This window comes from Stenotrophomonas sp. NPDC077659, assembly GCF_050268705.1.
Lineage (GTDB): Bacteria > Pseudomonadota > Gammaproteobacteria > Xanthomonadales > Xanthomonadaceae > Stenotrophomonas.
In genome coordinates, this window is the sequence record NZ_JBNNHG010000005.1 from 1 (window position 1) to 51671 (window position 51671).

Here is a 51671-nt window from a genome sequence, read left to right on the forward strand (position 1 = left end):
TCACCGGGGGAATTGTGCCTGATCAGGGCACCGTTCCGAGACACAAGAGTCGAGCCATGCTCGACTGCTGGCGGCAAGAGCCAGTCGAGCATGGCTCGACTCTACAAAACGTTAGAAATCGAACAGCTCCGACAGGAAGCTCTCCTTCTTCTTTTTCCTGTACCCGTGGCCATGCTGCCCGCGGTTGTCGTCGTAACGCTGCCCCAGATGGCGGGTATCACGATGCATCACCGGTGCAGCCACCTGCGGCGCCGCCTGCACCGGTGCCTGCACCGGCACGGCAGCCCCTGCCCGCTCGATGATCTTGTCCAGCTCACCACGGTCCAGCCACACGCCGCGGCAGCCCGGACAGTAGTCGATTTCGATGCCGTGGCGCTCGGCCATCTGCAGGGTCTGGGTGGTACACACGGGGCACTGCATGGCGTGGCTCCTGTTGGTCAGGCTCCGACTGTACCTGCGCATCCATGACTGTGGGACAACATGACCGATGGCATAGGGACTTACGGCGCGTGCCCGCGCGATGTCCGCCGCCCACACTGCAGGCCTGTCCAGCAAGGAATGCGCACATGCCCCACCCCTCCCGCCCGCCCACCGCCATGCGCCTGCTGCTGGCCCTGCTCGGGGCGGGTCTTGGCCTGAACCTGCGCGACCTCAGCGCCGCCGCCGGCCTGCCCATCCCCGCGCTGCCCATGCCGTATGGCGGCAGCCTGCTCGACAACGCACTGGCGGTGCTCGTGGCGCTGCTGCTGGCGGCCCTGCTGCGTCCTCGTGGCATGGGCCTGGCAGCAAGCCTGGGCCTGCGCTGGAACGGCGCACGCGGACCGCTGTGGGTTCTGCTGGCCAGTCTGGTGTGCTGGCTGGGCCTGGCCGCGCTGGGTACACCCAATACCGCGCTGACCGTATTGGACGCCACGATGCTGGCGATGCTGTTCCCGGTGGCCGAAGAGGTGCTGTTCCGTGGCCTCGGCTTCGTACTGCTGGTGAAGATCGTGCGCGGCCCCTGGGCGCTGCTCGCGCTGCCGCAGGCGCTGCTGTTCGGCATGGTGCACTGGCTGGGCTTCGGTGGCGTCGAAGGCGGCAGCCTGGCCATGTTCGTCGGTGCGGTCATCGCACTGGGCGGCTTCATCTTCGCCTGGCTTGACCATCTGGACGGCGACACCCTGTGGTGCGGCCTGGTGCTGCACGTATCGATGAACCTGGCGTGGAACGTGTTCAGCCTTGATGACGCGGTGGCGCTGGGCTGGCAGGCCACCAGCCTGCGCATCGGCACTGCGGTGCTGGCGGTTGTCGTATTGAGCCTGCACAGGCGCCAGAAACGTGCTGTAACGCTGCGTTAGCCCGCCCTGCACGCGGGTATCACTGCACGGTCGAGCATACTTGCGCGCCTTTTCACCGTTGCTGTCCGGAGTTGTCGCGTCATGTTGCTGTCCAAGCGCCACGTTGAACCCCGCGTCCTGCTGATCGAGGACGCCGAGGAAACCCGCGAGCTGAGCCGCATGGCGCTGGAAAGCCAGGCCTGCCACGTGGTGGGCGTGAGCTCGGCCGAAGCCGCGCTGGGCCTGCTGGCGGCCGGTGAGCGCTTCGACCTGCTGTTCACCGACGTCAACCTGGGCCTGGTCAGCGGCATCGAAGCCGCCAACCAGGTGCGTGGCCTGTATCCGTACCTGCCCATCCTGGTCACCTCGGGCATGGACCAGCACGCCGTGCTGCCGCAGCTGCGTGATGGCATCCACTTCCTGCCCAAGCCGTATAACATGAGCGAACTGCTCGATGCCATCCGGCTGTGCTTCCGCCACGCCAACGCCGGCGTGTTGACCGGGCCGGACGCGCAGGCGGCCTGAGGCATTCATCCACGCATGGCGTGGTTCTACCGGAACAGGCGCACGCATGGCGTGGATGGCGTTCCCCTTGGGCCACTGCTGTACGGTTTCTTCAGGGCTGTTCAGGCGCGGGCGCCGGGAACAGCGTGCGCAGTGCCTGCAACGCAGCGGGATGGTAGATCGTGGCGTGGGTCTCTTCCGGTAGCGGCTGGTATTTCACCAACAGCGAAGGCGAGGCCCGCTGCAGCAGCGTGGCCAGCTGCGCCGTGCCCTGCGCCAGTTCCGGCTGGCCGCTGCTGGCCAGGAACACACGCGGGCCAGCCTTGGCAACAGTCGGCAACTGCTTCGATGCCGCAGCCAGCAACGCGCCCTTGTTCCACCACAGGCTGGGGTCCAGCGCGATATAGCTGTTGAACAGGGTCGGCTCCTGCAGCAGCGTCTCCACCACGAACAGGCCCGCCAGCGATTCACCGATCAACGCTCGCTCGTCGGTGGTCGGATAGCGCTGGCGCACCTGCGGCATCAGCTCATCGCGCAGGAATGCGCGGTAGGCGGCAGAGCCACCAATGCGTGGGGCGATCTTCTGATCCTGCGGGTCGCTGCTGGGACCGGTCATGTCACGGCGGCGCTCGGTGTTCTCAATGCCCACCAGCAGGAACGGACGCATGCTGAAGTTGGCGGTCAGCACCTGCACCAGCCCGGCCACGTGCAGGAAATCCTCGCCGATACCACCGTCGGGCATGTACAGCACCGGCAGCGGTGCCTTCGGAGCCAGGCCCCAGGGCTGCGGGCGGTACACATTGATACGGCGGGTTTCGCCCAGCGCCTTCGACGCGAGGGTGAAGGTCTCACCGATCACCAGGGGCGCAGCCTGCGTGGAAGGTACCGGTTCGGCGGCCATCAGCGGCGCTGTGGAAACGGCGGACAACAGCAGCGACAGCACGATCAAGCGCATGGGGCGACCCATCCTGGGAAAGACGCCGATCATAGCGCCCTGACGGATCTTTGCGCCGCTGGTCGACGAGGACCAGCGCCATGCGTTGATGAAGGCAACCACGATTCACCGTACAACGCGTGTGTCGCAGGAACACGTCTGTCCCAGCCCTGGAAGGCAGGAAGCGACAGAACAGGGGGGTGCTACCATGCAGGCACTCCCTCAAAAGAACTTGGTGCATGGGCGGCTTGAGCATCTGGCACGTGATCATTCTTCTGGCAATCGTCGCAATCCCGGTCGGCATTGCGTTCGGCATAGCCGCGATCGTCCGCAGACGAAAGTAGATCTACGCCACGCGTGGATGATTCTCCCGACGACTGTCGCATCTGGACCGGTGCAGGACGCCCACCGGCTCGCCGCCGACAATAGAAGTGAGGCCAGCTTTGTACGCGCTGGCTCACAGTCGACAGCTGCCAGCACGTCACTTGCGACGCTCTTCAGCGTAATCCGCCAAACGCTTCCGCAGATGCGTCGCGCGTTGTCGTTTGTTGCATCAGAGAGGCCTGCGACAATCCAACGTCGCGTTGGGACCTCGCATCACTTTCGGAAAACTCCGATTGAATTCCGAGCGCGGGCGTAACCACCATGCAGCGCCACTGACAATGGGTGGCAGCGGGCCTGCAAGCCACTGATGGCGGTAAGCATGTTGTTTGCGCTCACCCGCCGGCGGGTGATCCGTCGGCTCTGCCGGGTATCCAGGCGCAGTAGGGGCACCACCCTCGGACGCCGGCCCACACGGGGTCCGGACCGCTGTACAGTCAGGTTGCTACCTTCAAGGAGGTTCCTATGTTGAATGTGCTGATCATTGCCGCACTGGCTGCGGGCCCCGCGGCATCCGCGCCGTATGCCGATTGCCTGCTGGGCAACATCCAGCCCGGCCTGACCGACCGCGCGGTTCAGTTGGTGCAACAGGCCTGTGCCGCGAAGTACCCGGACAGTTTTGCCGCCGCGATTGAACTGGAGCGGCAACAGAGTTCTCAGCGGCAGGCGCAGTTCGATGCAGATCGTGCTGCAGCGCTGCGGTCTGCCAATGCGGCGGCTACTGCGGCACAGGCCGCGGCGGATCGTGAGGCGGCACGGGCCAGAAACGCTCAGGCAAAGTAGGTTGCGGGGGTAAGCAGCAGTTGACGGGGCAGAACCAAACCACGCCGGCGTGGCCGGCAAAGAAGTCGATCAACGACTGTGGGCTTGGCGCCCCCAGCAGTGCTTCGGTCACCTCTTCGGCCGCAATCGCCGCTGCCTTGCTGCGCGGGAACATCGCCTGTTCATAGGCGGCCAACACCGTTTCCGTGTCGTCGCCATGCGCCAACAGCGCAGTGGCCAGTTCCGCGCCATCGAACAGGGCGAGATTGGCGTGCAGCGCGCCGTTGGGTCACGATGCACCAGGATGGGCGCCGCGCTGGCTGTCGCGGCAGGCGAACTGGCGCGGGTGCAGGTCCTGGAAGCGCTGGGCCAGCAGCGGCGTGCACTGGGCGTGGATGACGCCGGCCAGTGGTCGACCACCCAGGCGCTGATGAGTTACATCCTGGGCACGGGTGGCCAGCACGCCGCACGTGCTCAGCTGGCACGGCAGCAGAGACTGGAGCGCACGCACGCACTGACGGAGGTTGCGCAGACCAGGAACGAACTGGAGGCCGATGCCTGTTCCTTCACCCACAGCATGGTGCCGCAGTTGCCACACCATGATGATCGTGCGGACGTCACGGCGGGCGTTGATCTGATACTGAGTGGTATTGCACAGCGAACTGCCGCGGAGCGCTGAAGCTTGGCGCAGGCTCAACCCGCCGAGCAGGCGACGTCCATCACTGCAGCATTCAGAGTGCCTGGCTGCACCGGCACGGGATCCAAAGGCCGCGCTTCGCCACCGAGATACTCGTTGCCCTCGCTGAGTTCCAGACTCGAGAGATGCGCCACGGTGTGCTTCCGGCAGTCATAGCGTGATCGCACATCCATGTATCGCGTCTGGGAGTGAACCTTGAGGTCATCGGGTACAGCGTCAAGAACGTTGCGGATCGACAGCGTGACCGAGTCACCCTCACGTTACAGCTTCTGCTGCCGGTCGATATAGATCTTGGATGACGCGCTGCTGCCCAGGTAGTACCAGCGCTCTGGTGATTTGACTCCATTCGCTCGGTCAGACGCCGGCGTGCCTGCATCCTGCTGCGTTGCGCCCGTTCTTTCGGCTGCATGAGCCGAAGCACAGCCCACAGCCACAGTGGCCGGAAAAGTGGCGCCAACGCGCTTCAATTCAACAAACGTCATGTACGTGCTGCTCCTTGTTGTGACACGGGTCCAAGTATGCCGTTCGACCGAGCGGCCGTGTCCGCTATTTCCTGAATGGGCTGCTACGTATCGCCCGTGCAACGCCGGAACAAACAGCAGCTATCGACGCTCGTGTGCCGAGCGCGTGCACGGGTTGAATCCATGCGACGCGCACGGTTACCGACCTGATAAGTACTCTGAATGCAGGCATCAATTGAAAAGAGCAAAGGCCTGTACAGACAAGAAGGATTCTTCCGGCGACATCCGCCAAGCACAAAAGCAGCTTGGCCAATCATCAGTGGTTATGACGGAAAGCTACACACGGGCAAGTCCTTTCGTGGATCGCTTGTCTTGGACTCAGACGTCCCTTCTGACCGAATCCGCCTCGATGGACCTTGACTCTGGCCCATGAGAAAAGCCGGGCGCCATACGTACGGTTGAGTCAACCGCCTGCTTTTGCGGAAAAGAACGCCGATTGCGGAAAAGAAAAAGGGCTCCGGATTGCTCCGAAACCCTTGTATCGCATTGGTGGGCCGTGATGGATTCAAACCATCGACCAAAAGATTAAAAGTCCGCCTGACTCTTATCACAAATCAAAGGCTTGCATTGAATCCATTTCTGGAAGCCGACCGCCTGAGCCATTGCGGCGCAAGGGGGCGATGCGGAGTTTTCTGGAAGTAAAGCCGTCAGACGCGAGGGTGCTGCCGCCCCCTCGCACTCAGCTACCTCTTCCTCGGATCCGTCGCCCCGGGCTTGGTCTCCGCCGACGGCCGGATCGACTTCAGTGCTGCCACCACCCGGGCGGAGGCAGCCGCAGCCGCCTCGTCCAGGCGGTGGGTTTGCTGCTGTTGCTCGCGGGTCGGAGGCAAGGCCGGCAGCGCCCGCGTTGGCTTGATGGGTGTGTTGTCCGTCAGGCGGACGACCGCGTCTCGCAGCGGCAGGTCCGGCAACAGTCTGGCGGCGCACCAGCGCTCGGCGAAACGCTTGCCCTGACGGATGCTGGCGACCGGGGCGTTCTTGGTCTGCCACATCTTCAGGGCATTCATGTGCAGGCGGTAGCCACCCTCGCGGGTCGGGGTGACACTGGCCACCTCGCGCCCGTTCCACCACAGCGCCCAGCGCTCGCCCATCTGGACCCAGCCGGACGGGATGGGGGCAGTGCGGAAGCCTTGGTAGCCTAGCGAGGGAAGCATGGCCGGAAGAATACGACCGGCCGTCGCAGATCCTGCGAATGCCGACGGCATCAATTCCGACGTACTTGACAAAGCTGGAATTTGGAAGATACTCGCAATTACAAATCTCGCGAATGGAACATTCAAATGTCCGATCCGACAAGTCCCAGCGCTGCCTCGCCTGATCTTTGCGACTCACGACTAGAGGTCGTAGCCGGGCTCATGCTTGAAGTGCTCGCAAAAGCCGCAGAAGCGACAAGCACAGAGTTAGATTGCTCCTATTCGCGCGCAGTCCTGTCTTGGGCCTGGATAAAGAATGCTTTGCTCCGGATGGCCGGATCGAACACTCACGATTGGCTGTCAATCCGGCACAGCGGCAATGATCTGATCGTCGGTGTTGGATCGGTCCCAGTACGCTTCTTCATCATCGCGGACCATAGCAAGCCAACGAAGCGACGGATCCTATGCCCAACTGAAGCCGAGACCGTACAGTTGTGTGAGATGGGGCAAGGCTCTTTTGCCGGCGCAGGTTTCAGCGTCGACGGTCTGCCCACACTCTGGCGGTTCATCGTCGAGCGCGCCAAGACGGATGAAGATGAGAGCAGAGTATTTTTCGTTGGATACGATGCCTACGGAAGCATTCAAGCCAAATGGCAGTTCACTGAATCTGTTCGCATGTTCCATTCGACTGATGCAGTTATTCCTAGCGCTACTGAGCTGGATCCCATCAGCCTCGCACCGATTTACGGCGAAGCCGATAACGAGAGCAGCGTTGATGAAGTGGAGCCTGCAATCGAATTGATCCCAGACCTTTCTGCTGCAACGAATCCGAATGAACGCGCCGCCTCTTAATCCCCAACTCAATTTCCAGCAGGCAGAGTTCAATGGTGGACAGTTGCGAGTTGCCCGCCATTTCTGGGGAATGACCCTCCAAGACGTTGCTGACTCGATATCCACTACGCGGCAGTTCGTTTCCCAGCTTGAAACGGGTAAGGCGAAGCCTAATAGATCTGACGCTATCATCCAGGCGCTGGCAGATGCTGTAGAGGTTCATCCTGATTTTCTGTTCCGCATTGGGCGTGATCAGCTCAACGAAGAGCAGACTCACTTTAGAAAGCTGGCGTCCACGAAGGCCAGTACGCGCCAGACAGTTTTGGCGCGCGGAACAGTCTTCGGCCAGCTAGTCAACTTCATTGCTAAGCGCGTGCGTCTTCCACAAGTGAACATCCCCGACCACTCTGGTTGCACAACAGCCGAGCAGATTGAACGCGCAGCAGAACTTACTAGAGCGCACTGGGGCCTTGGACTTGGTCCAATTTCTCACATGATTCGGGTTGTCGAGCATGCAGGAATAGTGGTTGCGTTCTTCAACGAAGCCTCTGCGCAAGTGGATGCCCTTTCCATTGCATCCAAGCGTCCGGTTATTGTTAGGAACGACGCAAAGAGAAGCCCCTTTAGACAGCGATTTGATATCGCGCACGAGCTTGGCCATCTAGTACTACATGAAGGACAGGTTACCGGCGACAGAAAGACTGAAAGCGAAGCCAACCGGTTCGCCTCCGCGTTTCTTTTGCCACGGTCTACGTTCGCCAAGGCCTTCCCGAGGAAAGGCGGTCGCCTCGACTGGGCGGGGATAAGACAGTTGAAATTGACATTTGGCGCGAGCAAGGCAGCGATCATCTATAGGGCTCGATCGCTCGATCTCATTGACGAGGACCAGTATCGAAGCGCAGTAATCACCCTAAAGAACAGGGGCGAGGCCATTGAAGAAGCGGAGGATGCACTAGTCGCCAAGGAAGTCAGTGAACTTATACCAAAGTCCTTGGACGTACTACGAAATGCACACGGCATTAGCTTCTCGGACTTGGCAAATGCGCTATTGGTTTCACCTGACTTTCTCAAACAGATTGTTGCCCGGCCAGCAGACGACGCGCCCATAAGGAAAGCTGCATTGAGGATTGTTCACTGACCAGAAGGCCTGGCGGCAGAGCAGTGCTCTGCATGTAGGGCGACCCTCTTTCCTAGTGCGCCGGCACGACGCTGCTAAGGCACCTCTGGCCTATTGACAGCGGAAGTGTCAAATCTGAGTTCCCACCTCTCTCCACCATAACAGGCCAAGCCGAACAACAACCATGCAAGTTGCCGCCCAGAACTACTTCGAATTGATTGTGGAGCCTACTTGCTGTGAGTACTTTGAGCGCCCATGGGATTTCCGCTTAGGGGTTCTGTCAATCATTGTGACTTCGCACATGGTCGACTACTGGGTAATGGAGGGTTACGAAGGAACATCATCCATGAATGATATGCGTGCCGCGATAGACCAAGGCCGAGAGCTGCTCACCCATCTCCATCCAGGCTTGCAAGCGCTTAGAGATGCCGCTGATGCTGCCAAACATGGAAAGCTCGCAACGTTGAAGGCAACCCGTCAGATCACTAGCGCAGACCAGATTCAGGTAACGCCTGGCCTTTTCCACGCTCCTTTTGGCCAAGGCGTTTTCGCGGAGGCTATGGATATCTACTTCGATAACCCGAACGGCAAACGCGTGAGCGTGCGCGAGCTTGTTACAGGAGCCTTGAAATTCTGGCGGAAGGAATTGGGTATCGATCACTCCACATCGGACACTTGTAGATCCGACCAATGATGTCGGCTTCCTACACGTCCCGGGCACGGTTGGCCAGAATACCCTTCGGCCATGTGCGGCAGATTCGTCCAGCTCCGCGTTGTCGACTTCGCTGCTGGCTAGCACGCCTCCGTCCATGGAGGGGTACCGCGTGAGCCGGGCGGTCAACACCCCCCGAAACAACGCCGAGGGGCTTCTGGGACCTGTCGTCTGATCCCTACAGCAGCGCCGCTTGCCTATCATCCCAGCTCTTGATAATCAGCTCGCCGAACTTGCGACCCCTGCCCTGCCCGCCGCCAATGGTGTAATCGAGCTGCAGCGGCACCATGTCGAACTCGTCGAACACCTCACGGATCTGCGGGTGGTCGTTGATCGACACCACGAACCGGCCAACAGCACTACGCATCAGCCCCGCCATCGCCTCGTACTCGCTGAACGGGAAATCCAACCCGTAGCCCTCGGTCTCCCAATACGGCGGGTCCAGATAGAACAGCGTGCCGGATCGGTCATACCGCCGCACGCAGTCCTGCCAAGGCAGGCACTCGATGATGGTGTTCGCCAGACGTAGAACCGCTCATCCGCCTGCGAGTATCGGGTGTCCACCAGGCTGAAGCCCTTGAGCTTCGGGGTGCTTCCGGCCACCAGCTTGGGGAAGGTCGCACCTTCCAGACGCTTGGCCGCCAGTGAGTCCGGCGCGCCCTCCTTCTCGATGTCGTTGTCGAAGGCATCAAGCTCATCGAGCAACGCGACATCCACAGAGATGCGACGGTAATTCTTCGCCGCCTTGCCACCGCGCACGCGCAGCAACGAGCCGATGAACTTCTTCTGCTGCAGCGTGTTGTCCTTGTGCCGGGCCAAGTAGGCCGGGAAAACTGCGCGCATGCAATCTACGTCGCGCAGCATCGGCTCCAACTCTGACTTCACGAAGTCATCGGAGTCGTCATCGGTCGGCTGCCAGATGCATTGGTTCCGGCGTCGGTGCTCTGCGTTGTAGCCAAGGAAGGCGAGCAGGATCTTGGTGTAGCCAACACGCGCCGACTTCTTCACCGAGACCTCGGCCACGTCGTCGTTGCTGATCACTGCCATCATTCCGCGCTGGAACGGCCAGGGGGTCCACTTCTGCTCGACGTAGCTCGATTCGGCGGAGAGATAGAAGTGCTCCCGAGCCCAGGCTTCCAGAGTGATCGGCTCCTGTACCGCCCAGGATGCGAGCCCGCGCTGGAGATGGCGCTCCACAGCCTGCAGCTGGCTCGCATCGATTCCACGAAGAAGCGTCATTCGCCTTGATCCTCGGCATCCGCCAGCGTCGCCGTGGCCGCGTCCTCATCGGCGTCATCATCGGCAGCCACTCATCGCCTGCAGCACCATCAGCCAGCACGCCACGACGCACCAGGTCGCTGACTGCCTGCTGGGAAATGCCCACCAGATCCCCGAAGGCGCCCTGTTTCATCGGGCTGCTCAGATCAGAAACCACTACAACCCCCTTGGAAATGCTTCATGACTAGGCACAAATTGCGCGACCGAATACCCGTGGAATCTGAGGCCGGGGAGGACCCATCGACCCACCCCCTCCCCCCTGCCTCACCCGGCCCACCCACCACCCGATGATTCGCGTGGAACATGGTGGCCGTCCTGACCGTCCCGACCATCACGGCGAGGTCTGGACGCTCGGAAGCCTTCGCGTTTCTAGGCTGTCCACACTGTCCATACCGTCCACACCTATTTTTTTGATTTGAGTAATTGAGAAGTGAGCCGATGTGTCGGTACATGTACGCGCGCGAGAAAAGGTGTGGACGGTCGGGACGGCGCTGTCGCAGTAGGCGGCAGGTCTGGTCAGTGGTTTGGACGGGTGTGGACGGAGCCGGGGAGGTCTGGTCAGAAGTCAGGTCCACTGGGGGCCTCCTGCCTTGACCGCTGAGCGGTTGCCAGCCAGTCATCGATCGTGAGGCCAGGCCTGAACCACCGCGGCTCTCGCCCACCATCGGGCCACCGCCTGCGCTGCTGCTCCCAGCCCAGCGTCTTCATGATGGCCGCCACGCGCATCTGCTCGGGCTTGCCGTGCTTTCCGGGGTCCAAGCCGATGGCGTACGTCAGCAGGTTGTCCGTGGTTGCCCAGTCGATCTCCGACGCCATCGCCAGGCGTATCGGGTAGCCGCGGGCACCCGTGACGACTACGAGTCAGCGCGGAACGTGCTTATCAACTACCCCACAAACTTGGGCGTGCCATTCGGCAAGCTCCAGGTGGCAAAGCTTCGGAATCACAATTTCCAGCGCCTGGTCGACAAGATCGAATCCGCAGGCACGCCTACCAAGGCAAACAAGGTACTGCGTTACTCACGCTTGGTGTTTCGCTGGGCTCTCAATCGGGGCATCGTTGACCACAATCCCGCACAGGGGCTGGAGCAGGCGAAGGAGCGTAAGCGCCAGCGGCTTCCTACCGATGCAGCCTATGCGAAGTTGCTGGCATTCGCCCACGAGCGCTCCATGCGAACGGCCAGGACCGAGGGCTCGGTACCGCCCTACCTGTGGATGATCATGGAGTTGGGCTACCTCTGCAGACTGCGCGGCATTGAGACGCTCACGCTGACCGAGGCGCAAGGCACGACCGAAGGGCTACACACTAATAGACGCAAGCGCAGCCGCGACAACCTAGTGGAGTGGACACCGCGTCTACGAAACGCGTGGGATGCCGCTATCGCACGCCGCGAAGCCATCATCGATCGCCACAGCTTGCCAGTGCAGTTGCAAGCCGATCAGCGCCACCTGTTCCTTGCTGAGCATGGCGAGCCCCTGCAGAAGACTAGCCTGGACAGCACTTGGCAGCGCTTCATCCAGCTCGCAATTAGCGCCGGCGTCCTTTTGGCAGAGGAACGCTTCAGCCTGCACGACCTCAAACGGAAGGGTGGCACAGACACCGCGGGCAACCGCGCCGACAGGCAGGATGCACTTGGGGTCACAGATGCCATGATGAAGGTGTACGACAAAAGCATTCCAAGGGTGCGACCGGCTGGCAAGGACTAAACAGTTGGCGCGGGTGTCGCAGGCCGGAATGGCAGCGGTGGAAGTTGTGCACGTGGATGCAGAATCAAATCGATCTGGGCGACGAGCGCTTTCGCCTGCACTTCGTGGCCGTCAATCCAGGCCGATGCCAATCGATCAATTAGCTGCGGTCGCGGCATGCACAGCTCTTCAGACAGAGCTGCGAGAATTCGCTTGGCGCGATCACTTCCACTCGATGCTAGGCCAGCTCTCTCCGCCACCGCATAGGCAGCACGCAAATCATGTATGAGCGCCTCACCTCTTAAGAGATTTGCACTTTCAAGCAATTGAGCCTCTGGGGCTAGAGTTCCGGGCAAGGAAACGAGACCAGAAACTACAGAGCCGCCGATATCTGAGTCACGAACACCGACTACACGACATCCCTCAGCGGTGAAGGCTCTAACAAGATTTCTAACCTGATCGGTGTCACCTACGACAACGACCTTAGCGGTTCGTAAAAGGCTACGGTTGTATCGCCTAAGCAGCTCGGTTAACAACTGCTTCGCGACATCATCCTCAACAAGGATGAGCTCACCGCCGAGATGCACGGCGCCGGCAAGCTCTCTCGCTGCAGCAATATCAGGAGCACGCGGCACTACCCGCGTACCATCGATATGCCGAGCTAAGAGAATGCGGGCATCGGCAGGAACCGCGTTAAAAATTACCGTAGAGTGTGTCGTCACAATTATCTGATGACCTTTCCGCTTGGCTACGTTCATCAGGTACCAAGCCAAGCCGTGTTGTGCATCAGGGTGCAGGGTAATCTCCGGCTCTTCCAGGAGAACTAGAGACCGGGGAGGAAGCGCCTCAATAGCGGTCACCATGCGCACGACTTTTTGCTCGCCAGCTCCCATGTGCGGCTCGCCGTAGGAACGGTTTCCGCGGCGAACTTCTGACACCGTATCGCTCCAATGATCTCCCGCGGTACCGACCTCGTGAGTGCACCCGGCGTCGTAAGTAGCGCCGAGGATGGTGGAAATACTTTGAAGGATCTCAGGCGTGAAATCAGTGGTTCGTCGTATACCGATCTTTGCACCCAACAGATTTAACCGATCCTTTTTCTCGATTCTTGGGGAAAAGTAGCCTACCCCATAGAACACGGCCGGGCGTGTTGGATTCCCACGCCGCGGGTAGCCCCATCGCTTCGTACTTGCGACGTAGGGGATCTGCAAAGGGTTAGCCTCTCCTTCGAATTGAAACTCAACGCTGGCAACCGCGCCATAGATCGGCGACTGCGCACCTAGTGCATGGCGCACCCACTCCCCGATCCTGTAGTTTCGTCCGCCACCCCGGGGATTCTGGTACGCAGCCGAGCAGAGCTGGAGGATGGTCGTCTTGCCACTGCCGTTCGTGCCCGCGATCACCGTCACTGGCCACTCGAAGCTCAAAGAGATATCCCGGATACCTCTCACGCCAGTAGCGTGAAAGTGGCGTATGACATTGCCGAATCGACCCCGCCGCGCAGGGTCAGGCTTCCATGCAGCGTCGATACCCTCGACTTCTCTGATCATCTCGTTATTGGTCGGCATCCTTTCCCCCTGTTCAATCCGCAGACACGGCGCGCCTACCGAACGAGCCGGACAGCATCGTACAGCCTCAATTGGTTGAATTACGGAGGAAATTACGGATGAGACGAAAAAAGCGCCACGAGGGCGCTTTAAGTCATTGATTGCATTGGTGGGCCGTGATGGATTCGAACCATCGACCAAAAGATTAAAAGTCCCGAACGACGCGTCTCAGGGCGTTGCTGCCGGATCGCACCGTTAAGGTAAATCGCTGATTTTACAAAGCTTAGCGTTTCAACCAGTCCCAACTGGCATCCTGCGTTCCCACGCAATGTAGGCACCATGTAGGCACCAGATGGCAAAGGGAAAGGGACAGCTCACGGCTCGCGGCTTGGCCGCGCTGGCAACTGGGGAATGGGCGAACGACGCCGCCACGCACGGCGCTGGGGTGCTGCAGGCACGCAAGCTCGCATCCGGCGCCATCAGCTTCTACTACCGCTACACCGGCCCGAACCGGAAGCAGGATCGTCTCTCGCTGGGTAGCACCCTGACGCTGGCCGAGGCGCGTGCCGAGGCGGCCGTGCTGGCTCGCCGCTATCAGGCCGGGGAGCGGGACTTGCGCGGCGCCCTCTTGGCTGACGAGGCCGCGGCAGCGCGCGAGCTGGCGCTAGCCAACGCCGCAGCATCGGCTCGAAGTGCAGCCACGCTAGGTGCCCTGATGAATGCCTATGTGTCCAGCTTGAAGGACGCAGGCAAGATCAGCGCCGGCAATGTTGGCAAGGCCGTCACGCTGCACATCGAGAGGGCCTGGCCCGCGCTCTGGGAGCGGCCCGCATCGGAAATTGAGCTCGATGACCTGATCCCCGTCCTGGCAAGGCTGGTGCGCCTCAAGAAGCTGCGCGAGGCCGGCAAGATTCGCTCGTACCTCCGGGCTGCCTACGCTGCTGCCATCCGCGCGAAGCAGGATGCGGCAGCACCTGATTCGCTGCGCGCTGTGAACCTCTCCCGCAACCCTGCCCAGGATCTCGCTACCGTCGACAGCGGCACACCACGCGAGCATGCCCTGTCCGTCGCCGAACTTCGCGCGTACTGGCGCCGGATCGTCGCGCTACCTGGCGCGCGCGGCGCGATGCTCCGTTTCCACCTGCTGATCGGTGCACAGCGAATCTCCCAGATGGCCAGGCTGGTGGCAACTGACATTGACCACGATCACCAGTCCATTCGCATCTTGGACATCAAGGGCCGGCGCAAGCGCCCTAGGGCGCACATCGTGCCGCTGATCCCGCAAGCGATGGCCGCACTGCAGGAGATGCAGGGTGAAAAGGCAGGCGCGTTCCTCTTCACCATCACCGACGGCATCGATCCGGCCACCTATCACGTCTTCCGGGGCCTTCTCGACCACGTGGTGGACGCCATGGACGCCGCCGGAGAGCTGGATGGGCCCCGCTTCACGCCGGGCGACCTTCGCCGAACTGTCGAGACGCGTCTGGCTGCAGCCGGCTACTCGGAAGAAGTGCGCGGACACGTCCAGTCCCATGGTCTGAGCGGCGTGCAGAAGCGGCACTACAACAAGTATGAATATGATGCTGAGAAACGCGACGCGATAGAGGCGCTATTTAATTTACTAAGCGACGGGGGTGGGACAGCAGTAACCACACAAGCAGCCACCTCGGAGACGTCATTTTTAAATACCACTACAATTTAGTTGCACCGTTAATTAGTGCAACGTCCCAGCTGCTCTGGCCACCTGCAATCACAGACCTACAACGGATAGCCCCGGGATCAGTGCGCTCTGTGTGTAGGCCGCCCTCGGTAACGTACTGAATTTCCTGCTCCACAATGGCGGGCTTTTTGAGTCGGGGTCGAACTAGAGGATTTTTAGCAGTTATGAAAGCATTAGCGGTGTGGTTGATGACAGCTTGCGCCTCCGCCGGCGAGGGAACTTGGCACTTTCCTCTGTGAAATGGCGTAAGAACGGCTACAGCATCCTGTGTAACGAACTGTTGCCATACTGCCGCGTTGTATCCAGTAACGGATCCATGATGAGGTATCTTGAACAAGGTACATGAAGTGCCGGATTTAGCCACCGTTGTTGTCAGCACCCCGTTCCACCCCAGTACGGGAGAATTGACATCCTCAAGGTCTGCACCCAGCAGAATATTAAAATCTCCAACACTGACCAACAGGACCATTGCAAGATGGTTAGGTGTCTGAGACTTTACATTTCCCATAGGCTCACCATCCTTAGGCATAAATTTCCCCAAAGATTGAATCGCCTTAATGGTTTCACCTGAAGAAGGGCTTAGCGCCCAAACTTCGAAATAACCCGCAGAGGTACTACCTTCCATGAGTCTTTTGTCAGCGCCCGCCAACTTAAGCTGAGGGGGAGGACTCATAGTGTAAATACTTCGAAGCTCACGCGCGCCGGAGGACAGGCGTCCTTCACCGTATCGCGCGGCCAGCAACATGAATTCGCGCTCCCCCAGCGCCTCTGGGATTACTACCGTGGCATTTGGAGACGCACTGACAAGGTCTGCCAAGCCCCTTACATGATCGTCATGCCAATGAGTTACGCAAATCAGCTCAATTGAGTCGGCGGCGACACCAATACTCTCCAGATAGTGAAGCGCGGCAGGCTTCCCCCCGCGCCCTTGCAGGCAGGAGTCCACCGTAATCCATCTGTTATCGCCTAAGTGAACGCAGATCGCTTCTCCATAGCGGGGACCTACTACTAGCACCTCGACCGTGTCGGCAGCTGGCGCGCTAAGCGCGCTCAAAGCGTAGTGATTTGAACAGCTCATCTGCCTCAGCCTCTGTCCTTTTTAAGTCATTCGCCGTCCATGCAGGCACTCGCCTGAAACGAATCATGCTCGAACGTGTCCGCCCTGAGGGTTTCGTTTCATAGCCAACATACCAGTAAAAAATAGCGCCAGGAACTATTAGATCAGCATCTTCCGGATCGAATTGATCAAGAGGAACGTAGGCAAAAGAGTCACCGGCGCTCCTATCGGTTTTATCGATGAGTTTTACGTATACTTTCCTTTCGTCCTCAAGCACATCCTCCACAACCCCTTCCCAGGCCTGAATGCTCACTGCCGTTGCAGAAAAAGATTTATGAGAAACGCGTACCGACGCTTCGCTAGCCCGCAAAGCGCCCAGTACTGCCTGAAGTCTTTCGGTTGAATCTTCGCCAGTTGTATATCTAGCCCCACTCTTGGCAAAGTAGGAAATTGCGGAAGCTGCTGATCTCTTCCAACTAGTCGCTAGTACGCCATCATCCCTATCCTCTAACGCTGCAGGCAATTTAAAAGAGGCAGACATAAAGCTAGTGCCGGAGTCAAGACCAGCATCAACTATCACTTGCGGATCATCATTTTCCCTGAGCACGCGACACCTCCAGTAGATGACTAGCGACCCTATCGAAATCCGCTCTTGAGCTTTCCCAGTACTCAGCGAGGCACTCTATCGCAAGGTCGGGCGACTTCACTTCTTTCGAGTCGAACGAGTAATGATCGTTATGAGAGATGATCGCCTGAAAATCTACTTCACCCGACAAATCGGGACGGACACTATAATTCCTAGTGCCGTCATAACCATCGGCTCGGTCAGTCTGCATGGCGACACCAAGCATGCCAGGGTTTTTCACGACATCCAGCCAAGGCGCTTTAGGCGCGAGAGTATGACCAAAATCATCGTATGATTGCCTATCGGGAAACTGAATAGCATATTCCCAATTCATACCCAACTGGCGAAAAGGCACTCGCGGCAAACAGTTTAAGCACCCGAGAGCCAGATCCCGAAGCACAGGGAAAAACGGCTCCTGCTCGGTTCTGAGCTGAATCCTCTCTGGGCGAACGTCGACGTTCAACCAATCATTCTTGAATAGTGAAATATTGGAGTTCACCATCTGAATTTCGGCCGAGTCAGCCTCTCGCCCCTTGATCAACCCGTTATTTTTAAACCACTCCGGATGAAACAACGCAGGGCTGACCGGGCCCACTAGGACCAGTGTCGCCGCGACTCTTGTCGGATTCAGCTTCATTTCGGGTTCCACGCCGAGGCCGGCGTCCTGCCTGCAAGGACTTCGTATACTACACTGATTGGCGCACAGACAACTGGCATGCTTGGCCCATGTGCTTAGGGAGCAATCGGGTCGCTTGAGGGGCCAGACCTCTCATGCCATCACACAGGGACCGCAGCACGCGCTGGGGACTTCGTCTAAAACGGCAGGTCATCTGGCAGGTCTAGGCCTGCCAAACGGCTGGCGGCGCGCTGATGGCCGCTGGCCGCCTGCCGGAGCCGTTGTGCGCTCCGCTGCCGTCGCGCTCGGGACCGCCAGCTACCGGACTTGTCCTGTTCAAGTGCCGATGCCTGCTGCAGCTTGACCGCAGCCTGGGCCTCCAACGAGGCCTGTTCATTCTGCCTTTTCGCCATTGGTGCAGGATGCCGGACCCCTGTCGCGGAGGCCGCGACTGGCGCGGAACAGGCAGCGTGGCGCTGGAACGCGTTCAGAAACGGGCGACGCCACCTCACGACCGGCCATTAGTAATTGTACTAATATGCGTGCCGTCTCGACTCGTGAGACACGCCGCTCCCAGAGTACGCCCATGCAGTCCCTCCCCTTCCCCCACACCTTGGCATGGCCCTTCGGGCCCGCCCTGATCGACGGCCCGGCGCAGTTCGTGCCACTTGCCGCCGCGCGCGCGCGGCTGGGCTTCCCCTCGCCGGCCGACGACTTCATGGATGAAGCGATCGACCTGCACCGCCTGCTGGTGCGCAACCCGGCCGCCACGTTCCTGTACCGGGCCGATGGCTGGTCCATGAGCGGCGCAGGCGTCAGCGATGGGGACATCCTGGTAGTGGACCGGTCGGTCACGCCGCTGGCCGGCGACCTGGTCATTGCCATCTGGGATGGCAACCAGCCCACCTGCAAGGTGCTGCAGCTGTTCGAGAGCCACATGGAGCTGCACTCGGCCAATCCAGACTTCCCGCCCATCGTCCTGGAGCAGCCCACCGAGGTGGAGGTGTTTGCCGTTGTGGGCGTGGTTCGCCAGGTGAAGCGCCGAGGCCCCTATGTTCGGGCTCGTTGACGGGAACAACTTCTACGCCAGCTGCGAGCGCGTGTTTCAGCCGGCACTGCGCGGCGTGCCGCTGGTGGTGCTGAGCAACAACGATGGCTGTGCGATCGCGAGATCGGCCGAGGCCAAGGCCCTGGGCATCAAGATGGGCCAGCCGGCCCACGAGCTGAAACACCTGGTGCGTCGCCACGGTCTGCAGATGCGCTCGGCGAACTTTGGCCTGTACGGCGACATGAGCGCTCGCGTCGTGACCATCCTACGAGAAGCCGCGCCCCGGGTGGAGGTCTACAGCATCGATGAAAGCTTCATCGATCTGGAGGGCGTGCGGGACCGCGAGCGGTTCGCCCGGGATCTGCGGCAGCGCGTGCACCGATGGACCGGCATACCCAACTGCATCGGCATCGGGCCGACAAAGACGCTGGCCAAGCTGGCCAACAAGGTGGCCAAGAGCGCCGACGGCGTGATCGACCTCGGGGACGCCGCCTACAGAGCCTCGGTGCTGCAGACCTTCCCCGTTGGTGATCTGTGGGGCGTTGGCCGCCGGCTGGCACCGCGGTTGGAAGCCATGGGCATCAGCACCGCGGCCGCTCTACGCGATGCGCCGGCGGACGACATCCAGGCCACCTTCGGGGTGACGCTCGCGCGCACCCAGCGCGAGCTGCAGGGGCACCCCTGCATGGAGCTGGAAGAGGTGGAGCCGGACCGGCAGCAGATCATGGTCAGCCGATCGTTCGCTGACCGAGTCGAGGATCACGAAGCAGTTGCCCAGGCGCTGGCCACCTTCGCCGTGCGCGCCTGCGAGAAGCTGCGTGCCCGGGGCTTGGTCACCGCCGGCGTGTGGGTGTTTGCGCAGTCCGACGTGTTCCGGCAGGAGCTGCGGCAGCACAACGCCAGTAGAACCGTGGGCCTGCCCGCGTCGACCGCAGACACCACCGTGGTGCTGGGTGTCGTGCGCAAGCTGCTGCGCGGCCTGCTCCGCGACGGCATCGGATACAAGAAGGCCGGCGTGGCGCTGCTCGACCTGGCCCGGCCGGATGAGCTGCAGGCGGATCTGTTCGGGCCGACGGTGGTCGGCAATGAGAGGCTGATGGCCACCATGGACCGGATCAACCAGAAGTTCGGCCGCGGCACGGCCGGCCTTGGCGCATCGGGTTGGCAGGCGCGGCCAGCGTGGGGCATGCGGCAGCACATGCTCTCGCCGAACTACACGACCTCCGTGCACGAGGTCCCGCCGGCGCGATGCTGATGCGTGGACCGAAGGCCCGAGGCTTGCACGAAGCCTGCGACCGCCTTCTGGCGGCCGCAGGGGTGTGGATCAGGCCTGGCCGCCCAGCTGCTCCAGCACGCTCTCCTTCCACTTCAGCTGCTGCACGTCCGTGCCAGCGAGCTGCTTCTTGTGGACCTGCAGCAGCACGCTGAAGGCCTTGCCGGCCTCAGTGGGGCACCACAGCCCGTCGCGCTTCTCCTGAAGGCCATGCTCCACCAGCAGGCGGTTGAACTTCTGGGGGGAAAGGCCCACGCGCCGACCGAGGTCGGTGGGCGTGAAGCAGCGGATGCCATCCACCTGTACTGCTACAGGCCCGGCCGACAGAGGGCCAGGGAGAAGCAGGGGGTATGCCTGATTGGCCGCTCCGACCAGGATCTCGGCAGGCACCTGCGTTGTCCGACTGGAGTGGAACAGAGAAAACCGTTCCATTTTTGAAAATTTTTCCAGCCCATCAATGGGCTTAACTTCTTGATCTTGTTGCATTGTCGCGTCTCCGTAGAGCCGGGACATGAACCACCAAACCGTTGACCTATTTCCTAAAGCCGATAAGATCAACGCCGTTCCCATTGTACGGCTGTAAGTCGCCTAGCAATGGAGCGGGACCAATGATCGACCCAATCGATCAGTGTTCTCTTGGTGGCCATGCCACCGGTAAAACCAGTTGAGGTTTGCGCAACCCTGAGGCAGTCCTGGAAAGAAGGCCTTAGGGTTTTGCGTTTCTGTCGCCAGGGAAATGGTGAAGTCAAGATCCCTGCTCGACGGGGCTCAAGATAGTGGGGGTGATGGGGGCCGTCAACGCCAAATGTAGTGAAATCTGGTAATCCCTTGCGCCGCAAGCGTCATGCCATCGGCGCCGCGCAGAGGTGGTCTAGACCTGCTTGGGAAGGCTGCGCAGTCAAGCCCGGAGCGCGTCACATCGGCGGTACAACGTGCTGCGGAAGCGGAACAGTGAAAGCCTCCCACGACACGCAGCCGGCGGCCATGGACGGTGCTGTGGATAACCAGCGGGCATCGGTGCAGGCCTGGATCGCACCCATCGTTGCTCGGCAAATTCATACACGCATCGCGCACGGCGGCGGGCATACCCTTGGGCCATGTGCGGCCGCTTCGTCCAGCTTCCCGTCGTCGACTTCGGCCTGCCCGACCTGGCGGACCTCGCCCCCGGCTTGGCCAGCATCGACCCGAGCTACAACTTAGCCCCGACCCAGCGGGCCTCGATCATCCTCGACCGCGGCGAAGGCCGACAGGTCACCAGGATGGCCTGGGGCCTGCTGCCGTTCTGGGCCAAGACCAAGGGCATGCAGGGCAAGGCGATCAACGCACGCATCGAGACAGTGGCCACCAAGCCGGCCTTCCGCACGGCCTTCAAGAAGCGCCGGTGCGTGATCCCCATGGCCGGGTACTACGAGTGGTCCGAGAAACCGGAGGACGGAAAGAAGGATCCGTGGTTCATCCACGCCGCCGGGCCGCTGCTGGCGGCCGGCCTGTGGGAGGACACGAGTCCCCTGCTGCCAGACGGCAACCTGGGCACCTTCACCATCATCACCGGCGACAGCAGCGGCGTTTCGGCGGACATTCACGACCGCATGCCGGTCTGGCTGCAGGCCGGCCAGGTCGATGACTGGATGGCAGCCAGCCCAGACGACGCCATGGCCATGCTGCTGGCCAGCGCGCCCCCCGTCCATGGAGGCCTACCGCGTCAGCCGGGCGGTGAACACGCCGCGAAACAACGGCGAGAAGTTGCTCGAGCCTGTTTAGTCGGTACCGGGTTGCAGTGAAACGCCTTCGGGCAGCGTGATCGGCGCAGGCGTGGTTGCCGCGTCCCACACCCGCTCCGTGGCAGCCTTGATCATCGCCATCAGCTTCCAGCCAGGCTCCACCAGCGTGCCCCCGGTCACCGGATCAGTGATCGTGTACTGGCCACCGATCAGTCCCGCAATGTCATCGCGCACGGTGCGCTCGAACGCACGGGTGTTGAGCATCTTGGTCTCACGATCCCAATCAACTCGCTCGAAGTGGAATAGCACCGGTCCGGTGTTGGTGCGGAAGTCCCACTGCACGTCGATGCGTGTGGCAAACAACTCCACTGCATTGCTGCCGCTCTCGGAAAGGACGAGGCTCATCGCTACTGCTCCACGGAGATGATGGAAAGGTTCTGGGTGATGGTCTGGGTATCGAAGTTGCCGGCCTGGTGGCTCACGTTCTGCTCGCCGAACGCCACGATGCGCGCCAGATAGCTGACCGCCTCCTGCGCCGTGCTGCTGTCGTTGACCGTGAAGGACCCGCCCCAACCGGAATCAGCAATGTCCGGACCATCCGTCTCGTTGCTGATGCTGACCGAGCCGGTGACATTCAGCGTCTGCCACAGCACCCAGCCGCCGGTGCCGATCTGCCGGAACAGCTGCACCTGGGCAGTATTGGCGCCCGCGCCGGCCACGAAGCCGGTCGACCCCTGCTGCGACCGCTGGCGCCGGTGAGTTCGGGCAAAGCTGAGCGTGACCGTGCGGTTGCCCCCATTGGTGCGGAACGGCCCGTTGAGCAGCTCCGTGCCCACCGTCTGGGTGGTTCCGGTCTGCACTGCGTTGCGCAGCACGCCGGCCGACAGGCTGCCGCCGAAGTAGGCATTGCCCTTGTTGTCGATCCAGAACAACCCGTTGGCCTTGCTGGCGGTGTTGGGATCCGACCCCACCCCGATGTACATCATCAGGTCGCCGGTCTGGCCGAACGGCTTGCCGTGCACTGACATGAAGCCGCCCGATCGGGTGATCCACCTGCCCTGCTGGAACGTGGTGCTGCCGGTGCCATTGGGGTCCGTCACATTGAGGCGGTCGGCCACGATGTCGAAGATGCCCTGGGCGCCGTCGTTGTTGGCGCGCCAGCCGATGACCCGGCCGTTGACGTCCAGCAGTACACCGGCCTTGGCCTCTAGCCGGGTCTGCCCATTCTCCAACTGCGTGGCGCGCGTTTCGAGGATCTGGGTTGCCGACGCAAAACCCTTGTCAGTGGCACCTGCGGTCCAGTTGGACAGCTGGGTCTGCGTGGCCGTGGCCTGGCCGAGGTATGGCCTGACGGTGAACAGGTACGAATTTGAGTTGCCCGCCGCAGTGTTCTCCTTAACCACCACGCAAAGGGCGCGCACGCCGCCTGCCGGGACAACGCCGAAGGCACCAACGCGCTGATAATTCCAAAGCTCGCTGCCGGCCTGCCCGGTGGGATTAACCCATTCGCTCGGGTAGATGGCCAGATCCTGCCCAAGGTAATTCTGGATGACCAGCTTCAACTGAAAGCGACAACGGTGGCCGACACCGTAGACGCTTGCCTCAACGCGCTGCCCTTGGACAACCTCGACGCTCTCTCCGAGTTCCCACTCGGTAAACGGAAAGGCCGTCCCGCTGCCTCGCCCGTTCTCGAATATGGAGAGCGTGTTCTCATTGCGCAGCGTGTAGGTTGGCGAGACATTAAGGGAGATGAAGGCGTTCTGCCCGCCGGGGTTTTGGCGCTGACGCACCGTGCCAAGTCCAGCCCACCACTGGGTGTTGATAAGCAGGTTGTTGCTGCCGTTGGCTTGCGCGCGCACCTGTGTGATCGCCTGTGCCGAAGCATTAACCTTACCGCCTAGATCTTCGACCTTGGACTGGATCTGCTGCACCGTTCCGGCCTCAGCCTTTCCGGCCAGCGCCGCATTGGTTTGATCGATCCGCCGCCCCAGCGCCATCGACACGTTGGTCTGCGCCTCGTCCAGCTGCCGCACATAGGCGTTGGTGGCCAGGTCCGGCAGCTTGCTCTCCAGCGCGCTGGTGCGACGTGCGATCGCCTCTACGTTGTTCGCCACCAGCTGGATCTGCTCAGCCACACTCGCCGCCGTGGCCAGCGCGCCGTTGCCTGCCGGCATACGCACCAGCAGCGCATCCAGCCGCGCAGCCTCGGCCTGAAGGTCGGTGGCGTTCTGCGTGGACAGGCTGATGGCGGCCGCCAGTGCATCGCCGACGGAAGTGTACTCGCCGATCTCCTGCCACACGGCCGGGTCCGTGCCAGGCGCCACCCCTGTGTTGTCCGCCAACGCCCGGTACAGCACGCCGGCGCGGCGCACGAAGTCTCCTGCAGGATACTCGCCGTCGGCCGCCCACTCGTCAGCACCCACGATGTCCTCGAGGATGCCGTTGAGCGCGGCAACCTGAGCATCGGTGTAGGCTCGCGCTGCAGCCACGGCCTCACCGGCGACGCGCAGATCCTCCGCAACCCGATCAAGGATCTCCTGAGTGATGCGATTGTTGGCCGCCAGCGCCTGCTCGTAGGTCTCATCGATCCGGCCGTCCAGCCCGCCGATCACCTCGCCAAGGTTCGCCTGCAGTTCCTTCACCAGGATCAGCATGCCGGTGGACAACGTGCCGGCGGTGTTGCGCGAGCGAATCGCGAACGTCCACTGACCGGCCTCGGGCAACACGGCCTCGAACGCGGACGGGTGATAGCCGTCGTCGCCCAGCGGGGTCATGGTCGTCCAGTTCGGCGCATCGACAGCGCCGGCGGCGTAGCGGATCTCCACCCCCGCAAAGTTGGCCGACTGGATCGTGTCGCTGAAGAACCCCCAGGTGTACCTGCGCACGCCGCCGCTCAACTGCTCCACGTCGAAGAGGTCCACCAGCACCGGCGGCGCATCGGCGCCGCGGGTGGTGTAGATCACCGACGCGGCAATACCGGCTGCGCCCTCTGGGCTGTATGGGCGCACGGTTACCGAGTAGGTCCCCGCGCCCGGAATACGCCACGAGGCCGTGCGGGTCACGGTTCGCGCGACCTCTTCCAGCTCGTCATTGCCATCCAGGTCGCTCAGCACGATCACGTCGCCCACCGGGCCAGTCACCGAATAGGTGGCCTGCAGCTCGGTGAACTCGGTGTCCCCCTGTACCACCTGGCGCTCAGTGATCTTTAGATCGCTGGCCACAGGGCGGGTCTGCAGCAGAGAGCCGTTCGGCGCGCGAATGTATTCGCCGGTTTCAACGTAGTGCCAGAATTCCGGCCCCTCCGGTACAACGGAGACCGACGCCCCCTTGAGGTCGGATTCGGGCTCGATGCCCACCACGCGCACACGATAGCCTGGCGTCTGCTTGAAATCGAAGATCCAGATGGTGTCGTGGGCGGGGTTCTCGTCAGTATCGCCCGGCAGGGGAGCATCGGCTGGCCACACATCAGCGAGCCTGATCTGATCCGCTTCGCCCGCAAAAGGCTCCACCCGGAAGACTCGGTATACACGCTCGCCCGGGATGCGCAGGCCGATGAAGCTGTTGCCGTTCGCGGGCGCACGGACCACGTCGTCAAGCTGCAGCAACACGCTCGAGCCGTCCCGAATTGCAGCCACCAGCCTGCCGCCGAAGCCCCACTGGGTGAGGTCGTGCTGCAGCGCCAGGACCGACAGGCGGCGGTAGCTCAGGTGCTCGATGTCGGTACTGAAGGAGATGTCCTTGTACTGATAGAGCGACTGCGCCAGGTGATACCGGGCCATCTTGGCCGCATGGTCCTCGCTGGTGATGCCCTCGCCGGACACCTGCGCCGGGTTGAGCATGGTCTGCACGCCCGGGGCGGCTACGCGGAGGGTCTTGCTGGACCAGTCGGACCTGTCGATGTACGTGAACTCGATACCGTCTGCGGCATTGGCCAGGGTGTAATCGATCTGGAACTGCCCTTTCTTGATCGTGGCCATATTGACCACGCCCGACAGAGGCTGTTCGTCCGCCGCCCACACCACGGACAGCCGGCCAGCCGCCCAGGTGACGTTACCGAAGCCGGCAAGTGCGATCGCCTGCAGCACGTCTTCGTGGCTGCGGGTGTCCCGGATCACGTTGTCGTAGGTGTACTTGGACGCCGCGCAGTGAAGCATGAACGCCTGCAGCGCTGCGATATCGATCTGGGCGTCGAGCAGGCCCAGCCCCGCGATCAGATTGCCAGCGGCATCGCGAATGCCGCGCGAGTACGCAAGGATCTGGGCGCCTGGGTTGCTGCTTTCCTCGGTCACCCACTGGTTGCCCTTCCATACCGGGATCGGCAGGGCATAGGCGACGCAGCGCAGTTCATCTGGGGAGCCGTTCAGCTGCCCGGTGGCCTTGATCCGAACGCCAATGCGCGGGATACCCGCGTAGCTGGCGGTGTCGGTCTGGATGCTCTTCAGGGTCGACCACGTGAAGTCGCTGGTGGCCCCCTTGCCGTCGGTGTTGCGGCCGGCAATACGCGCGCGCACCTCGTACTGCCCGGGCTCAACGTCCAGGGCATACGTGCGCCGCTGCTGCTTCTGGCTCTGGCTGACCAGGGCGAAGTTGCCGAAAACACGCCAGTCGGTGGCGCCGACCGTCCGGAACTGGACCTGGATCGTTTCTTGGTTGTCCTTCGGCTTGCCCTTGCTGGTGGTGTCGAACAGCATGTAGTCGAAGTCCAGCTGCAGCCGGATGGTGCTGGCCGAGCTGGTGCGCTGCACCCAGGCGCTGGGCTTGCCCTTCTCCGCCTCCAGCGCGCCGCCGGCAAGGGTGTCGACATTGCTGTAGAGCGGAATCTTCTCTTCCGGCATCCCGGGGAAGCCGCTGTGCCAGACCTGCACACCCTCGTAGGTCGAAAGCAGGGCCTCGCCGTTGAACATCGCTTCCACGCGGCCGACGTTGATGCCGGGGGTCAACACCAGCGCCATGAACTGGTCGTTGGCCTCATAGAACGAGTATGGCTGGCTTGCGATGTCGGGAGCCATGCGGATGTTGCCCAGCACCAGCGGCAGCGGCTCGTGGGGCCGCGCCTGATTCCTGGCCGAGCCGATGGTGAATACCGTCGCCGCGTCGCTCTCGTACTGCTTGGGCTTCTTCGGCCCGAGAACCTTGTTGATCAGCAGCGAGCCGACCGCATAGATCGCGGCCTGCGCCAGCCCGGCCGCCATAGCGCTGTAGCCGGCGGCCACCATGGCCGTACCGACACCTGCAGTGAAGATGGTCAGGGCGACCATCGCGACGATCAACAGAGCCGTGCGTCCGACGGTTCCACGGACCTCGATGACCGTGCCGCCCTTGGGCCTCACCTTGTCCATGATCTGGTGCGGCACGCGCACACCGTTGATGCGCACCTCCCACGCATCGCTCCCGTAGTCGGGCACGGTCCTGGCCAGAAAGTGACCCAGCGTTTCCCGCGGCAGCAGCTCAGCGGCAATCCGCTGCTGGCCCTCCAGCGTCACCGGGTGAGGGGTGACGACCAGAGACGGCGGGCACGCTGCGGCAACGTTCAGTTCAGCCATTCGTAAAATCCTTCGATTCTCAGCCCGAAGTCGGGCAGATCACGGACGCGGTGCAGCACCGCGCAGCCGTTCTTCTCGTTTGCGTGGAGCACCCACGCCTCATGGGCCAGGAAAAAGAAAACCCCGGCGTGGCCGGGGCGTTTCTGCATCACTTCGATCATCAGCACCAGGTCACCATCGACCGGTGGTCCCTCCCGGCGCTTGGCGAAGGGCTTAGACAACTGGCCCAGCTCGGCGGCGCCCTGCGCACCACGTGGACGCCTGCCGGGCACGACCACGTCGCGTCCAAACAGCTCCTGCTGAACAAGCATCACCAGATCCGCGCAGTCGAAATCGTCAACGCTGTATGGCAGGCCGACGAAGCGCTCAACGTCGGCCAACCTCATGTGAAGATGCCAGGCAGCGTGAACTGGTTGGCCCTGAGCTTCACCGCCTGCTGGCGCATGATGTAGTCGACGCCGCACTGCGCCGACGCGGTTGCACCAGTGATCGTCACGCTGCTCACCGGCAAGAAGTAGTCACGCTCGATCGTGTTGGGATCTGCCCGATCGGAGACCATCAGCCTGGCCATCAGCACCTCGTTGGGACCGATGGATTCGAGGTCTTCGGAGATGCCACGGCCGACGTTGTCCACCACCAGCTGGGCGCGCGGCGTCTGACCCTTGGTGTCGTTCGGCAGCTTGAAATCGAACGGGGCACCCAGATAGACGACGCCCTTGCTGGTCCAGTCCTGAGTGTCGTTCACGATGCGGAGCGGGTTCGGGAAGGACGGCGCTGAGATCTCGAGGAACAGCAGGATGCCGGTTGTATCGGTGACCCGCTGGCGGCGCTCAGTGAAGGTCGTCATCGCAAGTACTCCACAACCGCGTCCATCCGATAGTCACCCGGCATCTTCTCGTCGGGCATCAGGTCACCCAGCCCGCCGTTCTCAAACCTGGCCATGATCTGCTTGCCGGTGAACGGGTGGACCATCGTGAACCAGCCAATGCGCTTGATCTCGCCCATGTACCAGATGTCAAACGCTTCCCAATCGTCGATGCTGCTGAAATACAGCACCATGGCCTGCTTCACGAGCACCTGTGTGTTGAGCAGGCGCTGCTTGGGCACGCCGCGCTCCATCTCCGTCCTCAATACTGATGGATCGAAGGAACGCTTCTGCCCGTCGAACATCACCCGGGCCACGTTCGGTAGGGAAGCCATCAGACGCTATCCTTCAGGCCGAACCGGCCTTTCAAACCTGAGTAGGTTGCGCCAGCGCCACCGGCCACCTGACCGCCGATGTACCGGTCCACCTGGCCCAGCAGCACATCGATGTCGAAGCCGCCCTGCCCGTTCTGGCTGGCAGAAGCGGTGGTTCCTTCAGGCGCGTTCAACACCCGGACATTGATGGAGCCGCCGGCGAACCCTGCAGGTTTACCGCCACCGACCGGGCCGCCGTCCGCGTAACCACGCATCCCCTGCCGCATCGCCTCTACGATGCCAACGCCACCGGCCCGGGCAACGTCCGCCTGAGACCAGACCACCTCCCCCTTGTGCACGACGCCAGCTGGCTCGTTCACAGCGCCGTCGCCGGTGTAGCCGCCGGTGGAGAAGCCGCCGCCAAAGCGGAAGTTGTCGAGGTTGTTGCCGAATCCCCCGACCGAACCAACTCCTGTGCCATTCCCGGTATATGCGCCGGCGCCGCCGCCCCAGATGCTGGAAAAGGCATTGGCGATGCCCATTGCTGCTTGCTTGGCGGCGATCCGCGCCAGATCGGCCAGCACCGACCTGGTGAGGTCGGAGAAGCTCAGCTTTCCCGTGGTGGTGAACTTCACCCAGGCGTCTTCGAACCCCCCGACCACCGATTCCACTACCCCGCCCATCTGCTTGGCGTAGTTGCTGGCCTCCTGCTGGTAGTTCGCCCACGCCGCGCTGGCCCCGGCCAGCCAGTTACCCTCGGCCTGGCGCAGTTCCTCGTAACCATCCTTGATCAGCTGCAGGCGGTCGAGGGTCTTGGCGTGCAGCAGCAGCTTCTCGGCATCGAACGTTGCGTCATCGATCTGGTCTGCATTCCGCTGAAGGCTCAGTTCCCGCAGCTTCTCAGCTTCGTCGTTCAGAGCATCGTTGATGCGCTGCTGGATCTCGTACTGACGGTCTCCCATACCGACACGTTCAACCTGCGTCGCCAGCTGGCGCTGCAGTGCAGTATTACTCGCATCAAGAGCACTTTCGTACGCCTCCAGCGCATTGGAACGTGCCTTGGCCGATTTTTCTTCCTCTTTGGTCAGGAGATCCAGCGCCGACGCCCCCTCGATACGCAATTTCGCAAGTCGTGCTTCCAGCTCACCCAACTGACGGTTGACGATGATCGATTCTTTCCCGCTGACGGACTGCCCTTTGAGATAGTCGATCTGCTGCTGCACCGACTGTGCCTGAGCATCTGTCCCCTGCTGGATCAGCACGCGCATGCGGCTGTAGTACTCACCCGCCGTAATCTCACGCGCCGAGAACTGAGCACGCAGCAGCTGCGTGCTGGCGGTGATCTGGGCCTGTTCTGCCACCAGGTCATCCCTGTAGCCCTGCAGGTCAGCACCGCGAGCCGCTGAGCCGTTACCTGCCTTGGGCTTTTCCTTGTACTTTTTCTCGATAGCGGCGACAGCTGCAGCGCGCCGTTCTTCGATCTTCCTAACTTCCTCGACTAGGCCAGCCGCCTGCGCCCTCCGACGGGCAACCTCAGCCTCCCCGTTGATGCGCCCTACCTCTTCGCGCTTCTTTTCTTCCTTGCTGGCTTGGGCGGCGATGATGGTATCCATCTCAGCAACGAAGTCGGTCGAGGCAGCTTGCGATGCCTTTACCTCGGCATCCTTCCGTTCCTTGATCAGGTCTGCAGCCAGCGCCTTGATCTTGTCAGAGCGATCCTTGATGGACTGCTGCATCGCCGCCAATGCGACCGGATTCCTTGCCAGCGGCAGACCCCTCTGGTCCCCGGAGGCAAGTGCGTTCAGCTTCGCCAGTTCGCGTTGATTCTCCGAAAGCAGGTGCTGCATCTGCGCCGCTGCCGGCCCAAGGCCAACACTCGCCTGCATGGCGGACCAGGCACGGGTTGCTTCAACCCAGAGATCCTTGAACCCGCTTATCACCGGGTTCTGGCTGGCACGAACCCTGGCCAACGCCATCACCGTCTCATCGGAAGCGGCTCGGGTGATCACCGTCACCGCATCCTGGTTGCGCCCCTGCTCCTGCAACGCCTTGACCTGCTCGTACAGAGCCACGGTCATGAAGTTGACCTGCTCGTTGAGCTTCTGCGCCCCCTTGACCGGGTCTTCCGCCAGCTTCGCGTAGAGGGCGATGGTGTCCTCCAGGGCCTGCCCGCTGACTTCTTTCATGGCCACGGCAGCGTTGGCCACAGCCTGCAGATTCTGCGCGGCGATCTTCCCGTTCGACCCCACCGCCTGCGCAGCTTCCGCGCCTGCGCCGACAGACACCTCCAGCGCGTCGCTGGTCTTCTGGGCCATGGTGACCAGCGTCAGCGTGGTCGCGGCCGCCTCATTGCGCGACAGCACCAGGGCTCGCGTGTACGCCTCAGCCTGCTTTTCTGCGTCGTACCAGGCAACCACCACAAGGCCGACAGCCGCGGCAGCGACGGTGTACGGATTGACCATACCCAGCAGCGCCGACGAGACGCCCTTCAAGGCGGGCTCCACACCACCGAAACTGTCCTTGATCTGGCCACCCTGCTGCACCAGCACCGTGAAGAACGGCATGCCACCCTGCAGGCTGGTGAAGATGTCGGTGAACTGCGCCGGCAGCTGCCGCATCGCCTGAGCGGTCTGGCCGGCAGAGATGCCCAGGTCACTGATGTTGTTCCTTGCCGGCAGCGGCCGGGCGGCCTCTGTACGCACCTCGCGCAATTGGCGGGTGAGCACGCCCAGGCCCTGCCTGATATCGGCAAGATCCGCGCTGATGCGCACGCGCAGGTTTGCTGAGGGGTCAGCCATTGGACTGTTTTCCTTGATTCTGCTGGTGCTGGGCCTGGCCGCTTAGGGCGGCCAGGTACTTCTGCCAATCGCCTGGCTTCGCCCCCATGGCCATGCGGGTGGCCCAGGCAAACTGGGCGACGCGATCGCAGTCATCGCGCGCCGCAGCTGCGGTGAACCCGCGCAGCTGCGCCAGGGTGTAGGAAAGGACCTCCGGCAGCCGGTGGCCGCGCGCGATCAGGAATTGGACGACGTCGCCGAGTTCGGGCTTTCTTCCGCCGGCGGCCTGGCCTGCAGCAGCAGGCGCCGCAGGCGATGGGCGAAAAAATCGCGGTTGAGCCCGACGACTGCTTCGAGCAGATCAGCAACCTCGTCCAAGGTGCCACCGCCGATCCATTCGGCCTCACGGCCGATGGCTACGGCCAGGGCCTCGGCAATGACCTCGCTGTCCTGCTCGAGCATGTCGAGCAGGATGGCGCCGGTGGCGGCAGCCGGTGCACCCTCGACCGCGCCGGCCATCATCGCCACCCGGGCGATGATAGTGCGGCTGGCGGTGATGAATGGACCGATCTGCTGCAGGCGGAGAGGGGTTACCTCCACCTGCTCGCCGCGGAACGGCACTGTGCGGGCCGGGGGGATGATCACGTCCAGATCCGACACGGGTTACTTCTCCTGCTGCCAGTAGAAGTATGCGGACTTGTCCGACCCTGTGGCCTTGGACACGTCCTTCAGCAGAGCGCCTGGCACGCTGCCCGCTCCGAACTCATTGCCGATCAAGCCCATGCTCTCGATGACGCCACCGGTGACCTTGTGCGCCACCAGGCGCACCATCTTGCCGCCACGGGCTTCGTTGGCGCCGTAGAACTGTATCTCGTAGAACTTCTGCGAGGTGACAGCCGCTTCCACATGGCCCAGGTCAGCGTTCTTGTACGTGACCTTGATGTTGGGGGTGCCCGCCGCAGTGGGCGCGGCAATGGTCGAGCCTGCGGGAATGAACAGCATGCCGCGTTCGAAGCGGTAGTCCTTACCGGCTTCATAGGTCGTGCTGCCCGTCGCCGGCTTCACAGCAGTCACTTCCGAAGCCAGGCGAGACAGCGGTGCAAAGCTGCCGGGCACCGCCACGACCGGCTCATCGGCAACGGTGCCGGCGGCGATGCTGCTGGCCTTACCGCGAGTTGCCCGGGCGAAGTTGGCCGGGTTGAAGTCGTGGAAGGTGTAGTTGAGGTTGTAGCCGGTCACGCGATCGACGCGATTGGCCGTACCGCCGCCGGGGTTCTGGCTGTCAGCCAGCTCAATCGTGTTGGTCTGCGGTGCAATGGCGAACGCGGAGACGTTGCCGACCTCCACAAAGGGGTCGTTGGTGTTCCACTCGCGGATCAGCACGATGCCGCTGCCCAGGTAGCTGTAATCTTCGGCCATGGTGGCTCTCCAGTTGGGTTGCCGCTGTGCGGCGGGTTATTTCTTCGGGATGTGGGACTGGTAGGTGAGCAGGACGCCCACCCAGCCGGCGCTGGCCTTCTCCGGCATCAGCGGCTCCATGCCGACGTACACCGGCACTTGGATACCGTCAGTGAAGTTCCGGGCCACCTCGCGGCTGTCCATGGCCGCCTCGATGTCGGTCACCAGGTCGTCCAGCGCCTGCTGGTATGCCTCGGTATCAGAAGGCACCTTGGCGATGACACTGACCGTGGTCAGGCGGTGCGTGTTGACCTTCGACGGGCTCTCCGCCCGCTGCTGCTTCTCGATCACGGCCGTCAGGACGGTCTGGGTGTCCTGGTCGCCCGGCGCGGGCTCCAGCGTCCAGCCCGCGCCGGCGTTGGTCAGATAGCCGTTGTCCGTGGTGATCAGCTGCAGCGTCGTGCCCATGGCCAGCAGCAACTGCTTCCGTGGGCTGGGGGCGCGATCAGACATTGGCCACCTCCCACACCGCTGTCGATTCGTCGCCGCGGATCTTCTGCACCAGCTTCAGCTGCCGGCCGGTGCCGTCGATGCGCACCACGGCGCCCGAGCGTGGGGTGATCTCGGCCAGCTGCAGCGTGACCCGGATGATGTCGGTCGCAACGGGTGCCACGTCATCTGGCGTGAACTGCTCGACCGCCTCGTCCAGAAGCACCGTGCACGGCACCTCGTCCGTGCTACCCGGCCCCTTGTAGTAAGCAGCATCGGCGACGCCGGCTGCACGGAAGGTCCCGAACGCGGCTGCGTCGAAGGCCTGCATGAAAGCTCTCTGGTTCAAGGCAGCGGCCTCGCGGTCTCCATGGCCTTCTCCAGCTCGCGCTTCAGGAAAAACGGCATCAGCCGCTTCCAGGTGTCCTCGGCCATGCCGAAGATGTCGTAGCGCGGCGTGTAGGCGGCCGTGGTGGTGAAGATGAAGATGGATCGGACACCGGATCCGCGCCCGATCCGCTCATAGATGCCCGGGCGCAGCACGCCGCGGCGCCTGGTGATGACGAAGTACTCGCCATCACGGTTGTTGCGTTTGCCCCGCCGCCGCTTCCGGCTGACGCTGGTCTCGTTCTGGTAGCCGTCCCGCTGGGCGCCCAGCTGGGACAGGATCTTGGTCACCTGTCCGGCCGGCACGTTGCCGAACTGGTTGGCCTGGGCGCCGCGCCCCATCACCGCAAACTGCGTCGGCGACAGCAGGCCACGGCTTTGCAGCAGCCGCTCGAAGCCCTTCCGGCGGCGCTGACCACCATCCACCTCGGCCAGCAAGTACTTGGCCGGCGGCGTGCCCTTGAATGCCTCGTCACGGATGAAGATCTCAGCGTACGGCTGGGCCTTTGTGGCCTTGCGGTACATGGCCGCGTTGACCGTGAGCGGCGTCGGGCGGTCGAACACCTTGGGTGCTTGGCGCTTCCAGCGCTCGCGGATCTCGAAGGCCACCTTGTTGGCGGCCTGGGACGCGGCGAAGGGAAGCTGTGACTGCTCCAGCTCGGTCAGCTGCCGCCCGAGCGCGTTGTCGGGGTCGACCCCGATCCTGATCTGGGCCATACAACCTCCTGCCCGGCCCGCCGAAGCGGGCCAGGCACTGCTGGCTTACTTCGCGCCGGCCTTCAGGCGGATCACCGCATCCGGTCGGGTGTTGATGTTCAGCGGGTTGGACTGGCTTTCCAGCTGGATGCCCTTGTCCATGCGCATCTTCGCGGTCTTGGTGTAGTACGGCAGGCCGATACCGCGCACCGTCTCCAGGTAGTCCGCCGGCGCGAAGCGGGTCAGGAACATGTCGGGCACACCCAGCGGGAACGCGATCGCTTCGCCGTCGGCCAGGGCCAGGTCGCCGCCGGTATTGCCCTGCAGCTCTTCGAAGGTGATATCGCAGAACACGAAGCCCTTGCGGACGTCATCGCGAAGCGCGGCACCATCCTGCCAGCGCTCGTAGGCCTTCTGCACTTCCGGATGGTCGGTCAGAGCATCGAAGAAGCCTGCGCTGCAGAACACGTGGACGCCGGTGTACGGGATGCCGCCCAGCTTGTCCTCGATCGCGCGCTTGATGGCGATGCACTTGGCGCGAACCTTGGTGGCGTCCTTGTTCAGTTCCATGCCGATGACGGACTGGTCGACACCGAATTCTTCGTAGAAGTCGATGATCACCGAGCCGTCGGCATCGAGCAGCTTACCCTGCAGCGCGCCCATCCGGTGGTACTCGATGGTGTAGTCCAGGTCGCGCTTGTGCACCACCTGCAGCGCGTTGACCACGGCGGCGACGTTGTTGCCTTCCGGGTCGGCCGGGTCATAGACACCCAGCAGCTGGTCAGCCATGACCGTCGAGTTCTGCGGCAGGTGGGTGGTTTCCAGCAGCTTCACCTTGCCACGCTCCAGGCCCTTGGGCTGGCCGGGGGCGCCACGCGGCACGTTCGGCACCAGCACCAGCTTGGTGCCGTTGATACCCACCTTGACGATGGTGGTGCCGACCAGGCCCTGTTCTTGGAACAGGCCCATGTCGGCCAGCCGGGTGGAGATGCGCGGCAGGTTGTTGATGTAGGCGTTCAGGGCATCGAAGCTCAGCACGCCCAGCGCCAGAAGAATCTGCAGATCCATGGTGATTTCTCTCTCGGAATGGGATACGAAAAGGCCCCGCCGAAGCGGGGCCAAGGGTCAACGGGTGGAAGGGACGATGCTCGGCGGTCAGCCGCCGGCGGCGGCGATGGTGATGGTGTCGGTAGTCGCTTCGTCCAGATCGGCAGCGGTCACCTTGAGGGTGTAGTCGCCCGCGGCGCTCAGCGTCGCGGCATCCCAGGTGATGACGCCGCCCACGGCGGCCTTCGCACCGCCGCCGGTCAGGTTGCCGGTGCCGGTGGCCTTGGCCAGGGTGGCACTGATGGTGCTGCCGGTGACCAGAGCGCCGAAGACGTCCTTGACGTGCGCGACGACCGGGCCCAGCGCCACGCCTGCAGTGCCGGTCAGCGGCGCGGACACGAACACCAGTTGATCGGCAGCGTTCGATGCGATCGGCTGCTGCGTCCAGCGGGTGATGATGCCGGACTCGGCCAGGCTCAGCGCGGCCAGCAGCTTCTGGTCAGCGGTGACGCCGCTGGCCCAGCCCAGCTTTTCGCCGAACACTTCGGCATCGCGTGCGATCGCTGCGCCCTTGACGGCCAGCGCCGCGGAATCGGTGCCGGTGTCGATCGGGCCATACAGCACCTTGACCGCGTCGGTGCCGTTGGCAGCGACGGTGTTGTCTGCCTTGAGCAGGGTGCCGGCGGACAGCATGCCCTGCCCGGCCGGCAGACGGATCAGCTCGCGGCTGCGCTCGCCGCCCGCTTCGGACAGGAGGAATTCGCCGGTACGGGTGCCGGCCAGGGAGATTTCCATCGTCAGTTACCTCGTTGCTTGTAGATGTGATTGGGGTTCAGCTTCGCCTTGTTGTCGGCGGCGCGTTGGTCGGCCATGGAAGCCGGTTGTGCGGTGACGACTTGGGTGCTGCGTCCTTCCTCCGCCTTCATCGACAGCAGCTGTGCACGCACCGTGTCGAGGTCGGTGTTCTTCTCGATGAAGCTGGCGGCGAGGGTGTCATCGCCACGCAGCGCCGCAGCACAGGCGTCCTGCACTGCGGTCGCGTACTCGATGGCGCTGGCCGCCGGTTCGCCCTCCTGCAGGGGGCGGCGCAGCAGGGCCACCGCGAGCGCCGGCGGCAGCTCACTGGCTGCGACCGCAGCCGCCAGCGTAGCGGTCGGGTTCTCCACTACCGCTGCAGGCGGCGCGGGTGCGGCCTCTGGCACCGGCAGCGTTGCTGACGCCTCCGGCTCGTCGTCCGGATCAGGGTTGCCCGGCGCGGACGGCGGCGGCGATTCGGCCGCGCCGAGCTGTGCGATCAGGTCGTGCCAGGTGCCGAGCCGGGTAGCGAAGCCGACTGCCACGGCGGCCTGGCCGCGGTAGCAGGCCGCCTCAGTAGCGCTCACTGCCGCAGCATCCATGCCGAGATTCCGCGCCACGGTGTCCACGAACATCGTGCGCATGTCCTCCAGATCAGCCAGCGCCTGGACGTGCGCCTCTTCGCTGAGCGGGAAGTTCGGGTTGAAGTCGACCTTGCGGGCTCCGGCGAAAAGCGGGGTCACCTTCAGGCCGATCTGGGCGTTATTGCCGCTCCAGTCGTGGTGATAGCAGACTACGCCCACCGACCCGACACCGCCGGTTCGGCTGATCCAGATCTCGTCGCACGCCGAAGCGAGGGCGAAGCCGGCGGAATACGCATGGTCATCGACCAGCGCATAGATCGGTTTCCGGCCTCGCGACTCGAAGATGTGGTCCACCAGGTCGAAGCAGCCCGACGCCATGCCGCCCGGCGTATCCAGCCGCAGGATGATGGACGTCACCGCATCGTCGTTCAGCAGTTGGTCGAAGGTGTCGCGCACTGCGGCGTAGCTCACCGGGCCCGGGCCGCTGGCGCCGGGCATGGGCCGGTTCACCATGCCGCCGGAGAGGTTGATCACACCGATCAGGTTTTGCGGTGCATCCGCCCGCTGCACACCGGCACCCGAAATGTCCAAGCGGTCGGCCTTCAGCACGCTGTCGTCGCTGGTGACCTTCCCTTCCAGATAGCCGCCCACCAGCGCTTCGCCGATAGCCGGCTGCACCAGCAGGGGCTGATTGAGGACCGCGGCAGCGAGCGAGGCCACCACGGGCGCACGGCTGCCGCGACCCAGCATTCGGGCCAAGAGGCCAGGCTTACTCGTCATCGTCATTCCTTTCATCGTCGTTGGCGCCAGTGGCGCCGGGTTCGTCGTCCTGCCGGGCACCGGAGGCGTTCGTCCGCCTCGGGTCACTGTCGTAGCGAAGCCCGGCCGCGTCTGCGCGCTGGTTGTCCTGCGCCTGTTCGGCATCGACCTGTTCGGGATCCTCTCCGGCGCTCAACACCACCTTGCTGCGCGACTTGAAGCCCGCGCGCACCGCCTTGAGTTCGGACGTCACGTCCTGCACCGGGTGGCTCCAGGGCCAGCCCTCGGGCACCCACAGGGTTTCGGTCACGTCATCGCGCAGGGCTGCGTAGCGCGGCACCTTCAGCAGACCCGCCAGCACCGCCTGGTCCATGAAGGCGTCACGGACCCGCTGGCAGAACATGGGGATCATGAAGAGCCACTGGTCCTGCTCGATGACCCGGCGGAACTCGTTGAGGATCAGGCGCAGCGCGCGGTCTGAGACGTTGCGCAGGTCGCCGGTGAGCACCTCGTAGGGCACGTCCTGGCTGGCGCAGATCGCCAGCAGGTGCCCGCGCAGGAACTCGGCATAGTCAGAGCCGGCGCTGGGCGGATCGGCGAAGTCAATCTTCAGCCCAGGCGGCAGCTGCTGCAGGGTGCCGGGTTCGAGGCCACCAATGGCCGTGCCGTCAGCATCCTCGCCGGTAATCAGTTCGCCTACGCCATCGCCATCCTCGCCCTCTCCATTGGCGTCGGAGGTGATGAACCCGGCGAACAGGTTGGCCAGGGCTTGGCGCTCCAGCACCGCATCATCCAGGCGGTCTAGGTTGAACATGCGCAGCAGGGCCGGCGCCGAGCCTGGCACGCCCCGCATCGCACCCGCACGGTTCGGCCGGTACAGGTGCAGCACTTGCTCTGCCGGCACGCGGACCAGCTCGTTGCCGTTGACGGTCAGCTGCAGGTCGCCCGGATGCTCCCGGTACATCCAGTAGGCCACCCGGCGGCCGATGCTATCGACCTCGATGCCCTGCCGGATCACGTTGCCGTTGCTGGCCACGCCGTTGTAGTGCTGCGGGCACTGCTCCGATTCGATCAGCTGCACCTGCAGCGGTACAGGCAAGCCGTCCTCGGGCCGCCGGTACCGGATGCGGGCGAACACCTCGCCAGCCTCTTTCCACTCGCGCCAGGCGAGCGCCTGCAGGCCTTCCCACACCAGCACACCATCGGCGTCAGCGTACTTGCCCCAGCGGGTCCAGAGCTTAGTGACCTTCTTCTTGTGCTCCTTCGTGCCCCAGATCGGCTTCGCCTGGATGCCGGTGGCGATACCGTTCGACACGCTCTTGTTGAGCGCGCTGACCATCCAAGGGTCATTCCGGGCCAGGTGCCGTGCCCGTGCCAGCAGCGTCGGCAGACCCAACAGCGATGCGTTGGGCCCGAGCGACGTCGGCCGGAAGGTGCGAAGTCGGCGGCCGTTGCCGGCGGCGCGATAGCTGCTCTCGGCGGTATCAGACATTGCCGGTCCCCGATTGGTAGAGGCGCACGACGCGGCGGCGCCGCGGTACACCTGCGGCCTGGCCCAGCTCATCGCGCATCTGCTTCAGCAGGCGGCGCATCTCCACCAGGCTCTGGTAGGTCACGGTGCGGTCGGCATATCGGACGCTCAGCACGCCGGCCGCGATCGCGGCTTCCAGTTGTTCGACTTGCTTGGTGGTGAATGCCATTTCAGCGTCCCAGGTACTTGCTTCGGATGACGCGGCGGGTGCGCGCACGCGGCATTGGCGCCGGCGCGACGTCGTCTGCCCTCACGTCTGGGTTGTCGTCCCACGGCGCGGCCCATGGCGGCGGCGCGGTCCAGTTGATGGCCGGAACCTTCAGCCACAGCGCCATGCCCTCGGCATAGCCGCACAGGTCGAACGCCTCATTGCGTCGTTTCGCCAAGTTCTCCCAGCCCTTGGCCGTCCTCGACTCGGCCGTCAGCTCGGCGTAGAACGCTTCCGGCAGCCAGTCGGGGAAGTGGTAGTAGCCCGGGCCGGGCTCGGCGCGCTTCACGTTCGCGTCGACGGTGTCCTTCAGCCTGTCCACGTTGAGCAGCAGCTGCGGCACATCACCCTTCGACCCTGATTTGCGGTCCCGGCGCTTGCTGCTGTCGGGAAAAGTCTCGCGGAACAGACCGCCTTCGCGGCGCGCATCACCCTTGATCAGCCTGACCCTGGCGTGCAGCTTCCGGGCCTTGAGGGAGCGCCAGAACTCCAGTGCGCGCACCGAGGTGCCCGACTTGCCACCCCAGTCGATACCCACTGCGTGCACCGGCATGCTGCGGCCGGTGGCATCGTCCAGCGGGTAGCGACGGCTGATGACCTTCTCGACCAGGCGCTCCCAGTCTTCCAGGTACTTCGGCGGGTCCAGCGGCAGGAAACCGCCTGATCCGTCCTCGCGCTTGGAGGTGCGCAGGGTGAAGGAATCCACCACCCAGCGCTCCAGCTGACCGGAATCGCCAATGCCGAAGCCCAGCACCAGCACGACGAAGCGGTTGGCCTGAACGTCGACCTCACCCAGCAGGAAGCGCACGCCGGCGGGAACAGCACCAGCGGGCCAGACTTCGGCACGCTCCTGCATCTCGTTCGGGTCACTGGCCGAGCGGGCAGCCATCGGCACGTAGTTGATCGCGCCGTCCACGTTGTGCGTGGTCTTCAGCGGACGCTCTTCGCCGGTCGTGGCGAAGGTTCGCAGCGCCTGGAGGTATCGCTCGATCAGCGATTCCCAGGACTGGTAGGACGCCGCCACACCGCCAAGCCAGTAGCTGGCGATGCGCGCCTCCGGCCTCTCACCGGTGACCGTTCCGTCGGCGTGCACGACCTGGCCCTCCGCAGCCCACACGCCGCTGCGGTTCATCCCGTCCTTCCACCGGTGCTTCAGTCCCACACCGCAGTGCGGACAGTGCAGCAGCGAGTAATGCCGCGCCATCTTCTGCACGTCGTCCGCGACAACCCGCTCGAGCAGCTCATCCATCGGCGGCAACGCGAAACCGTCATAGCCTGGTGCCGCCTGAAACCGCTCCCCGCACTCCGGGCAGGGCCAGTACCAGCGCCGGCGGTCACCGCGCGCATACAGCGCGGCGATGCCGGCTGCAGGTGGGCCTTGGTGCGGGTTCAGCGGCTTCCAGGCGCCGTCGGCGTAGTCGGTTGCCGGGCTCGATTCGGCCACGACCATGCCGGCGGACATGTAGGTCTGCGTGCGCTTCAGGCCCAGGCCGAAGCACTCATCGATCGTCAGATCGCCGGTGTAGTTGTCCACGTCCGTCATCAGGACGTCGTGGATGTCCTTGCCGGACAGCACCGACACCGACGGCCAGCCCATGCGCAACGACATTCCTGACCGGAAGAACTTCAGCAGGATGTTGTCGTCGTGGGCTCGGGGGCTCAGCCGGGAACGCAGTTCCGGGCTGGCGGCGATGCTGCGGGCGATACGGGTCTTGCTGTAGTCCTCGGCCGCATCCTTGGACATCTGCACAACCATGGCGTCGGCCGGGTTGCAGGTGATCAGGTAGGCCAGGCGCGCATCGATCAGCGAGATGGTCTTACCCGATCGCGCCGGCCCTACGAACACCACTGCCTCGTAATGGCGGCTGCCGGTCGTGTCCAGCGGCTCGACCATGTAGGGCGTCGTGTCCGGATCCCAGGAACCGGCCGCGCCGGCGGCATTGGCCACCTGCAGCACCCGCGCGCCCTCGCTCACCCTGATGCGGCGCGGCGGCCTGACCATCTCGGCAACGCCTTGGCGCACGCTACGCGCTGTCGCGTACGTCGTCATCGGTGATGCCCTCGTACATAGATTGCCGGACGCGATCGCACTCGTCCTGGACCTTCACCACCTGCTCTGGCGTGAGCCCTGCCTTGCGCTCGAGCACATCAGGCAGCGTGTCGAAGAACTGCACGACCTTCTTCACCAGCTCGGCGTAGTCGGCCTCGACCTCTGCGGCCGGCACCAGCTGCCCGATTGTCGACTCGACCTTCAGGCGCTCGTTCTCCGACTGGTAGTAGGCGCGGCGCTCCATCGGCGGCAGGTCGCGCGGATCGACCACGCCCTCCGCGCCGAACGCCGCGGCGCCCGGATTCACCAGCGCCGGTGCTGCGTCGGCCAGGCGATAGACGTCGTGTCCGGCGCGCTTGGTCAGCGGCGGTACGCCTGCCTCCTTCAGCCTCTTGCTGGCCGTTCGGCGGTCTATCCCGAACTCATCCGCCAGCCTGGCCACGGACCAGCCCTTGGTGAATTCGTGGATGTCAGCCATGTCCTACCCGATGCACAGCCTATTCAGGCATGAAAACGCGGTTTCTCCCGGCAAAAACCGCCAAAAGTGCGGCCTGTGGTGGAGCACCCTTGAGGCCGAAATACTGTCTTTTACCGGGGTCCGAATTCCCCCCGGTGGCTGTGGATAAGCCCAGGGGCCCCTGACCATTCATTTTTCTGTGGATAACCTGTTGATATCCACCCTTCCCGTTCAGTTTCGCATTCATGCGCACCGATGTGAAACACAATCGTGAAACGTCAGGGCCCAACCTGGGATGCGCTCTTGTCAAGCTGTCGTATCTCGCTCATGCGGCTGTCGCAGTCCTGCAGCGTCACCAGGTTGGCGTTGTAGGCGACTACCACCGCCTCGATCGTGCGCGATTCGGCGCGCGTGGTCGGGCACGGCTTGGTCAGGCGTGCATCAACCGGCACCAGCTTTTCGACTGTGACGCGAACCACCTCGGGCAGCTTCGGCTGCCCGGGCTTTTTCGAACAGGTGCCGAAGCCGCACAGCGGCAACAGCAGGGTCAGAGCAAGGGGATGGAATCGCACAGCTGCATCTCCAGTTGGGACCGGCATGCCGGCTTGGTCTTGGCCGCCTGCAGTGCCTTCTCTGCCGCGGTGGCTCGGCGCTGGCCCTCGGCCGCTGCCGCTTCGGCCCGGCTGGCGGCTTCGGCCGCTGCCTTGCGCGCCAGTTCGGCAGCATCAATGGACGCCTGGGTCTGGTCGTTGACCTGTTCCAGCAGCATCCCGCAGGCGTTGGCCGCACGCAGGTTCTCTGCCGCATTGGCCTCGGCCTTGCCGAGCTGCTTCTCGGCCTTCGAAATGGTGTCTTGGTCCTTGGCTGCCTGGCGGTCCTCGCCGCGCTGGCAGCCCGTCACGAACAGGCCGCCGGCAAGAATGACAGCCAGGCACCAGCGGATCAGGTCCGCATACGGGCGGATCGGGTCAGGGATTTGCATCGGTGCGCCTCCTCGACTTCAGTACGCGCGCGATCACGCCGATGGCGCCGAGGGCGCGGATCGACCATTTCGCCGGATCGGGCAGCTCGTCCATCCAGTTCAGAGCCGCGATGGCGTCATAGATGTCCGGGAACAGGGCGACCAAGCTGAACACCCATACCGATGCCAGCCTCCATGCGCGGCGCCACCCGTCGATCAGTTCAACCTTCATCGGACACCTCGCAGCTGCTTCAACTCTTTGACGTCCTGTTTGTTCTGCTCGACCTGAATCGACAGCTTGGCGATCTCCAGCTTCAGCGCCGGCACGTCCGCCAACTGAGTATTGATGGCCTGCAGCTGCTGCTGGACAGTCATCACCTGCTGAGTGGTCACCTGTTGCTGACTGAGCAGGGTCTGCACCGACCCCACCAACCACAGGACGCCGAGCACGACACCGCCGGCGAAGGCGCCGACGATCCACTTTTCGACAGGGCCTAACGACAGGCGGGTGCGACCGTCCTGGCTCTGCTGGGATTCCATGCTCATGCGCCCCCGCCCATGATTCCACCCGCGTCGCGGTAGGCTGCCAGCAGCTTCTCCAGAGCGTGCTCAGGCTGACCGTAGCCTGCGCCCGGCAGGCTCGCCCAGATGTTGCGCACGGCCTTGATGGCGTCGGTGATGCGGCCGGCCTGGATCATCGGAAGTGCGCGGCGCTCGCAGATCAGCTGGATGGCCCAGAGATCCTGCGACAGCGGCCCGAAATCCGGCAGCTTCAGCAGCGCGCGGTAGTGGGCATAGTCCTTCAGCATGAACTGGTAGCGGCCGGACGCGTTCGAGGTCAGGCCCTTGCTGTTGATGGCTTTCGACTTCCGCCCCCGGGAGAACGGATGCACCGAGTAATCAGTGAAAATCTCCGGCACACGGTCGGCACCGGTCACGATCACGTCGTAACCATGGTTCTTCGTTGCCGGGCTGGTGCTGGTGCCCTCCGACCAAGCCAGCATGTCCAGGAAGGCGACGACGTTGGTGCCGCCGGCCTGTTGAGCGGTGATCTTGGCCATCAGAGGTTCCTGCAGAAAGGTGCCCGCCCCGCAGCCGGCTAGGCGCGAGGGTTGATCCGGTCGGGGAACGGGCATAGAGAACGCTGGGCTGTGGCCCAGCTACGTGGTGTAGATCAGCTCAGTGCGCGCTACCCCAGCGCCGCCGCCGACCGTGTATCGAATTGGAACGCTGACGCGGTGGAAGCGATCGAACAGCGTGCACATCTGCGGGTGATCGTTGATGGTGAGGATCGCCCTACCCTTCAACGTCCCCATCACCGCGGCGAGCTGCTCGTACTCTTCAAGCGGGAATGCCTGCCCATAGCCGGTGGTCTGCCAATACGGCGGATCCAAGAAGAACAGCGTCTCGGGCCGATCGTACTTTTCAATGCACCGTTGCCAGGGCAACTGCTCGATCACCACGCCATGCAGCCGCATGTGGGCATCGCTCAGATCCTGTTCCAGCCGGAGCAGGTTGATGCGCTTCGCACCAGTCGGGCCCACCCCGAGCGTTTGACCTTCCACCTTCCCGCCAAAGCTGAGCTTCTGTAGGTAGTAGAACCGGGCCGCACGCTGGATATCGGTCAGCGTGTCGACGTGCTGCAGCTGTGCCCACCGATACATCTCACGACTGGTCAGGGACCAGCGGAGGTGTCGAACGAACTCGTCCAGGTGGTTCGCCACGACGCGGTACAGGCGTACCAGTTCGCCGTGCGTATCGTTGAGCACCTCGATCTTTGCCGGCGAACGCTCGAACAGCATTGCGGCACTGCCGGCGAAGGCTTCGACGTAGCAGGTGTGTTCCCGCTGGTTGATCAGGGGAAGCAGGTGTTTCACCAGGCGCGTTTTACCGCCCGGCCAAGGGAATAGGGTCTTTGTGTTCAAGTCTCAGCTGTTGCGACATACGTTAAGCAAACTGCTCGCGCTCTCCGGAGAGCGGCAGGGCTTAGGCCAATGGCACGCGGCTGAAACGCGTGTACTGCGGCGGCGCCCCGGTGCTGGCAGGCATCGGGGCGTCGCTCTGTTTGATGGTGGGGCGACGTGGAGTCGAACCACGCGAGTCACAGACGCCGGATTTACAGTCCGGCCCAGCGCCCATCTGGCAACCCGCCCCAGAAACGACGAACCGCAGGTCACTGGACCTCCCGAGTCCAGGCCTGCGGCCGTTGAGTGCGGGTTGATTGGATCCTCGCCCACGGTAGCTACTGTGGCCTAAGTCTGGTTCCCGCTGCAACTGCGGTAAGGTTCCTTACCGCATTCGCCCGACTGCGGTAAGGTTCGCGGCGACTGCGGTAATCTTGCTTAACATCAACCCTGTACTTAGGAGCATCTCAGATGGGCTACATCATCAATTTTCCGACGGTAGGAATCGTGGCTGACGACATCTCGTCGTTCGAACTGCATCAGAAGCACAATCGTGTGGACGTTCAACTCAAGACGGGCAAGGAACACTCTTTCGCCTATGAAACCTTGGACGACGCCAAGAAGGCCTACAACTCACTCAAGGCCGGCATGGCCCACGCTGGATTTGACGGCACGTACATCGGCTGAGGCCTGCCGATTGTGCCGTGGCGGACCGCCTTGGTCCGCCACTCTTACCTATTGAACACCCTGCCACTGAACTCCTTCCGCCCGTCCTCCAGCGCCTGGCGCAACGTTGCGGCAGCGATCCCGTACACGCGAAGGTAGTCCCCCTTCCGCATCTTTGCCGCCTTTGCAGCATCCTGCGCGGCGATCTTCCCTTCAGGCCACACCAGGTCGTTCACCGCGTCCTGCAGCACCAGCCTCATGCGCCAGCGGTCGGCTGGGTCATCCATTCGCAACGCTGGCGTTGTGCCGTTGCGCCGCTGCCACTGAATCTGCCGCATCACCCGCCTGGCCAGGGAGCGCCCCAGCGACGACAGCGAAACACCCTGCCCGCGCAGCGCCACCGCCATCACCGCCTGCTTGGCCACCGAGTCACGCATCATGCCGACGGCACCGGCGATGTCGGCAGATGTCAGTGGCGGCATGGTTGACCGACCGTCCGATGGCTCGCGAAAGCTCCCGCCTACCAGCATGCGGGCAATCAGCTCGAGCGGATCTCGCTCCAGGGTCGGCTCTGGCACCGGCACTCGGCCATGCACCACCCTGACCGCCATCTGCGCCGGCATGTAAACCGGTCGGTTCGCCCAGGCCCTGCATGCGCGCTCTTCTGCATCTGCACCAACATGCAGCTCTCCGCGCGCAGTGCAGCGCGCGCACACCACCTGTGCGGTTCGGCGGCTGCCGGCGCTGCCGCGCGCGCGCATGCGCACGTCGTCGCTGCCGCAGTTGCCGCACGGCGTCAGGTCCACCGCGGGCGCGGCCACTGCCGACATTAGGCCACCTCGCAGTTGCTGACCCAGCGGGAACGGCCGTCCAGCCAGACATCCCAAAGGCTGCCGTCTACCCGGCACCTGATGGGGCCCACCTTTCCTTCCAGGTACAGGTGGTGCGTTGCCTCGTCAAGGCTGAGGAATTTGGGAATCATCGGGAGGTCTCCATGGTTGTAACGTTGGTTGTTTCCAGGGCCACGCCCTGCTGTTGAAGGAACTGCTGGGCCAGCGCGCGCAGCTGGTTCTCGCCTACGTCCAAGCGCTCCACCAGGTGTTCCCCCGGGCTACGCACGCCCTCGATCTGCTCGCGCTTCACCCCGAGCACATCCGACACGATCGGGTCGCTGCCGCTGTCGGAGAGCAGGAAGTACGCCATGACCGGTTCTGTCTGGCCGTCGCGGTGCACACGGCCGATGCACTGTTCGTGGACGCCGGGCGACCAGTCCAGCTCGCCGAACACCACGGTGCTGCACACGTGCTGCAGCCCGTCGATGCCAGCGCCAGAGCGGAGGCTGATCAACATCAGCTGGCTGTCCCCGATGATGAATGCCTCCTTCGCCGCCTGCTTCTGGTTCGGCGACTCGCTGCCGGTGTACATGACAGGGTTGTACGCAGCCAGCTTCTCCTGCCAGATGCTGTAGACCTCACGGTGCCACCCGAACAGCAGCACCTTCTGGCCGCTCTCCAGCAGGAGCCTGACGAACTCGGCCACGTAGGGGGCCTTGGCCACGCCCGTCGCCTGCCGCAGCAGCCGGTCGAACTCGCCGGCGGCCTGCATCTTCTCGCCGCGGTACTGCTCATTGGCCCGCAGGATGATCCGCGCCAGCGCTGCGGCATCGCCGGTAATGGCGTCCAGCGCCTTGGCATCGGCCTCCACCTCGTGCGGGATCTTCGACAGCGCTGGCAGCTCGCGCCCCACTTCCTTGCGGGTTCGCCGCAGCATGATGCCCTGGCGCCGCAGGTACTGGCCGAACTGCTCGGCGTCCTGCAGCTTGGCCTTCTCCCCGGGCGCGGAGATGCACCATTCCCGGAGGAACTCGTCATAGGTGCCCAAGCAGCCCGGCAGCAGCGGGTCGACCACGTGGAAGAACTCGCACCCGTAGTTGTAGATCGGGGTGGCGGTCAGGCCCATGCGCAGCCGTGCCCGGCTGGCCAGGTGGCGGCAGGCGCTGTGGATGTTGCTGTCCGGACTGCGCAGCTGCTGGCATTCCTCGAACACCACATACTGCGCTATCTCCCCCAGCGTCTCAGCCCAGCCCCGGAGCTTGTGGTAGCTGACCAGGATCACGTCCGGCAGCGTGTCCCACAGATCCTTGATCCGCTGCTTCGGCTGCCGCACGAGCGGGTACGGCGCACCTTTCCTGATGTGGTGCACGCGCAGCTGCGGCGCGAACTCGGCCAGCTTCTCCGGCCAGTGGTTCGGCAGTGCCGCCGGGTACACCACTACCGCCGGCAGGTTGCCCGGCGCGGCCATGGGGCAGATGCCGGTGACCGTCTTGCCAAGGCCAAGATCGTCGGCCAGCAGCAGGCCGCCACGGATGGACAGCTGTGCGCCCGCAACGCGCTGGTACTCCCGCGGCGGCTTCGCCAGCGTGAACTCCGGAATCTGCACGTGGCCGGCCAGCAGCTCGCTCAGACTGCGCTCCATATCCACGTGCTCGGCGGCCAGCAGCTGCAGCGCGCGCTCGGTGTCTGCATCCATCGACAGCGGGTAGCGCTGCGTGAACCACTGCAGCTCCCGGCTGTTCTCTGGCGTGGCCGACAGGTCGATATGCTCAGCGGCATGCTGCCGCACGCGGGGAAACACGCGCTTCATGCGCGCGCGCACCTGCGGCTCGCAGATCACACGCCAGGTACTGCCGGCGGCGCTGTACAGGAGGGTTCCATAGGTCGTCTGCATCACAGTGCCTGCCTCTTCAGCCGGATGATGTTGAAGGGCTTGCCCTGCCAGCCCGGCCGGGCCACGAGCGGGCGTTCGCCCCAGCGTTCGGTGGTGACCAGGAGCACCCCGCGCACCTGCGGCAGATTGATGTAGCGCCCGACCTGCCGCAGAGCATCGGCGAGCGAGCCGGCCACCTTCACCTCGATCACCAGGCCATCCAGCCAGAAGTCAGCGCGGTTGCTGGCGTCCAAGCGGTACTCGCGCACGTGCGCATGGCCTGCCTTGTCCAAAACGGTGGCCAGAACCTCGTGCAGCTGGACCTCCGACCCATAGCGATACCCGAACCCGGCCAGCAGCCGGCCAATGCCCTTCAGCTGCAGCTGCTCTTCCACGGCGGTGCCCGGCTTCACCGGTGCCACCTCCCGCTGCGTGATGATCTGACTGCCCATCAGGGCACCTCCGGGCCGGCCGGCTCGGCCGCATAGTGCGTGATCGCCGGGTTGTCGCCGCGCCAGCTCCCGAAGACAGGCCGCTCGCTCACCGAGTCCCACAGCATCAGCCGCGTGCCGTCCTGCGGCGCCTCGGCGATAGGAAGCCACTCGGGCCTCGGCGGAAGCGCGATCAGGTCCTCCAGCCACTGCAGGGCTGCGTAGGTGTCCTCGAAGAACTGTTCCTCGCTTTCGCCGTATAGCTGATCGATCTCCGGTCCGAAGTCGACAACCCAGTGGGGATAGCGTTCGCCACCACCCACCGTCCATTCCCACGCCGCGTTGACGACAGACAGGCCACGGCGTTTGGCCGCGGCGATGATCTTCCGCTTGCTCATGCTCGCTGCTCCCAGCTGGCCGTCAGGCGCTGCACCTGCCCGCCCCGCTTCTCGAACTGCTCCACGGTCTCGGCCGGGCCGGTCCAGGCTACGGCCTTCTCGCGCCTCGGCCTGGCCACCGTGTTCTTGTCCATCCGGCGCTCGCGCGGTGCCGGGCGCTGTTTCAACGCCTGGCCGCTCACGGGCTCACCTCGGCCGCCAGCTGCAGCGCGGTCGCCGCGTCGGCCTGCGCCCAGGTCATCTGCCCCCGGTCGATGCTCTCGGCCAGCCGCGACAGTCCCTTCGCGGTCACCAGCACCTGCTCGTGCACACGGTCCGGCTCACCTTCCCGCCGATGCACTCTGGCCTTGTGCGTCAGCACACCCTGCTGGAGGCGGTTCTGGTAGGCCAACCAGTTCTTGCTGCCGGCGCGGCGGTAGATCCAGCCGTGCTCGGCCAGCCAGGCGAACAACTGCCGCGGCTGCACCTGCAGCATCTTGGCCGCGGTGCTGATGTTGAAGGCGCCATCGGCCTGGGTCAGCCGCAGCAGCGCGCGCACCTGCGGTTCCTGGTACTGCACGCGCGCCTCGAGGATCTCGGCCTTCTCGCTGTAGGACAACAGCAGCGCGCGCAGCGTCGCCGGATCGGTCAGCGCCTGCATGGGGTCAGGCGCGGGAGCGCCCGCCGCCAGCGCGTCATAGGCGCGGATCACCTGCAGGCTGAAGCTGGGGCTGATCCACATGGCATAGGCGTAGACCAGCTCGCGCACTACGTAGCTGCCGCCGTAGCGGCCGGCCACCGAGTGCACGGGGTAAACCCGGGATTCCCCGGAATTGGCCAGCTCGGCCACCAATTCCTCGGTCTGCTTCAGGCGCTGCCAGTCGCTGGGCTGGTGCCGCTTGGCGCCGCCGGCGGCCTGGTGCAGGTCGTTAAGGCAGAACCTGCCCACATCGTCGCGGCGCACGCTGGCGCCGCCAATCATCATCGCGTTCAAGAGAACACCTCCGTTTTCCAGCCGCCGCCGGGGGCGCGCTGGACTGCCAGGAATCGGAACGGGTACATCGCAGCAGCCACCTTCACCTTCACGCGGGCGTCTTCCTCCCAGTGACCCTTCACCTCGTGGGCTTCCAGGTCACCGGTGGCCGTCATCACGAAGAAGTCGATGGTGAGGTGGGTCTTCTCGGCCAACTTCAGCTTCACGGACTCGAATCGGAACCACGCGATCTCGCCGGCGGCCAGCTGCAGCGCCAGGTGCGCGGCGTACGCCTCCTCTGTTTGGTTCATCACCCCGGGCACATGCCGGGGCCGGCCGCGCGCGACCTTGCCGGCGGCGTTGCCGCTGACGGAAGCCTGCGCTGTCGCCGGCGGCCGGTAGGCGCGCGCCGCGGTTGCCGCCGGGGCCGAAGCGGCCGTGCTTGCCTGGACCAGACGGCGCATGCCCTCCGGCATGTCCTGCATCGAGGCGTAGCGGAGCGAGCGGCTGGACGTCTTCTTCGGCGGCATCAGGCGGATGCCTCCGCAGCGCCCCACACGCGCAATGCGCGCTGTCGGAAGGCTTCGAACTCGTGCCGGGCGCGCAGCTGCGCGGCCTGGTGCTCTCGGTCAATCTGCTCGAGCATGCAGTCGAACTCGACGTTGAGCAGGCCCATCAGCTGCTCCATGGAAATACCACCCCGGGTACGGAGTGTCGGCGCCGGTGCCAACTGCGGCATGGCCAGCTGCTGTTGACCGGACGGCGGCAGGGGCATGCTTTCCACGCGCCCGGCATCAGTGACCGCCCACGTGGCTTCCGGACGGCCGTGGCGAGCGCTGACGCGGTTCTCGCAGCGGCTCACCAGCCCATCCCGGTCCAGCTCACGCAGCAGGCCGGCGGCAGCGGCGGTCGTCAGCAGCATGGCCTCACGCGGCGCCCCACCCTCGAGCGCGGCGTTGCCCATAAGCTCCAGCGCCTCGGCCGCGGTGCTGTCACCGTGGACTCCCAGGCAGAACAGGAGCAGCTGCCGCTGGTAGGCGCGGATATCAGCCTGCTCCATGCGCGCCTCCGAAACCCAGCTCGGCAGCGGCGAGCGCCATGGCGCTGCGCGCGGCATCGCGATCGCGCACCGTCTGCGGCTCGTACTTGGGCGCGGGCAGCGCTGCTACCGGTGCCGGAACGGTGCCGCAGTCCATGACGTGTTTCACCGCCCGCTCGTAGGCATTGGCCAGCATGCGCTGCTGCAGCGCACCGCTCTCGGCAGTGCGGTAGGCGTGCAGGTCCAGCATCGACCGCACCAACACGGTGAACCCGCTGTGGGCCTGGCCGGGCCGCATCTGGCCGTCGACCTCGGCCAGCGCCGGAACGCCCAGGCACATGGCGCGGAACTGGCCGGGGTTCGGCGGCCACTGCAGCGCGCTGCGCAGGCAGTTGGCCAGGCCTTCGGCCACCTGCCGCGGGGTGATGCCGGACATCACCTGGAACCACAGCTCACCGGCGGTGGTCAGGCTGCCTGCGTTGTTCACCGGGGCAGCGCCGTTCTCGCGCACCCACTTCCCGGGGAACATGCCGGCCATGCGTTCCCACACGGTCCACAGGGCGCTCACCGCGCGCTGGTCCGGGTCAGTGCTGGACGCATTGGAATTCGCCTTCGATGACGTCGCTGCCTGGTCCGCCAAAGCCGCCAGCTGCCGCGCGCTGTTCGTGGCGTCGTCGCTCCTCTGCGACGTGTTCGGCAGAACCGAGTTGAGGGTTTGCATTGGGGCCTCCGGGATGGGTGGTGTTCGTCGGCGTTGCGCCGGCGGCTTTTCGGCTTCGAGCGGTCTGGATTGCCCAGGGGAAGGGCTTGGCCACAGGCGGGGATCGGGTCAGCCCCTCGGCGGCGGTGTCGGCCAGCTCCTGCGGGGTCACACCTTCGGCCAGCGCGGCGATCAGGTCGGGATGGCTCGGATTGGTCGAGTGGCAACCGGCCTGGCGCATCAGCACACACGCACGCCCCGCATCGGACGCACCGCTCAGAGATCCTTGAGCGTGCAGTGATGTATCTGGAGTAATAGATATGGGGTCTGGGGTCTGGTTACCCGTGTTCACGCCTGTGTTCACGCCCCCTGTCACGCGTGACTCTCCGTGACTTGTCACGCGTGACAGGTGGGCCAAAGTCACGCGTTCATCGCCAGTCACATGCGTGACGTGCAGCGCCTTCAGCTCCGCCATGGAGGCCATGCCGCTCGGTACGACACCCACGTTGCGTAGGTCTTCGAACAGCATCGTGCGCCG

General features: G+C 63.7%; 59 protein-coding genes, 1 tRNA gene and 2 pseudogenes (1 of these 62 running past the window's edge). 13 read left to right on the top strand and 49 right to left on the bottom strand.

Features of this window, described 5'->3' with window-relative positions; all coding sequences use genetic code 11:
• Nucleotides 1–111: 111 nt before the first annotated feature.
• A complete protein-coding gene (locus tag ACQKDV_RS01380; RefSeq protein ID WP_427782003.1) occupies nucleotides 112–420 on the bottom strand; it encodes a zf-TFIIB domain-containing protein in 309 nt (102 codons plus the stop codon).
• 146 nt (nucleotides 421–566) lie between these two features.
• On the opposite strand from ACQKDV_RS01380, the gene ACQKDV_RS01385 reads away from it, so the two are divergent.
• Both ACQKDV_RS01385 and ACQKDV_RS01390 read left to right on the top strand, forming a co-directional pair.
• Nucleotides 567–1337: a CPBP family glutamic-type intramembrane protease gene (locus tag ACQKDV_RS01385; protein WP_427782004.1), complete on the top strand. Its 771-nt coding sequence runs from the start codon at nucleotides 567–569 to the stop codon at nucleotides 1335–1337.
• Nucleotides 1338–1418: 81 nt separating this feature from the next.
• Nucleotides 1419–1841 (top strand): response regulator, encoded by a 423-nt coding sequence (locus ACQKDV_RS01390; RefSeq protein ID WP_427782005.1) that lies wholly within the window; start codon nucleotides 1419–1421, stop codon nucleotides 1839–1841.
• A 91-nt stretch (nucleotides 1842–1932) separates the two neighbouring features.
• On the opposite strand, the gene ACQKDV_RS01395 is transcribed toward ACQKDV_RS01390, so the two are convergent.
• On the bottom strand, nucleotides 1933–2775 hold the full coding sequence (locus ACQKDV_RS01395) for an alpha/beta hydrolase (RefSeq protein ID WP_427782006.1): 843 nt from the start codon (nucleotides 2773–2775) through the stop codon (nucleotides 1933–1935).
• A gap of 825 nt (nucleotides 2776–3600) precedes the next feature.
• Between ACQKDV_RS01395 and ACQKDV_RS01400 the strand changes: the two genes are divergently transcribed.
• Both ACQKDV_RS01400 and ACQKDV_RS01405 read left to right on the top strand, forming a co-directional pair.
• Entirely contained in the window at nucleotides 3601–3918 is a 318-nt protein-coding gene (locus ACQKDV_RS01400) for a hypothetical protein (protein WP_427782007.1), read from the top strand.
• 196 nt (nucleotides 3919–4114) lie between these two features.
• A complete protein-coding gene (locus ACQKDV_RS01405; RefSeq protein WP_427782008.1) occupies nucleotides 4115–4576 on the top strand; it encodes a hypothetical protein in 462 nt (153 codons plus the stop codon).
• A gap of 14 nt (nucleotides 4577–4590) precedes the next feature.
• Here ACQKDV_RS01405 and ACQKDV_RS01410 read toward each other — a convergent pair whose 3' ends face one another.
• From ACQKDV_RS01410 to ACQKDV_RS01420, 3 genes are all read right to left on the bottom strand, one after another.
• A complete protein-coding gene (locus ACQKDV_RS01410) occupies nucleotides 4591–4767 on the bottom strand; it encodes a hypothetical protein (protein WP_427782009.1) in 177 nt (58 codons plus the stop codon).
• Between the two features lie 87 nt (nucleotides 4768–4854).
• A complete protein-coding gene (locus tag ACQKDV_RS01415) occupies nucleotides 4855–5076 on the bottom strand; it encodes a hypothetical protein (RefSeq protein ID WP_427782010.1) in 222 nt (73 codons plus the stop codon).
• 722 nt (nucleotides 5077–5798) lie between these two features.
• Complete coding sequence (locus ACQKDV_RS01420; protein ID WP_427782011.1) at nucleotides 5799–6206, bottom strand: hypothetical protein; 408 nt, start codon at nucleotides 6204–6206, stop codon at nucleotides 5799–5801.
• 264 nt (nucleotides 6207–6470) lie between these two features.
• Between ACQKDV_RS01420 and ACQKDV_RS01425 the strand changes: the two genes are divergently transcribed.
• The 3 genes from ACQKDV_RS01425 (at nucleotide 6471) to ACQKDV_RS01435 (ending at nucleotide 8890) form a co-directional block, all read left to right on the top strand.
• On the top strand, nucleotides 6471–7100 hold the full coding sequence (locus tag ACQKDV_RS01425) for a hypothetical protein (protein WP_427782012.1): 630 nt from the start codon (nucleotides 6471–6473) through the stop codon (nucleotides 7098–7100).
• Entirely contained in the window at nucleotides 7081–8217 is a 1137-nt protein-coding gene (locus ACQKDV_RS01430; protein ID WP_427782013.1) for a helix-turn-helix domain-containing protein, read from the top strand. Before ACQKDV_RS01425 ends, ACQKDV_RS01430 begins: the two co-directional genes overlap by 20 nt.
• A gap of 163 nt (nucleotides 8218–8380) precedes the next feature.
• Nucleotides 8381–8890 (top strand): hypothetical protein, encoded by a 510-nt coding sequence (locus tag ACQKDV_RS01435; RefSeq protein WP_427782014.1) that lies wholly within the window; start codon nucleotides 8381–8383, stop codon nucleotides 8888–8890.
• A gap of 196 nt (nucleotides 8891–9086) precedes the next feature.
• Here ACQKDV_RS01435 and ACQKDV_RS01440 read toward each other — a convergent pair whose 3' ends face one another.
• The 3 genes from ACQKDV_RS01440 to ACQKDV_RS01450 all read right to left on the bottom strand — a co-directional run bounded on the left by ACQKDV_RS01440 (nucleotide 9087) and on the right by ACQKDV_RS01450 (nucleotide 11002).
• On the bottom strand, nucleotides 9087–9275 hold the full coding sequence (locus tag ACQKDV_RS01440; RefSeq protein ID WP_427782015.1) for a hypothetical protein: 189 nt from the start codon (nucleotides 9273–9275) through the stop codon (nucleotides 9087–9089).
• Nucleotides 9275–10147 (bottom strand): phage terminase large subunit family protein, encoded by an 873-nt coding sequence (locus ACQKDV_RS01445; protein ID WP_427782016.1) that lies wholly within the window; start codon nucleotides 10145–10147, stop codon nucleotides 9275–9277. Before ACQKDV_RS01445 ends, ACQKDV_RS01440 begins: the two co-directional genes overlap by 1 nt.
• 597 nt (nucleotides 10148–10744) lie before the next feature.
• The gene (locus ACQKDV_RS01450; RefSeq protein WP_427782017.1) at nucleotides 10745–11002 is read right to left on the bottom strand and encodes a hypothetical protein; all 258 of its coding nucleotides are present in this window, start codon (nucleotides 11000–11002) and stop codon (nucleotides 10745–10747) included.
• Between the two features lie 57 nt (nucleotides 11003–11059).
• Here ACQKDV_RS01450 and ACQKDV_RS01455 point away from each other — a divergent pair, with 57 nt between their 5' ends.
• Nucleotides 11060–11890, top strand: coding sequence for a site-specific integrase (locus ACQKDV_RS01455; RefSeq protein WP_427782018.1), 831 nt, complete (start codon nucleotides 11060–11062; stop codon nucleotides 11888–11890).
• Here the strand turns inward: ACQKDV_RS01455 and ACQKDV_RS01460 are convergent.
• A complete protein-coding gene (locus ACQKDV_RS01460; RefSeq protein ID WP_427782019.1) occupies nucleotides 11887–13437 on the bottom strand; it encodes an ATP-dependent nuclease in 1551 nt (516 codons plus the stop codon). The genes ACQKDV_RS01455 and ACQKDV_RS01460 overlap by 4 nt on opposite strands.
• 331 nt (nucleotides 13438–13768) lie before the next feature.
• On the opposite strand from ACQKDV_RS01460, the gene ACQKDV_RS01465 reads away from it, so the two are divergent.
• Nucleotides 13769–15118: a tyrosine-type recombinase/integrase gene (locus ACQKDV_RS01465; protein ID WP_427782020.1), complete on the top strand. Its 1350-nt coding sequence runs from the start codon at nucleotides 13769–13771 to the stop codon at nucleotides 15116–15118.
• Here ACQKDV_RS01465 and ACQKDV_RS01470 read toward each other — a convergent pair.
• From ACQKDV_RS01470 to ACQKDV_RS01485, 4 genes and pseudogenes are all read right to left on the bottom strand, one after another.
• A complete protein-coding gene (locus tag ACQKDV_RS01470) occupies nucleotides 15108–15761 on the bottom strand; it encodes a hypothetical protein (RefSeq protein WP_427782089.1) in 654 nt (217 codons plus the stop codon). The two genes, ACQKDV_RS01465 and ACQKDV_RS01470, sit on opposite strands and share 11 nt — an antisense overlap.
• 144 nt (nucleotides 15762–15905) lie before the next feature.
• Nucleotides 15906–16214: pseudogene (locus ACQKDV_RS01475) on the bottom strand (MBL fold metallo-hydrolase); the annotation flags it as partial.
• Entirely contained in the window at nucleotides 16177–16800 is a 624-nt protein-coding gene (locus tag ACQKDV_RS01480) for a hypothetical protein (protein WP_427782021.1), read from the bottom strand. The gene ACQKDV_RS01480 and the pseudogene ACQKDV_RS01475, both read right to left, overlap by 38 nt.
• Entirely contained in the window at nucleotides 16784–17455 is a 672-nt protein-coding gene (locus ACQKDV_RS01485) for a hypothetical protein (RefSeq protein ID WP_427782022.1), read from the bottom strand. The genes ACQKDV_RS01480 and ACQKDV_RS01485 overlap by 17 nt, the downstream gene beginning before the upstream one ends.
• Before the next feature lie 565 nt (nucleotides 17456–18020).
• Between ACQKDV_RS01485 and ACQKDV_RS01490 the strand changes: the two genes are divergently transcribed.
• Together ACQKDV_RS01490 and ACQKDV_RS01495 are read left to right on the top strand one after the other, a co-directional pair.
• Nucleotides 18021–18503, top strand: coding sequence for a LexA family protein (locus ACQKDV_RS01490; RefSeq protein ID WP_427782023.1), 483 nt, complete (start codon nucleotides 18021–18023; stop codon nucleotides 18501–18503).
• Entirely contained in the window at nucleotides 18487–19737 is a 1251-nt protein-coding gene (locus ACQKDV_RS01495) for a Y-family DNA polymerase (protein WP_427782024.1), read from the top strand. The genes ACQKDV_RS01490 and ACQKDV_RS01495 overlap by 17 nt, the downstream gene beginning before the upstream one ends.
• Before the next feature lie 69 nt (nucleotides 19738–19806).
• Here ACQKDV_RS01495 and ACQKDV_RS01500 read toward each other — a convergent pair whose 3' ends face one another.
• Nucleotides 19807–20268: a hypothetical protein gene (locus tag ACQKDV_RS01500; RefSeq protein ID WP_427782025.1), complete on the bottom strand. Its 462-nt coding sequence runs from the start codon at nucleotides 20266–20268 to the stop codon at nucleotides 19807–19809.
• A 584-nt stretch (nucleotides 20269–20852) separates the two neighbouring features.
• Between ACQKDV_RS01500 and ACQKDV_RS01505 the strand changes: the two are divergent.
• Nucleotides 20853–21516 (top strand): annotated as a pseudogene (locus ACQKDV_RS01505) (SOS response-associated peptidase).
• On the opposite strand, the gene ACQKDV_RS01510 reads toward ACQKDV_RS01505, so the two are convergent.
• The 25 genes from ACQKDV_RS01510 to ACQKDV_RS01630 all read right to left on the bottom strand — a co-directional run bounded on the left by ACQKDV_RS01510 (nucleotide 21513) and on the right by ACQKDV_RS01630 (nucleotide 44491).
• The gene (locus ACQKDV_RS01510; RefSeq protein WP_427782026.1) at nucleotides 21513–21881 is read right to left on the bottom strand and encodes a hypothetical protein; all 369 of its coding nucleotides are present in this window, start codon (nucleotides 21879–21881) and stop codon (nucleotides 21513–21515) included. The pseudogene ACQKDV_RS01505 and the gene ACQKDV_RS01510 sit on opposite strands and share 4 nt — an antisense overlap.
• Nucleotides 21882–21883: 2 nt before the next feature.
• Complete coding sequence (locus ACQKDV_RS01515) at nucleotides 21884–27019, bottom strand: host specificity factor TipJ family phage tail protein (RefSeq protein ID WP_427782027.1); 5136 nt, start codon at nucleotides 27017–27019, stop codon at nucleotides 21884–21886.
• A complete protein-coding gene (locus ACQKDV_RS01520) occupies nucleotides 27007–27405 on the bottom strand; it encodes a peptidoglycan endopeptidase (protein WP_427782028.1) in 399 nt (132 codons plus the stop codon). Before ACQKDV_RS01520 ends, ACQKDV_RS01515 begins: the two co-directional genes overlap by 13 nt.
• Nucleotides 27402–27866, bottom strand: coding sequence for a DUF1833 family protein (locus ACQKDV_RS01525; RefSeq protein WP_427782029.1), 465 nt, complete (start codon nucleotides 27864–27866; stop codon nucleotides 27402–27404). The genes ACQKDV_RS01520 and ACQKDV_RS01525 overlap by 4 nt, the downstream gene beginning before the upstream one ends.
• Complete coding sequence (locus tag ACQKDV_RS01530; protein WP_427782030.1) at nucleotides 27863–28219, bottom strand: hypothetical protein; 357 nt, start codon at nucleotides 28217–28219, stop codon at nucleotides 27863–27865. The genes ACQKDV_RS01525 and ACQKDV_RS01530 overlap by 4 nt, the downstream gene beginning before the upstream one ends.
• Nucleotides 28219–30996, bottom strand: coding sequence for a phage tail tape measure protein (locus tag ACQKDV_RS01535; RefSeq protein WP_427782031.1), 2778 nt, complete (start codon nucleotides 30994–30996; stop codon nucleotides 28219–28221). Before ACQKDV_RS01535 ends, ACQKDV_RS01530 begins: the two co-directional genes overlap by 1 nt.
• A gap of 216 nt (nucleotides 30997–31212) precedes the next feature.
• On the bottom strand, nucleotides 31213–31635 hold the full coding sequence (locus ACQKDV_RS01540; protein WP_427782032.1) for a hypothetical protein: 423 nt from the start codon (nucleotides 31633–31635) through the stop codon (nucleotides 31213–31215).
• A gap of 3 nt (nucleotides 31636–31638) precedes the next feature.
• Nucleotides 31639–32394, bottom strand: a complete 756-nt coding sequence (locus ACQKDV_RS01545) for a hypothetical protein (RefSeq protein WP_427782033.1) — start codon at nucleotides 32392–32394, stop codon at nucleotides 31639–31641.
• Nucleotides 32395–32430: 36 nt separating this feature from the next.
• On the bottom strand, nucleotides 32431–32886 hold the full coding sequence (locus tag ACQKDV_RS01550) for a hypothetical protein (protein WP_427782034.1): 456 nt from the start codon (nucleotides 32884–32886) through the stop codon (nucleotides 32431–32433).
• On the bottom strand, nucleotides 32879–33193 hold the full coding sequence (locus tag ACQKDV_RS01555) for a head-tail joining protein (protein WP_427782035.1): 315 nt from the start codon (nucleotides 33191–33193) through the stop codon (nucleotides 32879–32881). Before ACQKDV_RS01555 ends, ACQKDV_RS01550 begins: the two co-directional genes overlap by 8 nt.
• 14 nt (nucleotides 33194–33207) lie before the next feature.
• A complete protein-coding gene (locus ACQKDV_RS01560; RefSeq protein ID WP_427782036.1) occupies nucleotides 33208–33966 on the bottom strand; it encodes a hypothetical protein in 759 nt (252 codons plus the stop codon).
• A 45-nt stretch (nucleotides 33967–34011) separates the two neighbouring features.
• Entirely contained in the window at nucleotides 34012–35013 is a 1002-nt protein-coding gene (locus ACQKDV_RS01565; protein WP_427782037.1) for a major capsid protein, read from the bottom strand.
• Between the two features lie 87 nt (nucleotides 35014–35100).
• Nucleotides 35101–35787, bottom strand: a complete 687-nt coding sequence (locus tag ACQKDV_RS01570; protein WP_427782038.1) for a head decoration protein — start codon at nucleotides 35785–35787, stop codon at nucleotides 35101–35103.
• 2 nt (nucleotides 35788–35789) lie between these two features.
• A complete protein-coding gene (locus tag ACQKDV_RS01575) occupies nucleotides 35790–37166 on the bottom strand; it encodes a S49 family peptidase (RefSeq protein WP_427782039.1) in 1377 nt (458 codons plus the stop codon).
• Nucleotides 37141–38622, bottom strand: coding sequence for a phage portal protein (locus ACQKDV_RS01580; RefSeq protein WP_427782040.1), 1482 nt, complete (start codon nucleotides 38620–38622; stop codon nucleotides 37141–37143). The genes ACQKDV_RS01575 and ACQKDV_RS01580 overlap by 26 nt, the downstream gene beginning before the upstream one ends.
• Nucleotides 38615–38830 carry a phage head-tail joining protein gene (locus ACQKDV_RS01585; RefSeq protein WP_164084020.1) on the bottom strand — a complete coding sequence of 72 codons (216 nt, stop codon included), beginning with the start codon at nucleotides 38828–38830 and terminating at the stop codon, nucleotides 38615–38617. The genes ACQKDV_RS01580 and ACQKDV_RS01585 overlap by 8 nt, the downstream gene beginning before the upstream one ends.
• A gap of 1 nt (nucleotide 38831) precedes the next feature.
• Nucleotides 38832–40871, bottom strand: a complete 2040-nt coding sequence (locus ACQKDV_RS01590; protein ID WP_427782041.1) for a terminase gpA endonuclease subunit — start codon at nucleotides 40869–40871, stop codon at nucleotides 38832–38834.
• A 22-nt stretch (nucleotides 40872–40893) separates the two neighbouring features.
• Entirely contained in the window at nucleotides 40894–41397 is a 504-nt protein-coding gene (locus ACQKDV_RS01595; RefSeq protein ID WP_154353393.1) for a DUF1441 family protein, read from the bottom strand.
• A gap of 257 nt (nucleotides 41398–41654) precedes the next feature.
• Nucleotides 41655–41948 (bottom strand): Rz1-like lysis system protein LysC, encoded by a 294-nt coding sequence (lysC, locus tag ACQKDV_RS01600; protein WP_427782042.1) that lies wholly within the window; start codon nucleotides 41946–41948, stop codon nucleotides 41655–41657.
• Nucleotides 41924–42358: a hypothetical protein gene (locus ACQKDV_RS01605; RefSeq protein ID WP_427782043.1), complete on the bottom strand. Its 435-nt coding sequence runs from the start codon at nucleotides 42356–42358 to the stop codon at nucleotides 41924–41926. Before ACQKDV_RS01605 ends, lysC begins: the two co-directional genes overlap by 25 nt.
• Nucleotides 42345–42569 (bottom strand): hypothetical protein, encoded by a 225-nt coding sequence (locus tag ACQKDV_RS01610; RefSeq protein WP_427782044.1) that lies wholly within the window; start codon nucleotides 42567–42569, stop codon nucleotides 42345–42347. The genes ACQKDV_RS01605 and ACQKDV_RS01610 overlap by 14 nt, the downstream gene beginning before the upstream one ends.
• Nucleotides 42566–42883, bottom strand: a complete 318-nt coding sequence (locus ACQKDV_RS01615) for a hypothetical protein (RefSeq protein WP_427782045.1) — start codon at nucleotides 42881–42883, stop codon at nucleotides 42566–42568. The genes ACQKDV_RS01610 and ACQKDV_RS01615 overlap by 4 nt, the downstream gene beginning before the upstream one ends.
• Nucleotides 42880–43398 (bottom strand): glycoside hydrolase family 24 protein, encoded by a 519-nt coding sequence (locus ACQKDV_RS01620; protein WP_427782046.1) that lies wholly within the window; start codon nucleotides 43396–43398, stop codon nucleotides 42880–42882. Before ACQKDV_RS01620 ends, ACQKDV_RS01615 begins: the two co-directional genes overlap by 4 nt.
• A 99-nt stretch (nucleotides 43399–43497) precedes the next feature.
• Nucleotides 43498–44262, bottom strand: coding sequence for a DNA adenine methylase (locus ACQKDV_RS01625; protein WP_427782047.1), 765 nt, complete (start codon nucleotides 44260–44262; stop codon nucleotides 43498–43500).
• Nucleotides 44263–44406: 144 nt separating this feature from the next.
• Nucleotides 44407–44491, bottom strand: a tRNA-Tyr gene (locus ACQKDV_RS01630).
• Between the two features lie 221 nt (nucleotides 44492–44712).
• On the opposite strand from ACQKDV_RS01630, the gene ACQKDV_RS01635 reads away from it, so the two are divergent.
• Entirely contained in the window at nucleotides 44713–44928 is a 216-nt protein-coding gene (locus tag ACQKDV_RS01635) for a hypothetical protein (protein WP_427782048.1), read from the top strand.
• 44 nt (nucleotides 44929–44972) lie between these two features.
• On the opposite strand, the gene ACQKDV_RS01640 is transcribed toward ACQKDV_RS01635, so the two are convergent.
• The 10 genes from ACQKDV_RS01640 to ACQKDV_RS01685 form a co-directional block, all read right to left on the bottom strand.
• Nucleotides 44973–45737 (bottom strand): hypothetical protein, encoded by a 765-nt coding sequence (locus ACQKDV_RS01640; RefSeq protein WP_427782049.1) that lies wholly within the window; start codon nucleotides 45735–45737, stop codon nucleotides 44973–44975.
• A 148-nt stretch (nucleotides 45738–45885) separates the two neighbouring features.
• Entirely contained in the window at nucleotides 45886–47634 is a 1749-nt protein-coding gene (locus ACQKDV_RS01645) for an SNF2-related protein (protein WP_427782050.1), read from the bottom strand.
• Nucleotides 47634–48065 (bottom strand): hypothetical protein, encoded by a 432-nt coding sequence (locus ACQKDV_RS01650; RefSeq protein WP_427782051.1) that lies wholly within the window; start codon nucleotides 48063–48065, stop codon nucleotides 47634–47636. The genes ACQKDV_RS01645 and ACQKDV_RS01650 overlap by 1 nt, the downstream gene beginning before the upstream one ends.
• Entirely contained in the window at nucleotides 48065–48442 is a 378-nt protein-coding gene (locus ACQKDV_RS01655) for a hypothetical protein (protein WP_427782052.1), read from the bottom strand. The genes ACQKDV_RS01650 and ACQKDV_RS01655 overlap by 1 nt, the downstream gene beginning before the upstream one ends.
• The gene (locus ACQKDV_RS01660) at nucleotides 48439–48624 is read right to left on the bottom strand and encodes a hypothetical protein (protein ID WP_427782054.1); all 186 of its coding nucleotides are present in this window, start codon (nucleotides 48622–48624) and stop codon (nucleotides 48439–48441) included. The genes ACQKDV_RS01655 and ACQKDV_RS01660 overlap by 4 nt, the downstream gene beginning before the upstream one ends.
• Nucleotides 48621–49406 carry a phage antirepressor KilAC domain-containing protein gene (locus ACQKDV_RS01665; RefSeq protein ID WP_427782088.1) on the bottom strand — a complete coding sequence of 262 codons (786 nt, stop codon included), beginning with the start codon at nucleotides 49404–49406 and terminating at the stop codon, nucleotides 48621–48623. The genes ACQKDV_RS01660 and ACQKDV_RS01665 overlap by 4 nt, the downstream gene beginning before the upstream one ends.
• 5 nt (nucleotides 49407–49411) lie before the next feature.
• A complete protein-coding gene (locus tag ACQKDV_RS01670; RefSeq protein WP_427782055.1) occupies nucleotides 49412–49924 on the bottom strand; it encodes a hypothetical protein in 513 nt (170 codons plus the stop codon).
• On the bottom strand, nucleotides 49924–50454 hold the full coding sequence (locus ACQKDV_RS01675) for a hypothetical protein (RefSeq protein ID WP_427782056.1): 531 nt from the start codon (nucleotides 50452–50454) through the stop codon (nucleotides 49924–49926). The genes ACQKDV_RS01670 and ACQKDV_RS01675 overlap by 1 nt, the downstream gene beginning before the upstream one ends.
• The gene (locus ACQKDV_RS01680) at nucleotides 50441–51001 is read right to left on the bottom strand and encodes a hypothetical protein (RefSeq protein ID WP_427782057.1); all 561 of its coding nucleotides are present in this window, start codon (nucleotides 50999–51001) and stop codon (nucleotides 50441–50443) included. The genes ACQKDV_RS01675 and ACQKDV_RS01680 overlap by 14 nt, the downstream gene beginning before the upstream one ends.
• A gap of 16 nt (nucleotides 51002–51017) precedes the next feature.
• Nucleotides 51018–51671, bottom strand: the 3' portion of a protein-coding gene (locus ACQKDV_RS01685) for a YdaU family protein (protein ID WP_427782058.1). 351 nt of this gene lie beyond the right edge of the window; 654 of the gene's 1005 nt are visible here — the last part of the coding sequence; its start codon lies off the right edge, out of view; the stop codon is at nucleotides 51018–51020.

What these genes read in the sequence shown, in the direction of transcription:
- ACQKDV_RS01380 (WP_427782003.1), bottom strand. Translation starts at nt 420, where the DNA reads ATGCAGTGCCCCGTGTGTACCACCCAGACCCTGCAGATGGCCGAGCGC.
- ACQKDV_RS01385 (WP_427782004.1), top strand. Translation starts at nt 567, where the DNA reads ATGCCCCACCCCTCCCGCCCGCCCACCGCCATGCGCCTGCTGCTGGCC.
- ACQKDV_RS01390 (WP_427782005.1), top strand. Translation starts at nt 1,419, where the DNA reads ATGTTGCTGTCCAAGCGCCACGTTGAACCCCGCGTCCTGCTGATCGAG.
- ACQKDV_RS01395 (WP_427782006.1), bottom strand. Translation starts at nt 2,775, where the DNA reads ATGCGCTTGATCGTGCTGTCGCTGCTGTTGTCCGCCGTTTCCACAGCG.
- ACQKDV_RS01400 (WP_427782007.1), top strand. Translation starts at nt 3,601, where the DNA reads ATGTTGAATGTGCTGATCATTGCCGCACTGGCTGCGGGCCCCGCGGCA.
- ACQKDV_RS01405 (WP_427782008.1), top strand. Translation starts at nt 4,115, where the DNA reads ATGCGCCAACAGCGCAGTGGCCAGTTCCGCGCCATCGAACAGGGCGAG.
- ACQKDV_RS01410 (WP_427782009.1), bottom strand. Translation starts at nt 4,767, where the DNA reads ATGGATGTGCGATCACGCTATGACTGCCGGAAGCACACCGTGGCGCAT.
- ACQKDV_RS01415 (WP_427782010.1), bottom strand. Translation starts at nt 5,076, where the DNA reads ATGACGTTTGTTGAATTGAAGCGCGTTGGCGCCACTTTTCCGGCCACT.
- ACQKDV_RS01420 (WP_427782011.1), bottom strand. Translation starts at nt 6,206, where the DNA reads ATGGGCGAGCGCTGGGCGCTGTGGTGGAACGGGCGCGAGGTGGCCAGT.
- ACQKDV_RS01425 (WP_427782012.1), top strand. Translation starts at nt 6,471, where the DNA reads ATGCTTGAAGTGCTCGCAAAAGCCGCAGAAGCGACAAGCACAGAGTTA.
- ACQKDV_RS01430 (WP_427782013.1), top strand. Translation starts at nt 7,081, where the DNA reads ATGAACGCGCCGCCTCTTAATCCCCAACTCAATTTCCAGCAGGCAGAG.
- ACQKDV_RS01435 (WP_427782014.1), top strand. Translation starts at nt 8,381, where the DNA reads ATGCAAGTTGCCGCCCAGAACTACTTCGAATTGATTGTGGAGCCTACT.
- ACQKDV_RS01440 (WP_427782015.1), bottom strand. Translation starts at nt 9,275, where the DNA reads ATGCGTAGTGCTGTTGGCCGGTTCGTGGTGTCGATCAACGACCACCCG.
- ACQKDV_RS01445 (WP_427782016.1), bottom strand. Translation starts at nt 10,147, where the DNA reads ATGACGCTTCTTCGTGGAATCGATGCGAGCCAGCTGCAGGCTGTGGAG.
- ACQKDV_RS01450 (WP_427782017.1), bottom strand. Translation starts at nt 11,002, where the DNA reads ATGGCGTCGGAGATCGACTGGGCAACCACGGACAACCTGCTGACGTAC.
- ACQKDV_RS01460 (WP_427782019.1), bottom strand. Translation starts at nt 13,437, where the DNA reads ATGCCGACCAATAACGAGATGATCAGAGAAGTCGAGGGTATCGACGCT.
- ACQKDV_RS01465 (WP_427782020.1), top strand. Translation starts at nt 13,769, where the DNA reads ATGGCAAAGGGAAAGGGACAGCTCACGGCTCGCGGCTTGGCCGCGCTG.
- ACQKDV_RS01470 (WP_427782089.1), bottom strand. Translation starts at nt 15,761, where the DNA reads ATGGAAGGTAGTACCTCTGCGGGTTATTTCGAAGTTTGGGCGCTAAGC.
- ACQKDV_RS01485 (WP_427782022.1), bottom strand. Translation starts at nt 17,455, where the DNA reads ATGAAGCTGAATCCGACAAGAGTCGCGGCGACACTGGTCCTAGTGGGC.
- ACQKDV_RS01490 (WP_427782023.1), top strand. Translation starts at nt 18,021, where the DNA reads ATGCAGTCCCTCCCCTTCCCCCACACCTTGGCATGGCCCTTCGGGCCC.
- ACQKDV_RS01495 (WP_427782024.1), top strand. Translation starts at nt 18,487, where the DNA reads ATGTTCGGGCTCGTTGACGGGAACAACTTCTACGCCAGCTGCGAGCGC.
- ACQKDV_RS01500 (WP_427782025.1), bottom strand. Translation starts at nt 20,268, where the DNA reads ATGTCCCGGCTCTACGGAGACGCGACAATGCAACAAGATCAAGAAGTT.
- ACQKDV_RS01510 (WP_427782026.1), bottom strand. Translation starts at nt 21,881, where the DNA reads ATGAGCCTCGTCCTTTCCGAGAGCGGCAGCAATGCAGTGGAGTTGTTT.
- ACQKDV_RS01515 (WP_427782027.1), bottom strand. Translation starts at nt 27,019, where the DNA reads ATGGCTGAACTGAACGTTGCCGCAGCGTGCCCGCCGTCTCTGGTCGTC.
- ACQKDV_RS01520 (WP_427782028.1), bottom strand. Translation starts at nt 27,405, where the DNA reads ATGAGGTTGGCCGACGTTGAGCGCTTCGTCGGCCTGCCATACAGCGTT.
- ACQKDV_RS01525 (WP_427782029.1), bottom strand. Translation starts at nt 27,866, where the DNA reads ATGACGACCTTCACTGAGCGCCGCCAGCGGGTCACCGATACAACCGGC.
- ACQKDV_RS01530 (WP_427782030.1), bottom strand. Translation starts at nt 28,219, where the DNA reads ATGGCTTCCCTACCGAACGTGGCCCGGGTGATGTTCGACGGGCAGAAG.
- ACQKDV_RS01535 (WP_427782031.1), bottom strand. Translation starts at nt 30,996, where the DNA reads ATGGCTGACCCCTCAGCAAACCTGCGCGTGCGCATCAGCGCGGATCTT.
- ACQKDV_RS01545 (WP_427782033.1), bottom strand. Translation starts at nt 32,394, where the DNA reads ATGGCCGAAGATTACAGCTACCTGGGCAGCGGCATCGTGCTGATCCGC.
- ACQKDV_RS01550 (WP_427782034.1), bottom strand. Translation starts at nt 32,886, where the DNA reads ATGTCTGATCGCGCCCCCAGCCCACGGAAGCAGTTGCTGCTGGCCATG.
- ACQKDV_RS01555 (WP_427782035.1), bottom strand. Translation starts at nt 33,193, where the DNA reads ATGCAGGCCTTCGACGCAGCCGCGTTCGGGACCTTCCGTGCAGCCGGC.
- ACQKDV_RS01560 (WP_427782036.1), bottom strand. Translation starts at nt 33,966, where the DNA reads ATGGCCCAGATCAGGATCGGGGTCGACCCCGACAACGCGCTCGGGCGG.
- ACQKDV_RS01565 (WP_427782037.1), bottom strand. Translation starts at nt 35,013, where the DNA reads ATGGATCTGCAGATTCTTCTGGCGCTGGGCGTGCTGAGCTTCGATGCC.
- ACQKDV_RS01570 (WP_427782038.1), bottom strand. Translation starts at nt 35,787, where the DNA reads ATGGAAATCTCCCTGGCCGGCACCCGTACCGGCGAATTCCTCCTGTCC.
- ACQKDV_RS01575 (WP_427782039.1), bottom strand. Translation starts at nt 37,166, where the DNA reads ATGAAAGGAATGACGATGACGAGTAAGCCTGGCCTCTTGGCCCGAATG.
- ACQKDV_RS01580 (WP_427782040.1), bottom strand. Translation starts at nt 38,622, where the DNA reads ATGTCTGATACCGCCGAGAGCAGCTATCGCGCCGCCGGCAACGGCCGC.
- ACQKDV_RS01585 (WP_164084020.1), bottom strand. Translation starts at nt 38,830, where the DNA reads ATGGCATTCACCACCAAGCAAGTCGAACAACTGGAAGCCGCGATCGCG.
- ACQKDV_RS01590 (WP_427782041.1), bottom strand. Translation starts at nt 40,871, where the DNA reads ATGGTCAGGCCGCCGCGCCGCATCAGGGTGAGCGAGGGCGCGCGGGTG.
- ACQKDV_RS01595 (WP_154353393.1), bottom strand. Translation starts at nt 41,397, where the DNA reads ATGGCTGACATCCACGAATTCACCAAGGGCTGGTCCGTGGCCAGGCTG.
- ACQKDV_RS01605 (WP_427782043.1), bottom strand. Translation starts at nt 42,358, where the DNA reads ATGCAAATCCCTGACCCGATCCGCCCGTATGCGGACCTGATCCGCTGG.
- ACQKDV_RS01610 (WP_427782044.1), bottom strand. Translation starts at nt 42,569, where the DNA reads ATGAAGGTTGAACTGATCGACGGGTGGCGCCGCGCATGGAGGCTGGCA.
- ACQKDV_RS01615 (WP_427782045.1), bottom strand. Translation starts at nt 42,883, where the DNA reads ATGAGCATGGAATCCCAGCAGAGCCAGGACGGTCGCACCCGCCTGTCG.
- ACQKDV_RS01620 (WP_427782046.1), bottom strand. Translation starts at nt 43,398, where the DNA reads ATGGCCAAGATCACCGCTCAACAGGCCGGCGGCACCAACGTCGTCGCC.
- ACQKDV_RS01635 (WP_427782048.1), top strand. Translation starts at nt 44,713, where the DNA reads ATGGGCTACATCATCAATTTTCCGACGGTAGGAATCGTGGCTGACGAC.
- ACQKDV_RS01640 (WP_427782049.1), bottom strand. Translation starts at nt 45,737, where the DNA reads ATGTCGGCAGTGGCCGCGCCCGCGGTGGACCTGACGCCGTGCGGCAAC.
- ACQKDV_RS01645 (WP_427782050.1), bottom strand. Translation starts at nt 47,634, where the DNA reads ATGCAGACGACCTATGGAACCCTCCTGTACAGCGCCGCCGGCAGTACC.
- ACQKDV_RS01650 (WP_427782051.1), bottom strand. Translation starts at nt 48,065, where the DNA reads ATGGGCAGTCAGATCATCACGCAGCGGGAGGTGGCACCGGTGAAGCCG.
- ACQKDV_RS01655 (WP_427782052.1), bottom strand. Translation starts at nt 48,442, where the DNA reads ATGAGCAAGCGGAAGATCATCGCCGCGGCCAAACGCCGTGGCCTGTCT.
- ACQKDV_RS01665 (WP_427782088.1), bottom strand. Translation starts at nt 49,406, where the DNA reads ATGATGATTGGCGGCGCCAGCGTGCGCCGCGACGATGTGGGCAGGTTC.
- ACQKDV_RS01670 (WP_427782055.1), bottom strand. Translation starts at nt 49,924, where the DNA reads ATGCCGCCGAAGAAGACGTCCAGCCGCTCGCTCCGCTACGCCTCGATG.
- ACQKDV_RS01675 (WP_427782056.1), bottom strand. Translation starts at nt 50,454, where the DNA reads ATGGAGCAGGCTGATATCCGCGCCTACCAGCGGCAGCTGCTCCTGTTC.